The organism is Adhaeribacter rhizoryzae, assembly GCF_008629685.1.
In the GTDB taxonomy this organism is placed as follows: Bacteria; Bacteroidota; Bacteroidia; order Cytophagales; family Hymenobacteraceae; genus Adhaeribacter; species Adhaeribacter rhizoryzae.
On the sequence record NZ_VWSF01000009.1, the window covers coordinates 1 to 57,671 of the forward strand.

A 57,671-nucleotide genomic window follows, 5' to 3' on the forward strand; every position below is an offset into this window, starting at 1 on the left:
GGGTGGAAACCCCACGAAAAGCAGGCGGGGGTGATTACCCTTTTGCGCGGTTGGAATTACTTCCAGCATATCTTGCACGGGTGGACCCTGGCCCAAAAATTTGTGTCCTAATCGTAGCCCTAAATTAGGGAAGGAGTTCGGCCTATCCGGAACGTTGCGGATTAGCTTCGTTGAGCTGGCTTGTTGTTAGGTTATGATTAATTATTATAGAACCTAAAGGCCGTAGCTACAAAGCAGACTACAGCAGTTTGGGCGATGAGGGCCTTTCAGGTTTCCGGTGCGCAGCATTGCGAGGTACGAGCAAAGGAAAGATGAGCAGCCCGAGTGACCAAACGGGGCCCCGCGGCCGGGAGCAAACTTAGGCAGATAAAATTAGTTAGCACTAGAGCATTGAAAGATGGAATCTTTCAAAAGATAGACAGAAAGACCAGGCTATTTATGGAGTATCGTTATGGAGCATTGGCATAATACCTAAATTATTTATCCTTTAGCGTAAATATTTATCTGGCAAACGGATAATATTCCTATCGGAATATTATCCAACCCTTATTTTACCTCCGGAACATAACGCAGGTAATTACAGGCTGAAATATTTACCATTCGCGGCAAAATCTATAAATTTGGTTAATTTATTTCGATCCCGGATTGTATGTCGGTAGTACAGGTTTTGCAGTTTATTTTGGTGGGTGGTGCGCTGCAAGGCTTGTTCCTGGCTTTTTTGCTGGCAACCCGACAGGCCAACCAATTGGCTAACCGCCTGCTGGCAAGCTTAATAATTTTAATTTCGTTTCAATCTATTTTAGTTGCCTTCGATACCCGCGAGTTTTTTCTGACTTTTCCGCACCTGAGTAAAGTTAGCTGGTTATTGCCTTTCCTTTTCGGCCCGCTCATTTACTTATTCACCCAAAAACTTACCCACGAGCAGCCCCAGTTTAAGCGGATCGACCTGGTACATTTTATTCCGTTTGGCCTCACCTTTATTTACCTGCTACCTTATTACTTAAAATCTCGTACCGAAAAAATAGCTTACCTCAACGATTTTGAATTAGCCCGGCAAGATGATTTTGGTTGGCTAGGTCAGGTTACGTTGTTCCTGATTCTTTTTTACTTAATGCTTTCGGCAGGAATATTAAAAAGATACGAACGCAAAATATTAGATACTTTTTCGGAGCTCGGGAAAATCCGGCTGCAGTGGCTGAAGCAATTTATTTATGCGCTGTTGATTATTTTGTTCTTAGCTACGGTGGCTTTCTACGCCAAAAAGTGGACCATACCGGTATTAACCGAAATTTACCATTACCACATTCACTATTGGTTTGTTATTATCCTGATTTACTGGATTGGCTACAAAACCCTGGCCTAGCCTCGCATTTTTACCGAAACCGCATCACAAATAAACCAGGACTTAGAGTTAGAATTAGCCCAAATACAACCCGAACCGGAAGCTATTTCGGTACCAGAATTATCCCCGGTGACCGGCCCACTGGATTTTAACCAAAACAAAAAATATCAAAAATTAATTTTAAAAGAAACAGAAAGCCAGGCTTATTTAGACCAACTGCTGGCCTTTATGGAAACCGAGAAGCCTTACCGCGAAAGCAATATTACCATTCAGGAATTAGCCGATAGTATTGGCCTGCCGAAACACCACCTCTCGCAGGTAATTAACGACCGGCTGGGTAAAAATTTTTACGATTTTATTAACCAGTACCGGGTAGCCGAGGCCCAACTAATGCTGGTTGATCCAAAGTACCGGCACCTGACCAACCTGGCGGTAGCCGAAGAAGCCGGTTTTAATTCCAAGGCTACTTTTAATGCCGTTTTCAAAAAACAAACGGGCCAAACCCCTTCGGAATACGTCCGGAACTATACCATACAAAACGTCTGAACTTAGCGGATTGGCTTTATTAAGCTATAAAAGAGGTCTGAACTTAGCGGGTAAGACGACAAGCCCCTTTTCAGAATTTAGTTTTGCAGTGTTCAATCAGTCTAAAACCATGAAAAAAATCAACCTCTTGAAACACTGTTTTTTCACCTCGCTGTTCTTGCTGGGCTCTTTTAAAAGCATAAGCCAGCCCGCCAAAACACCCATTGATCCGGCCAGGCAATTTACACCGGCAGAGTTGCAAGCCGACCTGAAACTGATGCGTACCATATTGGATGAATCGCATCCGGGCTTTTACCGCTATACGCCCAAAGCACGCTTCGATGTGCTATTCGACAGCATTGGCCAAACGCTGAACCAGCCCATGACGCAACACCAATTTTATGTAGCCGCCACGCCCATCATTGCCGCTCTAAAAGACGGTCATATAAAATATATGCCGCACGTGCGCCCGCACTGGCAATATTATTACAACCTAAATCAATTGTTTCCGCTGGAATTATATTTTACCAACCAGCAAGCGCACTTGGTACGTAACCTTGCTGGCTCAGAAAATATACCTTTGGGAGCCGAAATAACGGCCATAAACGGGCAACCCATAGCCGCAATAATTCAGAAGTTGCTACCCACCGTATATTTTGCCGATGGTAACAGCCAGGCCGTAAAATACCAGTCTTTAGATAAGTTTTTTCCGTTTTATTACGGCACCTACATAGGGGCATCTGCCAACTATACTATTTCTTACCGCGACCGCAGTTCCGCCGAAACAAAAATTGTGCAAGTGCCCGCTATTACCTTGGCTACTATTCAGCAACTCGAAAAGGAAAAAGAAAACCAGAAGCCCAAGCAGTTACCTATTCGGCTGGAGTATAAAGACAACAGCACCGCTTTATTAACCATCGACCATTTTAATATTTATAAAAACGAAATGGACGTAAAGGAATATTTAAAAGATACTTTCTGGCAAATAAATGCCAAAAATATTCAGCACCTGATTATAGATGTACGCGGCAACGAGGGCGGCGTGGACCGTTGGGGAGCCCTGCTCTACGCTTACCTCACCCAAAAGCCTTTCCGGTATTACAACCAATTAAAAGTAGCGCAAAAGAAGAAATACAGCTTTGCCGAACACATTGCCTGGGTACCCAAAATGTTTCCGTTTTACCGGCGTTTCCTGATTACAAAAACCAAAGATGGGAGCTATACCTTTTCTTTTAAAAAGACCTTAAAAGAACAAAAACCCCAAAAGCATCCTTTTAAAGGCGATGTATATATTTTAACCGATGGTTACAGTTTTTCGGTAACATCGGAGTTTGCCGCCATTGCGCACCACCATAAGCGGGCAACTTTTGTGGGCCGGGAAACCGGCGGTGGTTATTACGGCAACACCAGCGGCTTTTTTGTAGTAGCGGTACTGCCGCATACCGGCATAGAACTGGCCGTTCCGCAGTGGGGTTATCACATGGCAGTTTCGGGCTACCCTTACCCGGACCGGGGTGTGCTACCCGATTACCCGGTTGCTCCTAGCATCGACGATGTGCTGCAAAAACGCGACGCGGAACTGGCGTTTACCCTGGATTTAATCCGGAAGAAAAAGACTTCTTCTGCTGCTAAAAAGTAAAAATAAGGCTCCGGGTTATGTATACCCGGAGCCTTATTTTTAAGCATATTTTTAATAAGCTAATATTCCTGAGTTAAATGCTTTACCCACCATCGGCAACTTCTCTTTGATTATATTTTTCTCAGGTTAATATTTTCAGCTGCGACTATATTATTTCTATTCCCTTTAGAATCTAATATCATAACAAATTTTCCAATTTAAATTTTATGACGTATGTTTACGACATACATCAAAGATAACTAGTTTTAATAGATGACTTATTCCAAAGCAACTGCTTTTACCGCCGAAGAACAGCAACTGGCCACCTTAGCCAAAGCGCTTTCGCACCCGGCCCGGATTGCTATTATTAAGTTGCTGGCTCAGCAAAAAACCTGTATTTCCGGCGACATTGCCCAGGATTTGCCTTTAAGCCGCACCACCGTGTCGCAGCATTTACAGGAATTAAAGGCTATTGGTCTGATAAAAGGCGAAATAGATGGCTTAAAAGTTTGCTATTGCCTTAATCCCGAAATGATGAAACAGGGAAAGACCCAGTTCGACGCGTTATTTACGCTGGCTCTGAAATCCTGCGACTGCTGTTAAATTAAAGAGAAATAAATATTATGCGAATAGCTTTATTCAGTGACATTCACGCCAATTTACCGGCGCTGGAAGCCGTACTGGCCGACATGGAAGCCCGAAATTTAGATGTTATTTATTGTTTGGGCGACCTGGTAGGTTATGCTCCCTGGCCCAACGAAGTGGTAGCCGAAATCCGGAAGAGAAAAATACCCACCATAGCGGGCAATTACGACGAAGGTATTGGCCTGATGAGCAATAATTGCGGTTGCGCTTACAAAACCGATCAGGATAAATCTTTGGGAGCCGTATCAATCGGGTTTACCAACAACCTTATTTCGGAAGAAAACCGGCAATATTTACGGATGCTGCCCCGCCATATCCGGCTTACCTTCCTCGACGACTCCAAAGAAGAAAATAAAATTGAAGCGCTGCTGGTACACGGCAGTCCCCGCAAAATAAACGAATATTTATTTGAAGATCGGCCCGAGAAAAGCTTTTTAAGATTATTAGAGGAAGCAAACGCCGATATTTTATTTTTTGGCCATACCCACAAACCTTTCCACCGGGCGCTGCCTTACGAGCACGAAGGTCAGACCCGCTACCGGCACGCCATCAATATTGGTTCCGTAGGCAAACCTAAAGACGGTGATACCCGCGCCTGTTACGCGGTGCTGGAAATAACCCCCACCACCAAATTAACCCAACCCAACAGCCTGCGGGTTGAGTTTGTACGGGTAGCTTACGATAATGAAAGAGCAGCCCAGGCTATAGAAGAAAGCCCGCTTCCTAATGAATTTGCGGATATGCTGCGGAAAGCTTACTAAAAAAATGATGAGTCAGGGTAATATTCAAAAAAGAAAAAGATTATCGCTCCTGGACCGGTTTTTAACCGTCTGGATATTTGCCGGCATGGGCGCGGGCGTGTTGGTGGGCTATGTTTTTCCGCAGAGCGAAGCTTTTATTAATTCCTTTCAGGTAGGCACCGTAAACCTGCCTATTGCCATTGGGTTAATCTTAATGATGTACCCGCCTTTGGCCAAAGTAAAGTACGAACAATTAGGCCGGGTTTTCGAAAACGTGAAAGTTATTACCTTATCGTTGGTGCTGAACTGGCTGATTGGCCCGGTTTTAATGTTTCTTCTGGCCATAATTTTCCTGCACGATTACCCCGAGTACATGGTGGGCATTATTTTAATTGGCCTGGCCCGCTGTATTGCTATGGTTTTGGTTTGGAACGAACTGGCCGAAGGCGACCGGGAATATGCGGCCGGTTTGGTTGCTTTTAACAGTATTTTCCAGGTAATTTTTTACAGCGTATTTGCCTATTTATTTATTACGGTGCTGCCTACCTGGTTTGGCCTGGAAGGCAAAGTGGTAGATATAAGTATGGGCCAGATTGCCGAAAACGTTTTAATTTATTTAGGTATTCCGTTTTTGCTAGGCTTTTTGTCGCGGTTTATTTTGCGCCGGATAAAAGGAAATGATTGGTACGAACAAAAATTTATTCCGGCCATTAGCCCCATCACCTTGGTTGCTTTGCTATTTACCATTGTGGTCATGTTCAGCCTCAAAGGCAATTTAATTGTACGCATACCGCTAGATGTGATTAGGATAGCGATTCCGTTGGTCATTTATTTTGCCGTGATGTTTGTAGTAAGCATTTATATGGGCAAAGCCTTGGGGGCTAATTACGCACAGAATGCTTCGGTAGCTTTTACGGCTACCGGCAATAATTTTGAACTGGCCATTGCAGTGGCTATTGGGGTTTTTGGTTTAAATTCCGGACAAGCTTTTGCCGGCGTAGTAGGGCCCTTAATTGAAGTACCCGCTTTAATTTTGCTGGTAAACTTTGCTTACTGGTTCCGGAAAAAATATTATAAACAGAAACCAACCCTAGAAACTACTGCGCATCTGGAGCAAGCTTAAAAGTATATTTAGGCCAATAAAAGCCTTGTATAAACTTGCCATTAGAACGCAAGCGTACTGAACTTAAACAAAATAGCCTGTTAATATTAACAGGCTATTTTGTTTAAGCTGAAGAAAAAACCGGGCTGGGCAAAAAGCATTTCCGATTTATAAATATTATTAATTACCGGGTAGTTACAATTTGCTGTTGTTTCAACCAAGCGTAAATCTCTTCTATATCTGCTTTATTACAAAGTTCCGAGCCGGGTGTCATGGTGGTGGCGGTGCCAGCTGCTACGCCGTATTTTATTACTTCGCACAACGGCCAGCCTTGCGCTAAGGTAAAAACCATGCCTGCTACCATGCTATCGCCGGCACCAACGGTACTTTTGGGTTTAATTTCGGGCGGGGCTACATACTCAATCTGGTCTTTGGTTACCAGCATCGCGCCTTGGGCTCCCATCGATACCACCATTACTTCGCACATGCCATCGCGTACCAGTTGCTGGGCAAAGCCTTCCCGTTCGTGTTCTTCCAAGCTTTCTTTACCCGCCAGTTTAGCCAACTCCGAAATATTGGGTTTAAGCAGGTATACCCCAATACCGGCCGCTTTTTTCAGGGCTTCGCCGGAAGTATCTAATATTAATTTCGCACCCATATTTTTGGCAATGGTGGCTACCCGGGCATAATAATCGTTGGGTACGCCCCGGGGCAAACTGCCACTGGCCACAATATATTCGGGTTTAGGCGAGGTCTTTTCTAATTTAATGAGGGAGTATTTCCATTCTTCTTCCGGAATTTCGGAGCCGGGCATGCCAAAACGGTATTGCCGGTCAGTGGTTCTTTCGGTAACAGCAAAATTTTCGCGGGTCCATTTAATAGAAGGAATTGGAATATGGGTGAGGCCTTCTTTATCTAAGAGTTGGCAAAGCACATTGCCCGTGGAACCACCGGCCAAGTAATAGGCTAAAGAATCGCCGCCCATCCGTTTAATTGCCCGCGACACATTAATGCCGCCGCCACCTGGTTCAAAAATAGGGGCATCACAGCGCAATTTATTGTCGGGCGATAATTCGTCTACGTACGTACTTTTATCTACGGCTGGGTTTATGGTAAGCGTAACAATTTTCATCTAAAAAGAAATTTAGCAGAACGCCGGCAATTTAAAGTAAATATTCAATTCTAACTAACACAAAATTATCCAAATAGCAGACAGATTTTGCCGAAACCGTTCCGGTTAAAGAAATAAAATGTAGTTTTTAGTTGGTTTAACAGAGCAGCAACAATTATAACAGTTTTATAATCAATAAATTAGCAATACTACCACCCTACAACGCAGGAGCGGCCACCATTGTTGGGGAAATGCCTATAAATATTATTTTGGCTGATACTTAATAAGCAGCAGTATGGGTTAAGTAAAATTATCTGTTTCTTTTGCTTTCAGGGGTTTTGGCAGGTAAAATAAACCAGTGCAGGTTATTTTACTTAAATTAATTTACGTGTAAATACAGTTTATTGCATCCAGCGCGGACAAATGGCTTTACTGGTGTTAAATAACTTAAGCCCAATTATTATTTCGTGCGAGCCGGTATTAGCAATATTTAGGTTAGAGGTATTAAAATCGTAGGCATACCCAACATCCATAATATGGCTAATATTAATGCCGCCCATCGCCGAAACAGCATCATCTTTCCGGTAAGAGGCACCAGCCCAAACCCGATCGGCGTACACCGCTTTTAAGTTTACATCTACCGAAACCGGGCTAGGACTAGCCAGCTTAACCATAACCGAAGGAATAACGTCGAAATTAGGTGTAACCCTGATTTTGTAGCCGCCGGTAACAAAGAAGTGCCGCTGCAAACGAGCCCCGCCATTGCCGTCGCCTTCGGCAGAATTTAAATCGCGCCGGTTTTTAATTAATTGTGCGCCCGATAAGCCCACAAAAAAAGTTTCGGAATAAAGCCAGGTACCTAAGCCCAAATCAAAATAAGTGTTGTTTATATAATCGCTGTTAATGCTGGGGTCGAAAGGATTGGTAAAAGTAGCTTCCTGGGGGTTAAAACTCCGGGTTAATACGCCTGCCGTTACACCCGTGGAAATACTTACCTTGGTACTCAGCGGCAAATGATAGGCATAAGAACCGGTAAAATTAGATTGGCGCAAAGGTCCGGTTTTATCGGTTAAGGCGGTAATACCAAAGCCGTGGTGTGCATATGGGGTCGAGAACCGGTTCCGGTTTACGGTACGGGTGCTGCCAATACCCCGGCCCCGGTTCCGGACCCGGGTAGCTTGCTTGCCTACCGGCATGTGGGCACTCACGTAGTAAGTAACCGGAGCACCTTCCAAGCCCACCCACTGCTGCCGGTGACCAAAGCGCACATCGGCGTAATCTTCAATACCGGTTAAAGCGGGGTTGAGTAAATAATTATTCATCATGTACTGGCTGTACTGTGGCCGCTGCTGGGCCAGCGCCGAACCAAAAGCAACCAGTAAAAAAGCTACTAAACTTAAATATTTCTTCATAAAAGCTTATCGAATGATGGTGATCGAGCCAGATATTGGTTTGGAAATATTATCTAGCCGGATGATGTAATAATAAGTAGCGAGCGGCAAAATACTACCTTTATGCGTGCCGTCCCAAGGTTGCCGGTACCCCACATCTGATTTAAACACCGGGTTGCCCCAGCGGTTAAATACTTCTACCGTAGCGTTCGGAAAATTCTCAATATTCTTAATCTCCCAGGTATCGTTAATATTATCGCCGTTCGGGCTAAAAGTATTTACCACCACTACCCGCGGTATAACGGTTATGGTTATTTCATCGGTAGCGGTACAGCCGTCTTCGGTAGTAACGGTTACGGTATAGGTAGTGGTTTTAGTAGGCGTAGCAATGGGTGTGGCCACATTCGGGTCGTTCAGGCCGGTAGCCGGTGACCAGACATACGTGGTACCTCCGGTAGCCCGCAACCCGAAAGGCTGCCCTTCTATAATGGTGGTATCGCGGCCGGCATCGGCGCTAATAGAAGTAACCGTAACTTTAACCGGGGTGCGGGTAGCGCTTACACATTGGTTGTTATTGGTTGCCTGCACATAATAGGTAATATTGCTAGTAAGCACCGGCGTAACAAATACCGGCTCAAAAGAAACCGGATTGCCGCCGGTTTCAGCAGTAAACCACTGGTAAGTACCCCCATTGGTGCTGGTTACACGCAAAGTAGCCGAAGTACCCGCACATATTGTAACATCAGAAGCTTCTACGGTAGGCGCGGCCGGTAATTTATCTACTGTTACAGCTACTACATTAGATATTACTGGCGGGCAGGTGGAGCCGGCAACACTTACCGTGCGGCGGTACCAGGTATTCTGTACAATAGAACTAGGGGTATAATCTTTGCCGTTGTTGGTACCAATAGCCGGGTTAAAACCAGCACTGGCACTGGTTACGCTGCTCTCCCAAAGGTAAACCAGGTTACCGCTGCCACCCGTAGCTAAAGATCCGGTTAACACCGGCACGGCTCCTTCACATACCACGGTTTTAGCCGCCGTAATGGTATTATTTTCGATGGCCGGCACTATGGTAATGGTTATGGCTTCACTTACCAGCGGTTCGCAGGAGCCCGAAGTAACGGTGCGCCGGAAATAAGTGGTTTGGGTTAAGTTGCCGGGGTTATAAGTAATGCCGGTATTTGTGCCCGCCGCCGGACCAAAGCCATCGGTAGCGCTGGTGGTGCTACTTTCCCAGAGGTACGTATAGGTGCCGGTTCCCCCAGTTGGCGTAGAACCGGTTAAAGCAGTTGGCGCAGCATTACCACAAATAGTCTGGGACGAGCCAATGGTATTCTGAGCCAGGGCCGGCGCTACCGTTATGACAATAACATTAGAATTGCCGGTGCACCCGGCCGAAGTTACCTGTCGCCGGTACCAGGTGGTTTGGTTAATAGGCCCCGGTTCTAAATTTTCTTCGTTGTTGATTACCGGCGTACCGTTTGCCCCGGTTACCGGTGCAAAGTCGGTTGCATTAGCGCCGGTGGTGCTGCTTTCCCAAATAATAGCATAATCTACGCCGTTGCCGCCAGTTGGCCGCGAACCAATTAAAGTAGCAGGCGCGCTGCCAGCACAAACAGTCTGATTTTGAGTAATGGTATTTGTAGCAATAACAGGCACTACGGTAATTTCTACTGCAGCACTGGTATCGGGTTTGCAGGAAGTAGCACGAACCATCCGGCGGAACCAGGTAGTTTGGGTAAGGGCAGTTGGTGTATAACCAGAACCATTATTTACGCCAGGAGCTACGGTAAAACCGGTGGTAGCACTAGTTGTACTTCTTAACCAGGTATAGCTAAAATTACCATTAGCACCACTCGGCTGCGTGCCGGTAAGCGGTGCAGGAGTAGCCCCAACACAAATAGATTGCGGTGCCTGAATGGTATTATTCTGGATCGGGGGCAGTACATTTAAGGTAAATACCCCGCGTTCGCTGCTTTCGCAACCATTTAAAACTGCCGCAATGTAGTAAGTAACCGAATTGGTAACTGCATTAATTGGGTAAGCAGTAGTGTCGCTGGCAACGGGGCTACCGCCCGTAGCAGTAGTGTAAAAATTAAATCTGACCGAACCGTTAGGCGTGGGGGTGATAACGTAGTTTTCGCCGCCGCAAAGGGTAACACTGCCATCGGCTGGCTTAGATGGACGGGCTGTAATGGTAATGGTAGCCGGTGGCCGCTGATTCGCCCCCGGTGCATCCTGCGAACGCTCACATTCGTTAGCAAAATTAGCCGCTACAGTATAAGTACCCGGTCCCGGAAAGGTAATTTTCGGATTTTGAATATTGGGGTTATCGACCGTAGCGCCGCCCGTAACTACCCACTGAATGGTGCTGGGGTCTATGGTGCCTAAATTCGGATCAAACTGGGCCAATTCGTTTCCCATAATAACCTGTGGCACACCGGGGTCGGCACATAAATCGCGGCCTTGTATCTGTACTTCCGGATAAACAATCAACACCGATTCTTCCTGCACATATTTACCGTCCTCATCAAAATCATCATCCGGGTTTTCCGGGTCGTAAGGATCAATGGGGCCAACCGGATCGCTGGGATCAACGCAGGCGTTACTAACGGTAAGTTTAATCATATACCGGCCCTTTTCGTTGAATTGAAACACCGGGTTTTTGGTAGTATCCGAAGTGCCTTCGATAAACGAAAAATTAACCGGGCCGCCGGGTTGGGTATTGGTTACTTCCCATTTATAAGTTAAACCGCCACCCGTCGATTCATTTTTTATTTCTACCCGTACCGGTACGCCGCATAAAGGCGAAGGAAACTGCGGTTCTATCCGTTCTTTCTTCTCTACACTAAAAACTGCTTTGGGGTCTTTACCTACGCTAAACGGAATATTTACTACTGCCGGACAAACATTCGGGTCGGTACTTAGGGCGGTAATGGTAATCGGGTAATTTCCTTCCTTGTTATAAGGCGTGGCATTACTAATGGTAGTGCTGCCGGTAAACTGCGCTAATGTATAATTATTTACCTCGCCGTTACCCCAATCTACCTGGTAACCGCTTATACCGGTGGTGCTGGTATTGGGGTTGGTTAAAGTTGCGGTTACCGAAATATTCTGGACAGTATCGGCCACACAAACATTAGCGCTGTTATTTATATTGTTTTTAACCGTTGGGGGCGTAAAGGCTACCTGGGGTTTAACCGTTACGGTTTGGGGTGCCGAATCATAAACGCAAAGCCCCTTTACCCGCCGGACCGATACTGTAAAATTTGCCGAACCAGTTCCAGTATGGTTATAAGCGTAAGTAACCTTACTGCCATTAGCGGTTAATTTTGAATCGGGGGTAGTAGTTCCGTCCCCAAAATTCCAGCTATACGTTTCATCGTTCGCCGGACTTAAATTTATAACCTCAAAAGTAATGGCTGTACCGGAACAAGCATTGTTGGGGCTGAATTGCAGAACCGGAACGGGATCTAAACATTGGGCCTTTAACAGAGACGAACTGCACAGGAGCACCAGCGTTATGAGTAAAAAATTTCGAAGACTGAGCACGGAGTAGAATTTGATAATCAAATAATATATTAATTTAAATTAAACAGAATAACCACGCAGGCAAAGTTTGCGAAAATATTACCTTCTTAGAGTTGTTTAAGTAATAAAACTACTCCTTTACCATAGCTGCTATCATTTACTTATCGCAAAAAACTGCAAAATATTGTAGGCCCAAACCAGCAATTATTATTTTGGAACCAAGTATTTTTTGTACGCTGGTAAGGTACCCGGAAAAGGTCTAAAAATAAAGTATTATCTCTTTACCAGCAACATTAATAAAGCACGATTGTTTTGTACGAAACAAAAACAAAATGGCTATAAAAAATACGCGCTGTTAAGCAACGGGCTCTGGTACTAGGGGTGTTTTAAACTGAATGGTAAAAGCAGTGATACCACTTTCATCGGTTTCGAGGAAGAAAGGAAAATTATGATTCAGGAGAATATCGCGGATCATGGTGAGGCCAATACCCTGGCCATTTTTTTTGGTGCTGAAAAAAGGGGTAAATAATTGCTGCCGCACCGCTTCCGGAATGCCTTCGCCGTTATCCGAAATAATTAAGCAAGGTGGTTGCAACTGCGTTTTTACGCTAATATAGCCATCGGCATCTACAGCTTCCATCGAGTTTTTGGCAATATTGATGAGAACCTGTTCCAGTTGCTGGGTATCCGCTTGGATAAATAATGGTTCGGGAGCCAGGTGCCATTGCCAGGAGATATTCCGTTGTTCCAGTTGGGGTTGCATCAGGCGGTAAACGCCCTGCAATAATTGGTGTAAGTCGCAGGGCTGGCGGCGGGGAGATGGCAAGCGCACCATAGTAGCAAAGTTGGCCATAAAGCTAGCCAGGTTTTTATTCCGTTCAATCGAAACCTCCAGCGCTTCTTCGTAATCGTCCCGCAAATCTTCCTGCAACTGGGGGGCGTAACCTTTAACCGAATTTAAAATAGAATTAATAGCGCCGATGGAATTATTCACCTCGTGCGACATCATCCGGATTATTTTTTCGTAGGCGTACTTTTCTTTTTTGATAATATCCTCGGTAAGTTCTTCGAGCATGATAAAATAGCGCGGAAAACCTTTATCAATAAAATAAGCTTTATGGCCACGGTACGTATGAATGCCGTTGATGTGAAAAATGCGCGATTGTCCTTCTTCCAGGGTGCTTAACTCGGTACGCCATTGGCCGGGTAAATCTTCCAGCTTTTTACCCAGCAAGGCGGGCATGGGCACCTGCAGCCAGGCTTTGGCCGCCGGATTTACCTGCTGAATATACCCGTCGTAATCGAGCATGATAATACCGGAAGGCGAAGCCTGTATTAAACGCTCCAGCAAATATTGCTTTTCGTTCTGACTTACCCGCTCCTGCCGCAATTGCTCCATCATCAGGTTATACACCTCAATAAGCTGGTCAACTTCGGGCTGACCGGTTTTCAGGAACTTAACCGTAAAATCTTTTTCTTTGATTGATTCAATGCCGGCTGCAATTAAATTTAAGGGTCGCACAAAAGCCCGGTAAATTTGGAACGTAATTACCAGCGAAACCACAATCAGGGCTTCGGCTGCCAGAAATAATAATTTATCTGTCAGCAGGAAATGGTAAGTCAGAATCAGCAGCGTGGCGTGAACCACCACGGCAAACAAAATAAATTTAATCCGCAGCGTCATAAGGAATATTAAACTTATCGAGGCGCCGGTATAAAGCGCCGCGGCTCACGCCCAAAGCTTTAGCTACTTTGCTAACGTTGTGGTCGTAAAACTCCATCGACTTGCGGATCATGGTGGCCTCCATTTCTTCTAAGGTCATCGAGCCAACGGCCGGCATACTTTTTTTATCAGCTTTTTTGGGCGTATGCTGCAGGTAAGCCTGGAAATCTTCGGGTTCCAGCACGTTTTTTCCTGAAATCAGTACCGTCCGCTCTACCAGATTTTTCAACTCCCGGATATTGCCCGGCAGCGGCAATTGCTTCAGCCAGTTCAAAGCTTTGGTAGTTACGGTTAGTTCGTGGCGATTATAAGTCTTTTTGAGGTTATCAATGAAATAATTAACCAGCAGCGGAATATCGCCGGGGCGTTCGCGCAAAGCCGGTAGTTTAACCGTAATTAAATTAATCCGGTAAAATAAATCTTCGCGGAAGCGGTTATCTTCCACCATGTCTTCGAGGCTGCGGTTGGTAGCGCTCACTACCCGAATATCGAGTTTGCGCGGCCGGCTATCGCCAAGTACTTCGTAGGTGCGGTCCTGCAATACCCGCAACAGTTTTACCTGGCTGTTCATATCCAGTTCACCGATCTCGTCCAGAAAAATGCTGCCTTTGTTCGCCATTTCAAAACGGCCCACCCGGTCGCCTTTGGCATCGGTAAAAGCGCCGCGCTTGTGGCCAAACATTTCGCTCTCGAACAAGCTCTGCGAAATGCCGCCCAAGTTTACTTTTACAAAAGGCTGATTTTTCCGCAAACTGTTCAGGTGAATAGCCTCGGCAATTAATTCTTTACCGGTACCGCTTTCCCCTTCAATCAGAACGGAGGCATCGGTAGCGCTTATTTGCCCGATGTTGCGCAGAATAGCCAGGAAAGCCGGGTCTTCGCCAATAATTTTACTGAAATTATACTGCTTATCGAGTTGTTTGCGGCTTAGGCTGGTGCTATCAGATGTTTGTTCCTGGCCGCCGAGTTTTAGGGCGGTTTCTACTTGCTGCAATAAATATTCGTTGCTCCAGGGCTTGGTAATAAAATCGAAGGCGCCAGCTTTTATGCCTTCTACGGCGAGGGCAATGGTGCCCCAGCCGGTTATTAATATGACCGGTACCTGCGGAACCAGCTTTTTCAGTTGCTGTAATAAATCTAAACCATCCTGCCCCGACGTATCGAGCGAGAAGTTCATATCCATGATGACCGCCTCCAGTAAATGCGCCTCCTCCTTCACAGTTTTAAGCGCTTCTCGGGCGTTGCCGGCATTGGCCGTTTTGTAGCCGGCTTGCTTTAAAAGCAAACTGAGCGAGGTCCGTACGGCAATATCATCGTCGATTATGAGAATCATGGGGTAAGGGAGAAACTAAATAAATATATGAAATTTGGTGCCGTAATTCAGTAGTTTTAACTAACAAAAATACTGTTTATTGAAGAATATTGTAGCTTTTCAAGTTTAACAACGATTAACAATTCTCTTGGCTTTTAAAGCTTTTCTTTTGAAAGATTCCATCTTTCAATGTCCAGGTGCTAACTAGCTTTACAATCCTAAGTTTGCTCCCGGCCGCGGGGCCCCGTTTGGTCATTCGGGCTGTCTAAGCTTGTTTTCCTCCTATCGTCGGAATGCTGCGCACCACAACCTTAGAAGGCCCTCATTACCCAAACTGACGTCGATTGCTTCGTAGCTGCTGCCATTCTTTTTCTAACTTTAGCATATATTTTAAGAAATGGCTATTCTATAATCTTCAGACTGTACTTAACCGTTGTCAGGGCTCCCCGCCTATTTTAGGAGGGGCCGGGGGTGGTAAAACCACTACTAACAATTCAGCCATTTAACCATTCAACAATTAATCTACTCCTCGTGTAAAGCAGTAGCGGGCGTAATAGAAGCCGCTTGCTGACTGGGATACGCGGCACAACCGGCTGCTAAAAGGTAAATAACCAGTACCGAACCCAAAATAGCCGCTACGTAAACGCCGGTTTGCACGCCAAACACTTGTAATAACGGGAATTGCAAGGCTATAATAATGCCGATGATAATGCCAAAGGTGGCCAGTACCAGTACCTCCCCGATAAATTGCCGGTAAACCTGACCGGAGGCAGCCCCAACGGCCCGGCGTAAACCAATTTCGGAGATGCGGCGGTTAATATTATACCACAGCACGCCAAACAAACCCAAGGCCACATTCAGAATTAAGAAGCCGCAAACCACCGAGAAAATAACGAGCGGAATTAAGGTTATTTTATTGTCGGAAGTCCGCATTTCGTTCATGGTTTTTATTTCGATGGTCCAGCCCTGGGCAATTTGGGAAGCTTGTTTCATGAGCTTTTCTTCGAAAGCTCGCGTAACGCCCGGCTTTACCCGAATCATGAGGTTATCCAGGGTTCCGCCGGCGGTGCCATTGCTGGCGTAATCGGTATTCAGGTACTCAAAGTAGCCGGGTTTATCAGACGAATATTCGCCTTTTTGCCGGAAAATTTCGACTACGCCTACTATTTTTCGGTCCGGATTATCTTTCTCCCGGATTACCTTGCCCACCGGATTTTCATCCGGGAATATTTCGTTTCTGAGCGCCTGATTAATGATAATGGCTTTGGTGCCGGCGGCATTATCTTCGGTAGTAAACCAGCGGCCGGCAGCCACATCTACTTGCATTACCTCGGCAAAATCCTTATCCACCGTAAACCAATCGGCCATGGTAAACCGGTTATTGTAATTAAAGCCGGTGTTGCTGGTATTCATAGTATACGGAATATTGGATGCCGCCAAAGCCACCTGGGCTACTTCGGGGTTGGATTTGAGTTGCTGTTTTAAACGATATTGAATGTTCCGGACTTCTTCGGGTTTTTCCTGGTTCCAGCGCATGTTCATGACCCAAACTCTATCGTACTCGAAGCCAAGGGGCTTCCGGTAGTTATCGAGGTAAAAAAAGGCCAGGCTCAATACGCCAAACAGCACAATAAAAGAAAAGAATATTTCGGTAATCATCAGGAAGTTACTTTTCTTCCGGTTCCAGATTAAGGTAAACAAATGGCGTATCATACTTGGCCTCCTTTCAGCGCCTGCACGGCTTGTAATTTAGACATTTTATAGGCCGGGTAAACCCCGGAAATAAACCCGAATATTAAACTCAATCCCAGGCCAATACCAAACACGCGAATATTCAGGCCCAACTGCGCGTAAGGAATTAAACCGCTATCGGCAATAATCTCCAGCACCAGCGCCGAAAGCAAAAAGCCAAGAAGCCCGCCAATGAGGGTTAAGAAAATATTCTCGACTAAGAACTGCCCGATGAGCGTGTTGGAAGAAGCCCCGAAAGCCTTGCGCACCCCAATCTCGGAAGAGCGCTCCATAATCCGGCTTACGTTAATATTTACCAGGTTAATGGTGGGCATCAGCATAAATAAAAATACTACCACCGAAATAATGGCGATAAATTTACCCATCCCGGAATTTTCGCCGTCGCCTAACAATTGCCGCACAATGGTACCTTCCAAAATGCTTTCGGTGTGGCTGTAAAATTTATCGAACTCTTTGGGGTTGGGCAGCTTTACCTGTTTTACAATGCTCTGGTATTCTTCTTTTATTTTCGGAATATCGGCCTTGGAATCGGCTAATATAATCGCCATGTAACTACCGGTTAAACCAGTATCGTCTTTATTATAAGGAGCGGTAGAAAGCGGCACCCAAATATTGGCGTAAGAGTTAAACCGGGAATACGACACGTCTTCTACCACGCCGGTAACGCGGTACCGGATACCATCGGCTACCATATATTTACCCACGGCGCTTACGTTCGGTCCGAAATATTGGTCGCGGGCATGATCGGTAATTACCGCTACCCGGTTCGCATTTTTCTGATCTTGCTGGTTAAACGGTTGCCCTTCCAGGAAATTAAAATCCAGCACTTCCCAGAAATTAGCGTCGGTAAACTTTAAATCGAGCGATAGTCTTTTATTGTTTACATAACTGTTTACCCCCCGAAAAGTAGTGGTTACCGAAATTTTCTCCGGGGTTTTCAGTCGCTTTACATAATGGTTCATGTAATAGTAACTGGGGAAAGTATTCATGTTGCCGCTCTTGCCGGTCATTTTAATAAAATTAACGAAGAGCATGCGGTCGAGGCGTTTCTCGGGCGTAGCCGGACCAGTTACGTGGTCGATCATGGCTGTAGCCACCATCAGAATCATAAGCGTAAAGCTGATTCCGAATAAGCTGATGAAAGTAAAGAACTTCCGCCGAAGCAATACTTTCCAGGCTATTTTGAGGTAATTCTGTAGCATTTTTCTAGTTGTTAGCTATTAATTATTAGCGATTAGCTTTTGGTTTAACAATCCGGATTAAAAGCTAATTTAATTCGGGTTTTTGCCAGCCTTAACTGATTTTAGTTAGTTTCATCACCTGCTGCATTTTCACGAGCAGGAAACGCTGGCCATTTTCTTCTACAAATTCTATCTCGGCGCCGGAGCCCTTCATGTAAAATTTGGTCTCGCTGGTAGCAGTAAATTCGGTTTTTTCCTGGTCGCCGGGCGCCAAAGCATACAGCTTATTATTTTCCACCGAAATGGTTACCTGGAAATTATCGTCCAGTTGGTACACGCCCGCGTATTTTTTCAGAACTTCAGCGGCAACCGTCATTTCTTTCTGCTGCTTCGGCTGATTATCTGTCTTGGGTGCACTTGCCTGAGCTATAGCCAATACTGACATAAATGGGATTAACAAGAATATTAAAATCAAGCTTTTCATAGTTTTAAGATTTTAGGTGTTAGATTATTAGCGTTAAGAATTAATATTTGGATAATTTAAAAACAACCACCCCCAGCCCCTCCTAAACTTAGGCGGGGAGCTTCCCCCGATTAAAATTATTGGTTAGTTCAACCTGTTATTCAGGCAATCTCCTTAATCTTTTCTGATAATTATTTCGGGAGAATTGACCATTGGTTCTTTTGGAAAGTTTTTACCCGAACAACGATTAACGAAAAACGAACAACGATTAAGAAACCTGGCTGCCGTCAAATAAGCGGATGAGGCGTTCGGTTTTTTTGGCCATCAGTTCGTCGTGGGTTACCATTACGATGGTGGTTTGCTCTTCTTCGTTTAGCCGCAGTAGTATGTCCATTATTTCGTTGCCCATCACGCTGTCGAGGTTACCCGTAGGCTCATCGGCCAGGATTATTTCGGGCTGACCAGCCAAAGCCCGCGCAATGGCTACCCGTTGCCGCTGCCCACCGGAAAGTTGGTTGGGAAAATGTTTGGTGCGGGCGCTTAAGCCCACTTTCTCCAGGGCGGCTAAAGCTCGCTTCCGCCGATCGCTACCCGACAGTTGCCGGTAAAGTAAGGGCAGTTCTACATTATCAACCACCGATAAATCGTTGATGAGGTGATAGCTCTGGAAAACAAACCCAATTTTCTCGTTCCGGAGGCGAGCCAATACTTTATCGGAGTAAGACTTAACAGAGGCGCCATCAATTTCTATGGTGCCGCTACTGGGTTCATCCAGCAAGCCCATAATATTTAAAAGCGTACTTTTGCCACAACCCGAAGGCCCCATAATCGACACAAACTCACCTTTACGAATGGCAATATTTATATTGTGTAGGGCTACGGTCTCAATGGTTTTGGTCTGATACACTTTTTCAATATCGGTTAGTTTAATCACCGTTTTTTGGTGATGCGGGGGAGTGTCTACTGAAGCGTTGTTGGTGGCCAGGGGATTTAGGGTATAATTATTCATAGCGTTATTTTAACTAATCTAGATTAATGGGTTTATTATTTTCGAAATCGTATAAAGTAAGCGTGCGCAGGTTATAATAAGCAGTCCAGAAATCGCGTAAGGAAGAAACATAAGCCCGCTTGGCCTGGTCTTTTTCCAACGCCGCAATATTTAAATCGGTAATGCTGATTTTACCAATTAAATAAGTGGCTTTGGTAATTTCGTAGCGTTCCTGCGCTATCTGGTCGGCCTGGGCACTGAGGTTTAAGCGCTCGCGCAGCATCTGAAACTGGTTTACCTGGGTGGTTACGGCCTGCTCGAAAGTGGCAACATCCTGCTCCACGGTATACTGCGCCAGTTGCTGATTTATTTCGGCCGTTTTAATTGTTGCCCGCTGCTTGCCCCAATCCATAATCGGAATATCGAACCCGATACGCACCCGCTGCTGGTCGATGGGCCGCAGGTAGCTATCTGTAAAGGAATCGGCCTGGTTGGTTAAGCCGTAGGTGGCAAATAAATTGGCGTTGAGGCCGTTTTTGCCTTTAGCATACGCTACTTCCTGCTCGGCTTGCAATATTTTGCGCTTAAAACTAATGGCTTCTTTGCGGTTTTTGCGGGCTTCGGCCAGCGCCAATTCTTCATCAATAATTAAAGCCGGTACATTCGCGGGGTTTTCCAATTCCAGCAGTTCGTCGCCGGTGTAACCAATGTAGGTACGCAGTTTCAGGCTGGCGTTGCGGGCATCTAAACTGGCCTGGGCCTGGGCTACTTTGGCATTCATTAAACTCAGTTGCAGTTGCAGCAAATCGTTGCGCGATACTTTACCTAACCGGAATTTTTCTTCGGCAATCTTGTAAATCGCTTCGTTGTTTTCCAGGTTTTTCTGGGCAATTTCGGCGTTTACCTGTTGCAGCAATAAATCAAAAAAACGTTCGGTAGCGGTTAGCGAAATAACTTCCCGGTCTTCTACGTATTTTTTGAGCGATTCTTCGTAGCGCAGCGGTTCAATTTTTTTGTTCCAGGCTAGCGCATTATAACCAAATAAGGGCTGCGAAATACCAATAATGGCCGGGTTACTGTTGTAACTCTTCTGGTTCCGGTCAAAATCATCGAACCGTTGCACCTGCGACCGCACAAAAAGCTCGCCGCCGGTAAGTCCAATGCCTTGGCTCAGACTCAGGTTTAAAGCCGAATTATTAATAGCCACCTGCCGGAAAGCCGTGGTACCGTCGGGCTGAATAACCGGGCTAATGGTGCGGCTGAAATCGGGCAAAGTACCATCCAGGGCCAGTTGCGGTTTGTAACCGGCTTTGTAAGTACGGAATTGCCAATAATTATTTTCTTTATTCGCCGCGGCCTGTTTCGCCCAGATTGATTCCCGTAAAGCCAGGGTAATTACCTGTTCCAAAGTAAGCCGCTTAGCAACTTCAATATTTTGAGCCAGACCAACTTGGCTTATCAGCCAGAACAGGAAGAAAAGGTGTATTTTTTTCATCTTATTTTTCCTGTTTTAATTTTTTAGCCCAATTTCCGAAAGGTGGCTGTACTCTTTCATATCCGACACGATTACCTCTTCGCCAGGCGCTATTTCATCTTTCAGTTCCACAAAATCGAAGTTGCTTTCGCCAATCTGCACGGTACGGCGCACCGCTTTATCGCCTTGCACCACAAATACTGGCTGGTTGTGGGCTCCATTAAAGAAAGGTCCGTTTTTAACCCGCACCACCTTATCCTTGAAAGAAGTAATGGCATAAACCTCTACCCGCAGGCTGGGCCGCAACAACGGATGATTTTTCTGGTCGAGCTGCACAAAAAAAGTCACAATACCATTAGCCACGGTTGGCTCAATGGCCGAAACCATGCCGCGAATATCCGTATCGTTTACCCGCACAATAACGGGGCCGCCGGGCCGCAACTGATCGGCATAGGCATCGGAAATGCTGGCTTTTACTTTAAAACTGCTGAGGTCGGCCACCCGGGCAATTATGTCGCCTTTGTTAACGCTGGCGCCAATTTCGGTATTTACCCAGGTTACTACGCCCGGTTTGCCGGCGGTTACTTCGGCCTGACTGATGGTACGCTGCAATTCCTGAATATCGCGGGCCTGCATGTCCATTTCAAAACCCAGTTCTTTCAAATCTGCTTGCATAGCCAGTTTTTTATTCTGAATCTGGTCCTGTAATAGTTTTAATTCGAGTTGCGCAACTTGTAAGTTCAGTTCGGCTTGGCGGGTATTTTCGGGGGTACCACCACCAATTTTTAATAAATACCGTTCATCGGCCACCACCGACTCCAGGCTTTTTACCCGCATTTTCTTAATATTATATTGCGCTTGTAAATCGTTCAGGTCTTTTTGGAGTTCGATGCGCAGTTTGGTGGCTTTGTTTTGTTTTAACTGCTGCTCGTCTTTCAGTTTATTAAAGGAGGTAAGGGTAGATTCTTTATCAAGCTCCAGCACGGATTCGCCGGCATTTATTTTTTCACCGGGCTGGCGCAACACTTTCTGAATACGGGCCGGAATAGGGCTGGAAATTATTTCTTCGGTTTCCGGCACAATAACGCCGGAGGCCGTAATAGTAGCTTCGATGGGGCCAACGGTAGCTACGGCCGTAATAATAGATTCTTTGCTTACTGTAGGTTTTAGCACCAGGCGCAAACCAAAAAAACTGAGCGCCACCACCAGCACCACCAGCCCAACCCTGGTGTAAACTTTTAGCTTATTTTCTTTCTTTTTTGCAGCGGATAATTCCCGGTCCATGGCAGCAGCAACTTATAGTAGTGTTGCTTTATTTAGCCAAGGAATATGCCAATATTTAATATGTTTATTTACAATTACTTATGCTAATTTACGCAAAATAAAAGTGTCCAGATCTGGACAGGGTGATCGGAAATAGAAGACAAAATAAAACGCACTTCCTTGTTGCCAAAGACGTGCGTTTGCGTGCAAATATTAAATCTATTTATATACTTTGTTCAGCGATATAAGCTTGGAAATAATCAGGCTTATGTTACGTAGTTTATGCGTTAGCTTATAAAGTTTTTCGCTCGAATCTTGCAAATCGGCTGCTTGCCCCGCCGCATATTCGTTTTTGGCGCGGATTACTTTTTTAATATCCGCTTCAATCTTTCTTCTGTAAGAATAAAGACTGTAATATAAATAACCAACTTCCATCTCTTTCATGTCCGTGCCCCGCATACTTTCCCTGCTTTTTTATCTCTTATTACAATTTACTAATCACATATAAATACCTAAGTATTTTTACCTACAGGTGTAAAATACGTAAAATCAAGTGTGTAGTTATAGCAAACTTGCATTTTTCAGACAAAAAACTTCTTTCTTATAAATATTTTATCCGCCCAATAAAAGCCAGCTTCAAATATTATTTATCTTATTATAGCTACTTTAAATATACTTCTTAGTTGTTATTTAAGTTGCGCAACTAAAACTTAAGAATATTTAAAGTACAACTTCTGCTTATTTACACATTAATAATATTCAAGTCTGGCAAATGGAATATTTTTTAGAAATAGCTTAATATTGTTTTTATACCAGTAGCAGCATACGCTTAAGCAAAGCTACCCAATTCTAAAATTTAAATAAGCCTAAAAATAGAAGCTATACACATAAGTATCTACCCACATGGGCTAATTACCTTATATTGCGCTATAGTTAAATAATATGCAACCCGCATTAAACAGGCAACTACCTGGTTAATAAGTAGCCGCTTTATAAAAAACAGCCTATATAAAATTAATAAAATATTTAATTAAAACAGGATTATCTTTTTTATAGAATAATTTTCTAAAATCTGGAGCAATCTCTTTTTTATTTTATTTTTTTATTCCTACTTTAGCTGCACGAAATATTGTGTTTTTACCTGATTTGGTAACCACCTAAAAATATAACAGATGATAAAACTTTACTCATGAATGTAGCATTTAAGATTTTTATTGTGTCCAATGATGTCCGGTATAGTAATATCCTGGAACATCAGCTATCACTCAATCCGGATTACCGGATAAAAAAAATGCTTTCTACCCAAGCTTGCTTATCATCTCTATCCGAAGAACCTGCGGTAGTGGTTATTGATTATGCCTTGCCCGACAAGAAAGCCGTTCCGTTGCTGCAAACCATTAAAAACCATAACGCGGCCATTCAGGTTATTTTTATCTCGGAGCAGGAAGATTTACAACTAGCCGTTGATTTATTAAAAATGGGGGCTTCGGATTATATTGTTAAAAACAGCGAAACAAAAGAAAAGCTCTGGAATTCGGTTATTAATATTCGTAAAAAGCCCACGCAAAAATCCGAAGCTAACCTTACCCAGGACCTGAGCAAATCGTTAATTGGAGAAAGCGATGCCATTAAACGTATTTATACACTCATTGAAAAAGCTGCCAAAACCAATATTACGGTTTCGATAACCGGCGAAACCGGTACGGGCAAAGAATTAGTGGCCAAGGCTATTCATAATTTTAGTGCGCGCCGCCAAAAGCCTTACGTGGTGGTAAACGTTGCGGCCATTCCCAAGCAATTACTCGAAAGTGAGCTCTTTGGCCACGAAAAAGGTACTTTTACGGGTGCTTTAAACCGCCGGATTGGCAAATTTGAAGAAGCCCACCAGGGTACGCTCTTTTTAGACGAAATTGCCGAACTGGATATTGACTTACAAGCCAAGTTGCTGCGGGTGTTACAGGAAAAAGAAATTACCCGCTTGGGTGGTTCAGGCACTATTCCGGTAGATGTGCGCATTGTGGTTGCCACCCACAAAAACTTAATGGACGAAGTTAAAAAAGGCAATTTCCGCGAAGACTTGTATTACCGCTTATTGGGGTTGCCCATTGCTTTGGCGCCGTTGCGCGAACGCGGTAAAGATGTAATATTACTGGCCAAACATTTTATTAGTGCTTTCTGCGCCGACAACCAGTATCAACGAAAAACGCTTTCGAACGAGGCCCAGCAATTAATATTATCGTACCCTTTCCCGGGCAATATTCGCGAACTAAGAGCGGTTATAGAACTGGCCGTTGTAATGTCGGAGAGCGATACCATTCAGAAAAACGACATTACCCTGAATGCTTCCGAATCGATTGAAAATTTACTGGTACAAGAACTAACCCTAAAAGATTACACCAAACGCATTATTCAGCATTTTCTGAACAAAAACAAAGGCAATATTTTAGCTACTGCTAAAAAACTGGATATTGGCAAATCTACCATTTACAAGATGGTGCAAGACCAGGAACTACAGATTAATTATTAGACCTTCAGCTAAATGCTTTTACCATCCCTTTCCAAAATCTGGAAAGGGATTTTTTTTGTGCATCCGGATTCCGGTTTAACCGTTAGAAATTATCGGTTAAAAATAATGGTTATACTTTTTCCAAGTAGCTAATGCGGTATTATTTTTTATATACTAACCACTTTAAAATCAACGCAATAGCCTTTACCATTTACAACATTATTGCGCTTCACCTTCTGGCTACGCAAAAGCATTAGCAACGCTTACCATTAAACCAGAAATCAACTAACAGCGATATTTAAATTGAAATAATAGCTGCGGCTTAACAGAATATTTTCTGATGCTTTTCATTTAATAAAAGCTCACCAATATTCCGGGCTTTATGGCGATGCAAGTAGATAACTTGGTTTCTGCCACAATTTATTACTTCTTTTTTCCACTAAGCAATGGTTTAGTTAAAGTTCCCAGCCTCCAATAACTGCTTACTTTATATCTAATACCAAAATATAAACCTTTTTATAATAACTTGACTTACATAGCCTTTATGTGCGTTAATAAAATATTTTTAGCCCTTTGTTATTTGAATACAAATAACCCATAGGCTATTTCAAGAACAACTGCACTTAAACATATTATATATAAATTTCAATATATTTTACCGTTTAATATATATTGGTATAGTTAAAAATAATAAAGCCATTGTCTAGCTTTGAGCAAGAATATAGTAGAATATTTTATATTAATTAAACTATATATAAAAATTTCTTAAAATTGGAATATCTATCTATATTTGGGAAGTTTTTGGCGCTGAAAATATCCTAAAAGTTAGTTTTTTAAGCCAATAAGCAACTTTTAACGATTTTGGCATTTTATTGGATTCAAAAAATATAAGCTTACAATAATTATTACTTAAATGAAAAAGTTTTACCAACTCCCTGCATATTGGAAGAATAATTCTTCTCGCATTAATCAAATGTTGATAGTGAGCATGCTCGCGTTGTTGCAGCCTTTTTTAGCATCAGCCCAAGAATCTCTGACAAATACTCCTTACAAACAAAATTTTGATGTTTTACCTAAATCGGTTAACAGTTCGTGGCAAAACAACCAGACCTTAAAAGGTTGGTATATACAGCAAGAAAACAATGTTCCGGGTGTAATAACCCCTAATAATGGCAGTAACTCCAATCCTGGGGTTTATAGCTTAGGAGATGGGGCCGCTAATGATCGTAGCTTGGGTAGCATATCTACGGTTGCAACCGGCAAGCACGTGTATGTACTGCGGCTGGTAAATAATACCAATACCGTGGTAAATAAAATAAATGTGGCTTTTACGCTGGAGCAATGGTGGAACAATCCGGGCTCGAACGAGCGGTTTGGCGTATCTTACCTAACCGGCAATACGTCGGCCATCAACGCCATTATTCAGAATAAAGAGTTGCACGGCAGCAGCAATTGGGCTGTTGTTACCAGCAAAATTAACACCCCCTCTAAAGGTAAACCTGGTTATAAGGAAGGCGACACTAAAATGGTATCGCTGGATGTAAACTTAAGTTTAGCCGTTGGCCAGGAAATTCTTATCCGGTTTGAAGATGCCATGAGCACCAAGAAAAATGGCTATAATGCTATTGGCATCGACGATGTTTCTATTACGGCTAACCCCAACACCAATTCAGATGACAGAGTTTACCGCTTTGTGGGCGTTTCTAACGGCAATCAGGCAAACAGAAATGATTTACTGATTTTAAGTAACTGGAAAAATAAATCTAACAAGTCTCCAGTAAACTTTACCGATAATTTTCAAACATTTGTAATTGATGTTCCTAAAAATGGTCCTGGTAACGGCTCACCCGATACAGGCAATCCAGCCCTTAAGAGTGGCCAGAATTGGGTAGTTAAGGGCCAGGGCTCTAAAGTTATTCTGGGTAATGGCAGCACAGGCTTTAGCTTAACCATTCCGCAAGATGCCTCTTTTACAGGTACCATCGATTTAAGAAGTAATTCTATCTTTAACATTGATGATGAAAATAACTTTGACCTTAATCTGGATAAAACACCGCTGATAGATATTGATGTGGTAGAAGAAAACGCTACGGTAAATTACCGGGGTACTAATCCGCAATATATTTCCGAAGCAGATTATTCTATTTTAAATGTTTCTGGTGCAAAAAAATATTTATATGGCAGTTCATCGGCTAGGGAAAGCTTAAACCTGAGTGCTGCTAATATTTACCTGAACGAATTTGATTTACTAGTAGGAGATGGTACCAATAAACCCGGCATACTTACTCGCACCCAAGGCTATATCATTACCACTGGTCTAGGCTCTTTGCAACGTTTTGTGCCAAATGGCAGCACGGCTTTATTCCCGGTAGGTTCTGCAGAAAACGATGCAGCTAATAACCAAGTTACTTATTCTCCGGCTAATGTTGTGCAAAATGGTACTTCTGATTTACTTAGTGTACGGGTACTGGATGGCTACTACGAAAATTATAACCCCAGCACTTACCAGCCAAACGGCGACCAGGAAACGCAAGGGGTAGTAAAACGTTCGTGGATTATGGAAGAAGCAACAATTGGCGGCTCAAATATTAACTTAGCCTTACAATGGCCATCAGCCGCTAACGGCAACCTATTTATACCCGTTGAAAGCAAATTACTTTACTTTGATTTTAACAATGCCGATTGGGCAGAAATAATTAATTCGGCGTATGTTGGTGGCAACAGCCTCCAGGTTGCTGGTACAGTAACGGCCTTAGGCGTATTTAGTGTGGGCGTAGGCGGCCAGAACGCTCCCCTACCAGTAGAATTAATAAGCTTTAAAGGCGTGCGGGAAAAAGGCGAAGTAGCACTGAAGTGGCAAACTGCCATGGAAAAGAACAACGACTACTTTACATTAGAGCAAAGCACCGATGGCAAAACTTTTAACGAACTGGCTAAAGTAAAAGGTGCCGGCAATACCAATCAGCAGCAATATTACAGCTACCAGCACCGGAACGCGCCGGCTCAGATTATTTATTACCGTCTGAAACAAACCGATTTTGACGGTACTTTCACCTACTCAAAAGTAATTGTGGTAAAAGGCTCGTCGCAGCTGGCAACGTTAGCCGTATATCCTAATCCGAGCACCGGGCAGTTTACTTTACAAGGCGTTACTAATATTACGGCTGCTACTGTAATGGATGCGGCCGGCCGTACGGTCTTAAACTTGCTGCCTACCAGCCTGAACAATGAAATTGGCTTGAACATAAACCTAACCGAGCAAAAACCAGGTATTTACTTTTTGCGCCTGACAGGCCCAACCGAAACCCAAACCTTGCGATTGATTAAGAAGTAAGCTGTTACTAAAAAAAGAAGTACGTCAGTGAGGGCGTACTTCTTTTTATCAAAACTACTTTAGTTTTTTACATTGTTTTAACAGTACTTGCTATCTGTATCTAAGCACCTTGTAAATTCTTCTCACTTTTATACCACCCTTTCTTTTCTGTTAAATAGCAGCAAAAATTATCAGAACAAACTCTCTCCTGGTATCAATTAACCAGTCTACCATTTGTTATTCAATCTTTCCTACTAAACATCCTACTGGAAAAAGTCAATAAATAAATCATCCTGTTCAATATTATTATCGACTTTTTAACTAAACATAATTTAAATAGCAAAATACCTTGCTTTTTCTTAAATCTGGATTATTCTTCTATAATCCGGAAAATAGCTATTGGTTTTTAGTGCAATAAAATGGTAAAAACGGCCAAATTTGTATATTTACGGTTATATACCTTTTTTGGCATTCTTTTAGAATAGTTTTATATATCAGAAAAGTTAATCTTTGTAAAATGAAAGTATTATTTACCTTAACTGCAGTATTAAAAAGAGCCAGCAACTTAAATAACATACATCTAAATTATTTTACCTGTTAGTCCTGAAAGACTGGCTTTACTTATCTAATACCTACGCCCCTCACTAACCAACCAGCTAAATTCTTTTAAAGAATTAACCTAAACGCCGAACCCATACCATTTATAACCCTAATATGATTGCAACTTTACCTCAAAAAACTTTTAACGCTGGCTTTACTACAGGCACCTCCCGCTTTGCCATCGTTACCATGTTTACCTGCTTCGTTCTTTTATTAGCAGCCCCAGTTAAATCATTAGCTCAAACTATAAAAACAAGCTTACCTACCCAAACAGTTGTTTGTACTGGCACCTCAGAAATTATCTTAACAGCATCCGCAGAACATAATACCCAAAAAATGGTAGCCCAGTGGCAATCAAAAACCAATGATTCTTGGGTTAATATCAATACAGCTACTACAACACATTCTAATACAACTAAACCAGCTATTACAACAAGCCAGTTAAGGGTGACAAATTTTACCGATAAACAAGAATTTCGGGTAGCTTTTGGGGTTAGTTCGGCAAACCCAGAAACTTCAAGCATGGTTACCAGTACTACCATCATCATTCCTTCTGCTAATTTTAGCGTTCCTGAGGAAGTATTTGCGGGTAATAATATCAACTTAACTTTCACTGGTTCAGCTTCAGCTAACACTTCCATCAAATACCAATGGATAATTTCTGATGGAACCATTGCGCCTTCAATTGCAAACCCTACTATAAATTTTAGTTCTCCTGGCGAGAAGACTATAACCTTTACCCTTACTGATGGAAACTGCTCCGTAAAAGCCTCAAAAACCATACGGGTGCACGGCAATTATTCCTGGAACGGCAGTAAAAGTGTAGATTGGTTTGATGCGGCTAACTGGACTCCCAGCTTAGTACCGGGTGCTGCCGATAACGTTACGATTAATACGGCTCCATTTCCGCCGGTACTATCGGCTAACACCAGCATTAAGAACTTAACCCTGAATACCGAGACTTTAGAGCTTGGCACTGCTACCTTAACGGTAAATGGCAACACTACCATTAACGGTGGTAGAATAAATGGTGGCACCTTTGCCATTGCCGGCAATATTTTAACCGCCGGAAATAGCCCGGTAAATATTTATAACGTTGCTTTAACTGGCAGCGACGCCCAGGTAATTAGCACCACTAATAATGCGGCGCCTGTATTTAACAACTTAACCGTTTTAAAAACAGACAATAAAGTAAGTTTAGAAACCGACCTAACTGTTAATGGCACGCTGAATTTAAATAACTCGAATAAACTGGTACTGGGCAGTTCAAATCTGTTGATTGGTGCAACAGGCAATATTATTTCGGGTAAAGCGGGTTATGTGGTTACCAACGGTCTAGGCACCCTGCAATTGACTGTAGCCAACAATGAAGCCGAAGTATTTTTCCCCGTAGGTAACCACTCCTACAATCCTGTTAAAATAAAGCAAAAAACTACCGGCACTACCGATATATTTAAAATACGGGTAAAAGGTGGCCTATTTGTACTGTACGATGCCGATAATAATGGCATTGACCCGGCCGTAATAGATGGTGTAAGCCGTACCTGGATAATTGAAGAAGCCGTACCAGGTGGTTCGCAAGCCCGGGTAACCCTACAGTTTTCGGCTACCAATAATGTGAAAGACTGGGCCCCTGAATTTACACCGGAGAAAGCCGTTATGGCCCAATTTACCGAAAACTGGGCGGCGCCTACCACCGGTAGCGCTACCGTAGACCCAGATAACAGCAACTTATTACAAGTGAGTTTAGATAACCTGACTTCCTTCCGGATATTTGGGGTGTTTAACTACGACCACCAACGGTTAACCACCTTACCGGTAGAACTGGTAAGCTTTAAGGCGGCCCGTGCCAAAGGCGAAGTAGAACTGAAATGGCAAACTGCCATGGAAAAAAACAACGACTTTTTCACTGTAGAAATGAGCCTTGATGGCAAAAAATTCAGTGAAGTAGCCAAAATAAATGGCGTAGGCAACACTAATCAAATACAAAATTATAGCTACCTGCACCGGAACACCCCTAGCCAGGTTATTTATTACCGCTTAAAACAAACCGATTTTGACGGCACGTTCACTTACACTAAAATAATCAGTGTAAACGGCACCGCTCCATTAACAAACTTGGTGGTTTATCCTAACCCTGGTACTGGTCCGTTTACCGTGCAAGGCGCAACTAACGTAACTGAGGCCCTAATATTAGATGCTACCGGCCGCTTGGTGAAAAAATTACCGGTACTGGACAAAGAAATTTCTTTCGATTTATCCAATGAGCAAGCCGGCATTTACTTCCTGCGCCTGACTGGCCCCGCTGAAACCCAAACATTGCGGTTAATTAAGAAATAATATTTCTCATCTGTTTTCACCCAAAAATCACCTTGGCTTGTGCTAAGGTGATTTTTTTTGTTTTAATATTTTGTTTCCGCGCAGGTTCCCAATATTTAACCGTAATAGGTTTTGCAGAAAGATTCGGCAGTTAGGCTAATATTTTTAATTGGCAAACTTCAATCTTAATTAAAGATAATAGTCTTGTTGTTGCTTACAAAAACCTTATCGGCGAAAACCAGCTTTAAGGCTTGGGCCAATACTATCTTTTCTACATCGCGGCCCGCTTGAGCCATATCCTGGGCGTTGTGCGTGTGGTTTACCTGAATTACGTTTTGGGCAATAATGGGGCCTTCGTCTAAACTACTGTTTACAAAGTGGGCCGTGGCGCCAATAATTTTTACGCCGCGCTCGTAAGCTTGCCGGTAAGGATTGGCCCCAATAAAAGCCGGCAAAAAAGAATGGTGAATATTTATAATGCGATCAGGAAACTGCTGCACAAAAGCCGGACTGAGTACGCGCATGTATTTGGCCAGCACCAGGTAATCCGGGTTATATTGTTTTATAGTTTCCAGAATTTGGGCATCGTGTTCTTCGCGGGTTTTATTTTCGTGCGAAATATAATGGAACGGAATATCAAATTTTTCGGTAAGCGGCTGCAATGTGTCGTAGTTGCCAATTACGGCCAGAATATTGGCATTTAAATCGTTAAAGTTTTCGCGAAGCAATAAATCGCCGAGGCAATGATGTTCTTTGGTAACGAGTATAACAATATTCTTTTTCTGCTGCGGCAACAACTCAAAAACAATTTTCTCCGGTAAGGCATCGTGCAGTTCCTGCAGCACTTTTTCCCGGTTTATGTCGCCGGCTACTTCGGCTCGCATAAAAAAATGGTTATTCTCTTTATCTACAAATTCGCCGTTGCTGATAATATTTAAATCGTTTTGAAATAAGACTTGCGTAACCGTATAAATTAATCCTTTGCGGTCGGTGCAATGAATAAGTAAAGTATGATTATTAGACATCAGATTTTAAACTGGTTATGATGAAGCTATTGCCTCTACGTAATAAAACAAAGTTGGCTAAAAATAGGGCATTTTTCGTGGGCTAAGGCCAAAATATATTTATTGTTTCTCTTAAACCTGGTTGGTATAAAACAAAAAGCCCCCGGAACTCCAGGGGCTTTGGCAAAAATTTCAGAAAAAATTAGAAGGTACGGATAACTGCCGGACCAACTTTTTCTTTGTTTACGGCTTTCTTCTTGGCTTTTTTTGATTTTGGTTCAGCAGGCTCGGGTGCTACAATCATCACTTCGGGCGTGTCAGCTGCTTTCGTTAACAGGTTGCCATCCGGATCGAGTTCCACCACATCGTAGCCTAATTTTTCCAGGCCGGGTTTAATTGAAGCTTTATCGCCTACCAGCATAATATTCATTTTTTCTACGGGTAAATATTTTTTGGCTAAGGCATTAATTTCTTCTTTTGTGATGTTCTGCAAAATCTGGTTTTGCTTCGTTACATAATCGGCATCTAAATTATAGCGAATAATATTGTTCAGGAAGGCGGCTTTCTGGAAAGCCGTTTCGTATTTCCGGGCATCACTTTGGCCCATGGCATTCTTTACAAAAGCCAGTTCTTCGTCGGTAATGCCTTCTTCGCGCATGCGCTTAATTTCCTTCATAAACTCTACCACCGAGCTATCCGATACATTAGACCTTACGCCGGCATAAGCAGTATACGGGCCGGCAGATTCGGTGCCGGAAAAGTAAGAACCCGCCCCGTAAGTATAGCCTTTAGCTTCGCGCAAGTTCAGGTTAATGCGGCTGTTAAACGCGCCTCCCAGTACGTAGTTCATTATCTGCGACTTGTAATATTCGCCGGTAGCATCGTAAGGCAATGCCATGTAACCAATCCGGATTTCGGACTGCGCCGCTTTTTCTTTATCTACCAGGAATATTTTGGTTTTATCCAGGTTCGCAATTTTAGCATCAGCCGGAATTTCTACGGGTTTAGGCGCCCATTTATTTAAGAAAGTAAGCTTAGGCAATATTTTGTCTTTCTCGGTGTCGCCTACAATTACCAGGTTCGTTACGCTCGGCGAAAAATTATCGGCGTAAAATTTCTTTACATCATCCAGCGTAATTGAAGCTACGCTGGCAGCCATACCAATGGTAGGTACTGCCATAATATTATTCTCGCCGTAGAGCAGTTTGTTATAAACATTATTGGCTACTACCGTGGGCTGGGTGCTTTGGTTGGCAATGGCTTCCAGGCGTTGTTTTTTCAGGCGGTCGAAATCGGCTTGATCAAAACGCGGATGCAGCATGCGTTCTTCAAGTAAGGCCAGCGTAGCATCCAGGTTTTTTGTCAGGGCTTGCACCGAAACGGTCATTTGATCGGTGCTGCTGCCAAAACCGATAGATGAACCCAATATTTCCAGTTTACTGCTGATTTCTTCGGCGGTATATTTTTGCGAAGCTTCGTTTAACATAGCCGCAGTTAAGGCCGCAATTCCAGCTTTAGATGGGTCTTTGGCTTCTAGTTTATGCCCGCCTTTTATCGAGAACAGCATGGTAACCGTTGGCACCTCATCGTTTTTAGTACCAATAACTTTAATGCCGTTAGCCATTTTATCGGTCCAGAAAGGAGGTACTTTAACCACCGGATTAGCGCCGGCCGCCGGACGTTTGCTACGGTCGAAGTTGTCTTTAGCCTTTACGTATTTCAGGCCGGCGTATAGGTCTTTGGGCGCTTTGTAACCGGTAGTGTTTACTTTAAAATTATCGGCTTTGGCTACTTCATTGGCTTTACCTTTGGGCACCACGCTTAATATTACAGCGGGCTTGCCTTTAATATATTTATTGTACACGCGCATTACATCGGCTTTGGTTACGGCTTTGTATCGCTTCAAATTGACTGGTAAATAATTAGGGTTGCCGGTAAAGGTTTGGTAATTGGCCAGAATAGAAGTTTTACCCGATACGCTGGATAAACTATTAATTTGGCCGGTTTCGTAAGAAGATTTAAAGCGTGCCAGGGCATCATCGGTAACACCAGTCTTTTCAAACTCCAGAAATGCTTCGCGGGCCAGTTTTTCCATATCGGCCAGCGTTTGCCCGGGGTACGGCAATATTTGTACGGAGAATTCCCCGGCTAACTCGGTACACGGATGACTTGCACCGGCTTGCACGGCCTTCTGCGTTTTAACTAAATTTTTGTACAGGATAGAATTTTTACCCTGCCCTAATATTTCGGCTAATAAATCCAACGGCACTTCATCCGGATGGAAGTTTGGTACCGTCGGGAAAGTCATTTGCAACAGCGGGAAACGCACGTTGTCTTCGTAAGAAATATACCGATCCTGGGTTAATACCGGCGCCGGTAATTTCATGTTTTTAACTTCTGGTCCACGCGGAATAGAACCGAAATATTTCTCGGCTAATTTTACTACTTGCTGCGGCGTAACATCGCCACCCACCGTTAAGGTAGCATTATTTGGCCCGTACCAGCGTAAAAAGAAGTTCTTTAAATCGTTTACATCACTTCGGTTTAAATCTTCGATATAACCAATTATATCCCAAGAATAAGGATGTCCATAAGGATAAAGCGTACGGTATACTGTTTCATTTGCTTGTCCGTAAGGTCTATTATCCACGGACTGACCACGCTCGTTCTTAACAGTCTCTCTTTGAATTTCGAATTTTTTTTGGGTAACCGCGTCCAGTAAAAAACCCATCCGGTCAGATTCAAGCCACAAGGCGGTTTCGAGTTGATTGCTGGGTAAGGTCTCAAAATAATTGGTACGGTCGCGGCTGGTAGTACCATTCATCGTGCCCCCAGCCTCGAAAATAATTTTGGGGTGCTCTTCGTCGGCGACGTTATCGGAACCCTGGAACATCATGTGTTCGAAAAAGTGCGCAAACCCCGATTTACCTACTTCTTCGCGCGCCGAACCCACGTGATACGTAACATCAACGTGTACAATCGGGTCCGAATGGTCTTCGTGAACTACTACGGTTAAGCCGTTGGGCAATACATATTTTTCGTAGGGAATTACCAGTTCGCTGCCTTTGCGGGTAACTTTCTCCACTAACCTGGTTGGTGAAGCTTTTTGTGCCTGTACGGGTAATTGCCAAATTAGCAACGCACAACCCAACAGGGCTATTTTAAAAGATTTAATCATGTTTTTTTAGAAGGGTAGTTCTTGTGTAAGTATACTAAAATTTCTTCGATTTTTTATAGCATTTGCCAGGGCATAAAAAAAGCTCCTGCGTTACCAGGAGCTTTTTTAGGTCGATTTTTAGAAGAAATTAAAACGTCCGGATTACGGCTGGGCCAGTTTTATCGGTGTTTTTAGCTTTCTTCTTTTTGCGTTTGGTATCTTCCATAGGCAAGTTTACCTGCTTGGTAGTTTCGGGTATAGCAGAGGTTTGTTTCAAAATATTGCCTTCGGTATCCAGTTCTACTATTTCGTAGCCTAACTTCTCTAAACTGGGTTTAATGGCCGCTTTATCGCCCACGAGCAAAATATTCATTTTTTCGTAAGGCAAATATTTTTTAGCCAGCGCATTAATTTCGGCTTTGGTAATATTCTGCAAAATCTGGTTCTGCTTCGTTACATAATCTTTATCCAGGTTATACCGCAAAATATTGTTCAGGAAAGCGGCTTTCTGAAAGGCGGTTTCGTAGCTGCGGGCTTCGCTTTGGCCCATGGCGCTTTTTACAAAAGCCAGTTCGGCATCCGTAACCCCTTCTTCGCGCATCCGCTTTATTTCTTTCATAAACTCTACCACCGAACTGTCCGAGGCATTGGAACGTACCCCGGCCGAAGCCGTGAAAGGTCCGGCGTATTCGGTACCGGAAAAACCAGAACGGGCACCGTAGGTAAAGCCTTTGTCTTCGCGCAGGTTCAGGTTAATGCGGCTGCTAAAAGCGCCCCCTAACAAGTAATTCATAATCCGGGCTTTGTAATATTCGCCGGTAGCATCGTAAGGCAAAGCCATGTAACCAATCCGGATTTCCGACTGCGCTGCTTTTTCTTTATCAATCAAAAATATTTTGGTTTTATCGATGCCGGCGTTAGTGGCCTGCGTTGGTATTTCTACCGGTTTGGGTGTCCATTTATTCAGGAAAGTAAGCTTAGGCAATATTTTGTTTTGCTCAGTATCGCCTACTATTACCAAATTGGCTACCGATGGCGAAAAATTATCCTGGTAAAATTTCTTTACATCGGCCAGGGTAATATTTTGCACGCTGGGGGTAGTACCAATAACCGGAACGGCCATAATATTGCCTTCGCCGTAGAGCAGTTTGTTATAAACATTATTGGCTACTACCGTAGGCTGGGTGCTTTGGTTGGCAATGGCTTCCAGGCGTTGTTTTTTCAGGCGGTCGAAATCCGTTTGGTCGAAGCGCGGGTGTAGCATGCGTTCTTCGAGTAAGGCCAGCGTGGCATCCAGGTTTTTTACCAGCGATTGTACCGAAACGGTCATTTCGTCGGCATCACTCCCGAAGCTAATAGAACTGCCTAACTTATCTAACTGGCTGCTGATTTCTTCGGCGGTATATTTTTCGGAAGCTTCGTTCAGCATGGCGGCGGTTAGCGAAGCAATACCGGCTTTAGCCGGGTCTTTGGCCTCTAAGCGGTGACCACCTTTTAAAGAGAATAATAAAGTTACGGTTGGAATTTCATCGTTTTTGGCACCAATAACTTTAATGTTATTCGCTATTTTATCGGTCCAGAAAGGCGGCACTTTTACAACCGGGTTCGGTCCGGCGGCCGGGCGTTTGCTGCGATCGAAATTATCTTTGGCTTTCGCGTATTTCAGGCCATCGTATTCGTTTTTAGGCGCTTTGTAACCGGTTTGGTCTACTTTAAAGTTATCAGCTTTGGCTACTTCATTAGCTTTGCCTTTGGGTACCACGCTTAAAACAACCGCGTGCTTGCCTTTAATATATTGATTGTACACGCGCATTACATCGGCTTTGGTTAAGCTCTGAATCTTTTTCAATTCGCGGGGCAGTTGGTTGGGTGTTCCCAAATAAGTTTGGTAAGCGGCTAACTGAGCTACTTTGCCGGCTACGCTGGATAAACCATAAATGGCATTGGCCTCCGCCGATGATTTATAACGGGTAAGCGCATCGTCGGAAACCCCGGTTTTCTCGAACTCCGTAAAAGCTTCGCGCGCGGCTTTTTCCATATCGGCTAAAGACTGGCCCGGAAACGGCATTATTGATAACGAAAACTGACCGGCTAATTCGGAAGTATAATGGCTAGCGCTCGCACTGGTAGCCTTCTGGGTTTTAATCAGGTTTTTGTAGAGGATCGAGGTTTTCCCTTGACCTATTATTTCGGCCAAACAATCCAAGGCTACTTCGTCGGGGTGGTAAGCCGGCACCGATGCGTAGGTTAGCTGCAGCAACGGGAAACGAATATTATCTTCGTAAGAAATATAACGGTCCTGGTTTAAAGTTGGGGCCGGCAATTTCATGTTTTTTACTTCCGGTCCGCGCGGAATAGAACCGAAATATTTCTCGGCTAATTTTACTACTTGCTGCGGGGTAACATCGCCGCCCACCGTTAAGGTAGCATTATTTGGGCCGTACCAGCGCAGAAAGAAATTCTTTAAATCGGCCAGCGTACCGCGGTTCAGATCTTCGAGGTAGCCAATGGTGGTCCAGGAATACGGATGGCCGTACGGGAACAATGCCTGGGCTACTTTTTCGCTTACCAAACCGTAAGGCCGGTTGTCGTAGTTCTGGCCGCGTTCGTTTTTAACGGTAGAGCGCTGGTTTTCAAATTTCTTTTGGGTTACGGCATCTAATAAAAAGCCCATCCGATCAGCTTCGAGCCACAAAGCCGTTTCGAGTTGGTTAGTAGGTAATGTTTCGAAATAATTGGTTCGGTCGCGGTTGGTTGAACCATTCAGGGTACCGCCGGCTTCCGATACAATTTTAAAATGCTCGTCATCACCCACGTGGTCGGAGCCCTGGAACATCATGTGCTCGAAAAAGTGCGCGAACCCCGATTTACCTACTTCTTCGCGCGCCGAACCTACGTGGTAGGTAACATCCACGTGTACAATAGGATCAGAATGATCTTCGTGTACTACTACGGTTAAGCCGTTGGGTAATACGTATTTTTCGTAGGGAATTACCAGTTCGCTGCCCTTGCGGGTAACTTTCTCTACTAATTTAGCGGGGGCATTTGCTTTTTGGGCAATAACCGGCTCGTATACCGCAACCAAAGCCAAACCCAAAACTATTAACTTAACTTTTTTAAACATGAAAAACGCTTTTTCTGGATAAATAGAATACACAAAATTAATTACTATTTCGCTGTTTCAGTTCCGGAGTGAACTAAAATAATGCCATTTAGTAACCTAATTAACTCCTACAAATGCCAGTTGTTTGCCTTTGGCATCTAAGGCCAGCCGGGTAATATTTTTAATACCGGTAGCTGTGAAATCCGCAATTTCTTCCCAATCCTGCGGTTGCTGCGGATTGTACTGGTAAAGTTTGGGGCCTTGCGCCATTAATATTCGCCCATCCTTTGTCCAGATAAAGTCTTCGCTGCCAGGCAAGGTTTTAACCAGGGTTGTAATTTGCCGGGTGCGCAAATCCAGTTGCTTAATTTCCCAATCGTCTCCGTTGTCTTTACTAACAAAACTAAGAATTTCCTGGCCCGGTACTTTGTGCAATCCGCGGCCAATATTGGCGGCCAATGGCTCCGATAAGTCGCCGGCGGTAGTAACTAAATGCAAGGTGTGCGGATCGCCCAACATAAAAACGGCCAGACTTTGGGGTGCTAACCAGGTAAAATAACCAACTTTGCGGTCGTTACTAAATATTTGCACCGGCTCCTGGCCGGCCACCAGCGGCAATCGCCAGATTTGTTGTTCCTCGCCTCGCACCACCGAAACACCTTTTTTATCGGGCGTTATAGTTGGGGAATATTCCCCTTCGGGTGTATTGGTTAGTTGGGTTAATTTGCTCTTTTTAATCCCAAAAGCATAAATATCGGTAGATGGCCGCTCGCGGATAGACGTAAACAGAATATTTTTACCGTTTGGCGTAAAAGTTGGCTGGTTGTCGTAGCCCGGGCGTTGGGTAATATTTTTAGGTTGGCTTAGCTGCCACTTGCCTTTTTTGGCTTTTACCCGGCACAAATAAATTTCAGTTTCGGGCATGGTTTGGGCCGTTGCCGTCCACCCATTAATCAGGCAAAGTAAAATTAACAGGATGCGCTGGCGCGAAATAGTTTTATATATCATTACGGGTATAAAGTTCTGGTTAAATATGCTAACGAAGATACGGCTTAAAACCCGTTAGCTTTTAAGCCAAATATTATCCGAGGAATATTTATCTTTCTAAAATATATGGGTCTGGCTTAGTTTATACCGGTTCTTTAAATTGTAATCCAATAGCTCATAAACCTCTGCCGCACCGGCCACGTAGGGAAATAATCTCAGAAACTTTGGTAAACATGCTGCACCAGTCCTATTCCCGTCGCCAACTTTTGCAACTAGCCTTAAAGGCGGGCGTTGGTTCTTGCCTGCTGCCTTTTATGAATACTACAACTAACGCTATGAATATTATAACTGCTAAAAATACTTTAATCAAACGGCCTATTCCGGGCACCAATGAATTATTACCGGTAGTAGGTTTGGGCACCTGGCAAACTTTTGATGTAGGCCCTTCGCCGGTGAGCCGTGCCGATGTAAAAGAAGTATTGCGGTTATTTGCCCAGATGGGCGGCTCGTTAATAGATTCTTCGCCCATGTACGGCCGATCGGAAGAAGTAGTAGGCGATTTAAGCGTAGACTTGAAGTTGCAAAAGAAACTTTTTATGGCTACCAAAGTCTGGACGCAAGGCGAGCAAAACGGCATTAAACAAATGGAAACCTCGGTGCGCGAAATGCAGGTGCGGCCCTTGGATTTAATGCAGATACATAACCTGGTAGATTGGCGTACCCACTTAAAAACTTTGTACCGCTGGAAAGCCGAACAGCGCATCCGCTACCTGGGCATTACGCATTATTTAACCAGTGCTTTCGACGATCTGGAACGCATTATTAAAACCGAATCCATTGATTTTGTGCAGCTAAACTATAATATTGCCACGCGCGATGCAGCCAAACGGCTTTTACCTTTAGCTGCCGAAAAAAATGTGGCCGTTATTGTAAATCGTCCTTTCGAGAGTGGTTCTTTGTTTAGCGCGGTTAAAGGCAAACCTTTGCCCGAATGGGCGGCCGAGTTCGATTGCCAGAGCTGGGGACAGTTTTTCCTGAAATATATTCTGGGCCATCCGGCCATTACCTGCGTTATTCCGGCTACCTCCAAACCTAAACACCTCACCGACAACATGCAGGCCGGTTACGGCCGATTACCCGACGAAGCTACCCGCCAGAAAATGGAGGCCTACATCCAAAAAATAAGTTAAAGCGTTTCCTTAATTTCGCGTAGGCTGATACCTGCATAAATGATTCATGCAATTATTCAAAAAATACCATCGGCCTTAAAAAATAACTCCTTAATTTTACCGGGAGGCAGGTATTTTTAGAGGCATTTTTAAAGATTTTATTTCGTTTTGAGTCGTTACGCTATATCAGATATTCACGGGTGCAATAAAACGTTCAGATACTTAGTGCAGGAGGTGCTGCAGTTAAAGCCCGAAGACGAGTTGTTTTTGTTAGGCGATTACATTGACCGCGGACCCGACACCAAAGGCGTACTGGATTTTATTATGGAACTCCAGGAGAAACGCTACCGGGTAACCACGCTCATGGGCAACCACGAAGATATGATGCTGCAAGCCCTCGAAGGTTCCGAATATTTGCATCATTGGTTCTTGAACGGCGGCAACCAGGCCCTCGACAGCTTTAACGTAGACGATATTACCGAAATACCAGAAAAATATTGGCGCTTTCTGCACCAGTTAGATTTTTACGTAGAGCTGGAAGATTATTTGTTAGTACACGCCGGCTTCGATTTTGAATCGCCCAACCCGTTTCAGAACGAAAAAGCCATGCTCTGGATTCGGGATTTTAAGGTGATTGATACCTACACCAACGGCAAGACCATTATTCATGGCCACACTCCTATTCCAGTTTTCGAGATAGAAGATGCCGTAGCCGACCCCACCAGTAAAGTTATTGACATAGACGGCGGCTGTGTATTTAAAATGCGCATGGGCCACCTAACCGCTTTAAACCTGGACACCCGCCAACTGCACGCCGTCCGCAACATGGATTAACTATAATATAGCCGGCGACAGAACTTGCCGGAAACTAAACTGAGAAAAACAACCACCCCCAAACCCCTCCTAAACTTAGGCGGGGAGCTGGGCTAACAGTTAAGCGCGGCCGGAAGATTATAGAGCAGGCTTTTCTAAATATTTATTGTGCTATAGTTTAATAGAGAAAAGCAGCAGCTACGAAGCAAACGACAGCAGTTTGGGCGATGAGGGCCTTTCAGGTTTCCGGTGCGTAGCATTGCGAGGTACGAGCAAAGGAAAGATGAGCAGCCCGAATGACCAAACGGGGCCCCGCGGCCGTGAGCAAACTTAGGCTAGTAAATGCAGTTAGCACCTTTGCCTTGAAAGATGTAATCTTTCAAAAGACAAACGTTAAACATTCTTCGCTTCTCAACACAAGCTTTTAAGCAAGGCTCATTAAAACTTTAAGCTTATTCCTTATTAGTTTATATTTATTTTTAATTTCCTTCTAAACTCTTCTCCCAGAATATTATCTTCACGATACTATATTCCCCATACTCATATTTATGAAACGTTTCTACTTAACGGCTCTTCTGCTATGCGCCGGGCGCTTTCTTGCTACTGCCCAGGAAACCTTTCCGCGCAACGGTGTGTACGACGACCGCCCCGGACTGGTAGCCTTTACCAACGCGACCATCTTTACCGATTACCAAACCCGTCTGGATAATGCTACGCTCCTCATCCGGAACGGCAAAGTAGTAGCTACTGGCGCAAAAGTAAAAATTCCGGCCGATGCGGTAGTGGTTGATGTTAAAGGCAAATATATTTACCCCAGCCTGATTGATATTTTCTCTTCTTACGGATTGCCACCCGTTATAAAAGTTCAGGTTCCGTACGCTACCGGTCCTTCCGAAACCCAGAAAAAAGGCCCTTATAGCTGGAACCAGGCTATCCGGGCCGAAAATAATGCCGCCGAAATATTTAGGGTAGATGCCAAAGCTGCCGATGATTACCGCAAACAAGGTTTTGGTACGGTGCTGGCCCTACACCCCGACGGGATTGCCCGTGGAACGGCGGCGTTGGTAACGTTGGGCCAGAAACGCGAAAACGAAGTAATCTTACTCGACCGGGCGGCGGCCGGTTTATCTTTCGACCGGGGTTCTTCTACCCAGGATTATCCGGGCTCGCTGATGGGTGCCATTGCCTTGCTGCGCCAGACCTACTTAGATGCCGACTGGAACGCCAAAACGCCCGGCAAAGAACAAAACCTCTCGCTTAAAGCTTTTACCGATACCCGCAAACTACCCCAAATATTCGAAGCTACGGACAAACTAAATCTGGTACGGGCCGATAAAATAGGCGATGAATTTGGGCAGCAATATATTATAAAAAGCCGCGGCGACGAATACCAGAACTTAAACGAAGTAAAAGCTACCAAAGCCACGTTAATAGTACCGCTTAATTTCCCGGATGCTTACAACGTTGAAGACCCGTTTGATGCCAGCCGCGTGGCCATCGAAGACCTAAAGCACTGGGAAATGGCCCCGGCTAATCCGGCAACCGTAGCCAAAGCCAATATTCCGTTTGCGCTCACCGCCGCCGACCTGAAAGACAAGAAGAAATTCTTACCTAACCTCCGGCAGGCTATTGCTTACGGCCTCGACGAGCAAGAAGCGTTGAAAGCTTTAACGCAAACGCCGGCCCGTTTATTAAAAGCCGAACATTTGGTAGGTGCTTTAAACCCGAATATGGTGGCTAATTTTATTATTACTTCCAAGCCAATATTTCAGGAAGATAATGTTATTCTGGAAAACTGGATTCAGGGCGAACAGTATAAACTTAGCGAAATTCCGGCCGATGTACGGGGTGTTTACAACTTGCAAGTTGGCCAGCAAGCGGGTTTGCGCCTCGAAATTGCCGGCAACCCCGATAAACCCGAAGCCCGCATTGCTTTTAAAGCGTCCGGCGCTACCGATACCACTAAAGTAAAAGGTAAAATATTCCTGAACGGCGATTTAATTACTTTAAGCTATAACCCCGATGTTAAAAAACAGGAAAATACGGTTAGGCTCAGCGGCTGGTACGCCGGCCCAGCAAAAGGCTACCAGGGCGAAGGTTTATTACCCGATGCTACCCCGGTAAAATGGAATGCCAAATTAGCCAAAGCTTTAACCGTACAGGCCCGCCGCGATACAATTAAAGCAAAAGACCCGATTGTACTTGGCAATAATATTTATCCTTTCGCTGCCTTCGGCCGAACTTCTTTGCCCAAACAGGAAATCGTGCTGATTAAAAATACCACCGTCTGGACGAATGAGCAAGCCGGAAAATTAGAAAATACCGATGTGCTGTTGCGTAATGGCAAAATTGAAAAAGTAGGCAAAAACCTGAGCGCCGCTGGGGCGAAAGTGGTAGATGGTACTAACAAACATTTAACGCCCGGCATCATCGACGAACACTCTCATATTGCCATTAACGGCTCGGTAAACGAAGGAACGCAAGCAGTAAGCGCCGAAGTACGGGTGGGCGATGTAATTAATCCGGAAGATGTAAATATTTACCGGCAACTGGCGGGTGGCGTAACGGCTTCGCAATTATTGCATGGTTCGGCCAACCCCATTGGCGGCCAATCGGCTATTATTAAATTGCGCTACGGCTTAGGCGCCGAAGACCTCAAAATTAAAGGTGCCGACAGCTACATTAAATTTGCTTTGGGCGAAAATGTAAAACGTTCGAATACCCAAAATGTAACCCGTTTTCCGCAGACCCGCATGGGCGTAGAGCAGGTATTTTACGATGCGTTTCAGCGGGCGAAAGAATACGAAAAAGCGCACCAGGCTTACAACCGTTTGTCTAAAGCTGCCAAAACCAAAGCCGAAGTACCCCGCCGTGACCTGGAACTGGAAACGCTGGTAGAAATATTAAACAACAAACGTTTTATTACCTGCCACTCCTATGTGCAGTCCGAAATTAACATGCTCCTGAAAGTAGCCGACCAGATGGGCTTTAAAGTAAACACCTTTACGCATATTCTGGAAGGATATAAAGTAGCCGATAAAATGAAAAACCACGGCGCAGGTGCTTCTACTTTCTCCGATTGGTGGGCTTATAAAATGGAAGTAAAAGATGCCATTCCGTATAATGCTGCCATTATGCACAGTATGGGATTAGTAACCGCCATAAATTCCGATGATGCTGAAATGGCCCGTCGCCTGAACCAGGAAGCCGCCAAAACAATGAAATACGGTGGATTATCGGAAGAAGAAGCCTTGAAACTGGTAACCCTGAACCCAGCCAAATTATTGCACCTCGACCACCGCATGGGCAGCATTAAACCCGGCAAAGACGCCGACCTCGTACTCTGGACCGATCATCCGCTTTCTATCTACGCCAAGCCCGCCAAAACTTATGTAGATGGCATTGCCTACTTCGATCTGGAAACCGATAAGCAACTCCAAACCGAAGTTGCTAAAGAACGCCAGCGGCTCATCCAGAAAATGCTAAACGCTAAACAAGCCGGTGCGCCTACCCAGCCCATACCAACTACCACCCGCGGCCAGGTATTACACTGCGAAGACGTAGAATAATTGGTTGTTGGTTATCGGTTGTTGGTTGTTGGTTGGTGATTATAAATTTAAATATTCGAAAGTTCCTCTCCCATTTTAGGACGGACAGGGGTGGTAAATAAATATTTAATCCACCTTAACTAAAATATTCCCAAACGGAAATTCCTATGAAATTAAAATATTTAATAATTGCCTTATTCATAAGCCTGCAAGCCTCCGCCCAGGTACCCGCCCCCGCTCCGCTGCAAAACAAACCCATCTTATTAACCGGCGCTACGCTGCACGTAGGCAATGGCACCGTTATCGAGAAGGCGGCTGTAGCCTTTGATAAAGGCAAAATTATTTATGCTGGCTCGGCCAGCAGCGCACCCACCGCAACCGGCTACGAGCAGATTGACGTAACCGGGCAGCATATATACCCTGGCCTGATTCAACCCAATACAACCCTGGGTCTGAACGAAATAGCTTCTGTAAGAGCCACCTTAGACCAGCAGGAAGTTGGCCAAATTAATCCGAATGTACGCGCTATGGTGGCTTACAACACCGATTCCGATGTACTGCCTACCATTCGGGCCAATGGCGTATTGCTGCTCCAGGTAACGCCGGTTGGTGGTACTATTTCGGGAACTTCATCGGTAATGCACCTAGATGCCTGGAACTGGGAAGATGCCGTGGTAAAAGCCGATGATGGCATGCACCTGTACTGGCCCCCTTTACTTTACCAAACCCAATCCGAAACTACCCCGGCCTTTACTGAAGCCCAGCGTAACCGTGAAAAATTATTGCAGGACCTGGATAAATTATTTAAAGAAGCGGCGGCCTTCCGGCTAGGCACGCCCAACAAAGAAAATTTTAAGTTAACTGCTCTAAAAGGTTTGTTCGACGGCACTAAACGACTTTACCTGCACGCCGACAACGCCAAAGACATTATAGAAAGTGTGCGGTTTGCCCAAAAGAATGGCGTAAAGCAGATAGTGCTAACAGGTGGTCGGGATGCGTGGCGCATTACAGACTTTCTGCGCGAAAATAATATTCCGGTAATTCTTTCGGGGGTGCACGCCTTACCCGGTTTAGCCGGCGATGATACCGATTTAGCTTACAAAACACCTTTTTTATTACAACAAGCCGGCATTTTGTATGGCCTTAGCTATAGTACCAGCTTACACGGTGTCCGGAATTTACCTTTTATTGCGGGTACGGCCGTAGCGCATGGGCTAACCAAAGAACAAGCTTTAATGACTATTACGGTTAATACCGCTAAAATATTAGGCATTGATACCCAGGTAGGCACCCTGGAAACCGGCAAAGATGCGACGCTGGTTGTTTCGGCCGGCGACCTGTTAGATATGCGCACCAACCAGGTAACCCAGGCTTATATTCAGGGGCGTAGGCTGGTCCTTACTGATAAACAAAAATATTTGTATCAGAAGTTTAAGGCTAAATACCAAGCCGGAGAAGCAAAATAAATTTTCCTGTTATCTACTAATACCCTATAGCCTGAACAATCTGCCAGAGATGCAGGATATTTTTGCCTCCTGCTCAACGCGGTCATTCCGAAAGAATCTTCTGATTAGGTAACGCAGAAGATTCTTCCGGAATGACCCAGATAGGTCAGATTAGCTCTTCTTTTCTGCTATGCAAACTGCTTTTTACTATTTGGTATAAAAGCCTCTGGTTAGTGCCAAAGGCTTTTTATCCATTCGCTTTTATTCTCACGCTATTTTTTTATTCATTACAAGATTACACGGTACCACTTAATCTGTTATAATATTAACCTAGCCCGATGTTGCTGCTCGAAAGCTCCGCTTGCCACCTATGGTTATAAAAAATGTATACCTAACAAAGGTCTATTTTAAACTTCTACGAAATTAAAGCAAGTATAATATTATATAATCTTACCAAAACGCTACTCATAAAATTTATAACGCTACTGTTAGACTAATAGCAGAAGAATAATCAGCGATTATTCCATTCGATTATAATATTTATTCGGAAGTTTATATTGTTAATACAAGTATTTGATAATCAAGCAAATTATGGAACTAATACTTTTAGCAACAATGTTTATCAGGCAATATTTATTAAATATTCTTATAAAAAATTAAACTTTAATAACTTTAAATGTATTGTAGTAGTGTTAAAACGGCCAAAATTATTCTAAAATAAGTTTGAATAATCCTGATAACTTAAAGAGTTAACAAAAATAAAATATTAGAATATTTGGACATGTTATTAAATATTATTAAATTTATAAGACTTTTTTGCACTACCTATTAAAGTATTTGTAAAAAGTTTAGCACCTGCTAAAATATTTAATTCTCTACTAAATTTAACGAATACCTTTAAATTCAATTTCGCGTCATGGAAAGACTTACAAACACCGTAATCCAAACCAACTGTGGTAAACGCTTCGATTTATCACGTGCCTTCCCCTTTGCCCGTAATTTAGCTGCTCCTTATGGTGCTCATAATTTTGCAGTTTACAAAGCCAACGGTACTTATTACATTAAAGGCTACAACACCGGTACCAACGATAAAGTACTAGATGCTTTTGAATTAATATCGGAAAACGAAGCCATGAAGTATTTAAATCACTAATAAATAATTAGTTATATATTTTTTCAGCAAACATCTTATTGTTATTTTTACTGGTTAGTCACTAACCAAGCCTCCACAAAATAATTATTTAACTTAACACAGTTTAAGCAAAGGCCGCCCACAGATGCGGCCTTTACTGTATATAAATCTTATGTACGCCTTTATGCATCAAAACTTATACGGCTATAATATTGGGTTTGGGTTTAAACAGGCATTAGAACATTTATTTCCGGGATATAATAAAGATTTTACGCCCTACCTAACTTGGTGTAATTTTTTTGTTTAAGAATGTTCGTTAATTTAAATAAAAAACTTAATTTTGCATTCCAATAAAATTGCTTCCGTAGTTCAATGGATAGAATGTTGGTTTCCGGTACCAATGATAGGGGTTCGAATCCCTTCGGGAGCACAAAAAAAGCTTTTAGCTTATTGCTAAAAGCTTTTTTTATTTAGTTCGGAAATATTTCGGACAATAGAAATTTATTTCTTCCCCTTTAATATGCAGCAATTATAGCTTGCTCGCTATTTGTCTTTTAAAGAATTTGCCCGATTCGATAAAAGCATCTACATCCCCGGGGAAAGCATGCTCCCCTCCTTCCACTTTTAACAGTGTCACTTCAGGCTTACCTGTAGCTTTAAAAGTATACCTGGTAATAGTTTGCTTATTGGCAGGATTTGTATCGGGCAAGGCTTCTACTACAGGTTTCCCTTTGTAGCCGGCTATACTGGCCCAATAATTAAAATTGCTATTTGTAGAAAGTACCGTTCCAAAAGAACTTCCATTTACTACCATTGGCCCGCCCTCGTATGGATTTACGGAATCTTTGGTGCCGTTGATAATCATAACGGCTACCGGTTTCTTTAATTCAGCACAATCCAGGTTATCTGTATCGGGTAAATTAGCCACCACCGCACTTATTCCTTTACATTTATCAGGCATAGTTAAAGCCAGTTTGTAAGCCATGTGCCCCCCACCCGATAAACCTATTGCAAAAAATTGCTGATCCTTAACCTGGTAATGTTTTTTAAAGTAGCGAACCATTGCTTCAAAAAATGCCTGCTCGTTAATATTTTGCAGGTTGGCAACACTAGTGGCCATTTTCCGACATTCGTTCCAGTAGCGTTTATAGCCATCCGGATAAACCAAGAAAAATTGCTCTCTACCGGCTACTTTTTCAAAATTAGCGGCAGGTTTCAGCATGCCTTTTCCATCGCCACCAGAACCATGCAGCACAAATATTAAGTGGTAATTTTTTGTTGCCTGGCTGGGCTTATTAAAATGAAATGTGCGGTAATGATTCTCTACTAAAACAGAATCTGTCAGTACCTGGCTTTTAGCAGTAAAAAAGCTGGTGAGAAATAAAACCAGTAAAATATATTTTGTCATGTTCATGAATTTAAAACTTAGCTGGGCCAATAATACGCTTCCCCAATTTAGAACTGGTTAAGGTATAAAATTTATTTATACAAATACATAATGCTGTTTAGGCAGTTACCAAGTTGATTTGCTAAATATTCCGTTTCTGGTAAAACTAAAGGTTTGCAACTGTTTTTGCTGCGGATATAGGTTTATGAGTACCTGCGCAAGCTTTACACCGTTTTTAAATTTAAAAGCCGGGCAATATTTACCAACAGCATTGCTGGCTTGTAATCTCTTGAAGTTGATATTGGAAAAGGCATCTGCTACTTGCCTTAGATGTTATTCGTTGTTATTAACACCAAACTGTTGTTTAAATAAATTAGCGGTTTCGGCGGAGAGCGGCTTGGGTAAAAACCCCGAAACAAGGCTATAAGCCCGCGATCTTTCTTCGTCGTATGGGTCAACGGAAGAAGTGAGGATGAATATTTTTAATTTATTCGTTAGTTTTTCTTCCAGGGGAGCTAGGGCGTCTAAAAATTCCCAGCCATCTAGGTGGGGCATATTCAGGTCCAGCAAAATCAGGTTAGGCAAATTACCTTGTTCCAGGCCTGTTTCAATCGCCTTTAAGGCTTCCTCTGCATCAAAATAAGTAACAATATCACTGGCCGCTTGTTGCAGTTTAAGCATAAACCGGGTCAGATAACAACTCATTTCATCATCATCGATTATAAAGACCTGGGGTATCATGGGCATTAGGAATTAAACGAAATGGTAAAAACTGTTCCGGAATCAAGCTGACTGGCTACTTCAATGTGGCCACCCAAAGCTTCTACCTGATTTTTTACTAAAAGCAAACCCATGCCTTTGCCTTCTACATTGGTATTAAACCTTTTGTATAATTTAAATAAATGGCTTTTTACTTTTTGCATATCCATGCCAATGCCATTATCAGTTATCCAGAGCACGATTTTACCTTCGGCATCCTGCCATGCACCCAGGTTTATTTTCAGTGGGCGGTTCGGCGACCGGTATTTAATAGCATTACTCACCAGCTTATAAATAATACTGTACAAATAAACTTTATCGGTATTAAGTTTATAGTCTTCGTTTAGTTCGGTTACTAACTGCCCGCCACACTCCGCTAAAGCGCCTTGCAATCTTTCGTGTACCTGCCGGAAAACACCGGCAACCGAAACAGGTTGTTTGGTATTGGGTTTATCTTTGTCTTTTACGGCTAAAATGGTATTAATATCTTTTATAACATCGTCGAGGCGGGTTACCGATGTTTTAAGCTTATTCAGGATTTTATCGTAAACCGGGTCGTTTTTTTGTACGCGGTATAACAGATCGGTGTAGCCTAGCGCATTAGCAACCGGAGCCCGTAAATTGTGCGAAACCATATAGGTAAACTGCTGTAAGTCCTGGTTTTTCAGAAATAGCGCATTGGCTTGTTGTTGCAGGTGCAATTCTGCATCTTTTAACGCCGATACATCCGACAGGATAAAAAAGGATCGTTTAATTTTACCAGACTTATCTAACTCCGGGGTAATATCCACGTGCAACCATATTCTTTGGCCGTTTTTTTGCGTAAAAGCAATGTCTTCCGAAAAAGGAACGCCATTTTGCACCCTTTGGGCTATTTTAATTATGGTATCATAATTAATATTATTTTCACCTAATATTTCGCTTACCTTCTTTCCTTTAGCCTCCGTTAAAGAAATATCCAAAACCTTTAAAAAGCTTTCGTTAGCCCACTCTATGGTGCCATTAGCCTGCAAAATCAAAACCCCGTTTAATACCTTACTGGCGACAAAAAATAACTTTTCAAAATTTTCCTGCTGGGCAATTTTGTCGGTTATATCTAAAAAATGAACGGCGAAACCCTTTTTGGTTGGGTATATATCTAAATCGAGTGTAACATTAATGAATGGGAAATACTCCTGAAAATGGACAGACTTCCCGGTTGCTGCTACTTCTTTACATTTCCGTAAAAATATAGAAGATGAAAGATCCGGGTTAATGCTAAACAAAGACCTATTTAAAAGCGCTTCTTTGCTTTCATTTAATAGCGTGGCGCATACCTGGTTTATATAGGTAATGTAAAAATTTTGATCAAGCGCCAAGAATCCTTCGTTTATGCTTTCAAAAATACTGCTTTGGGCCTCAGTCTGTTCTTTTATTAGTTGGTGGGCCCGAATAACCTGAGTAATATCCTGAGTAATTCCCTGCACTTTTATAACTTTACCCTGGTGCATAATGGGCACTAAGGTAACACTTAACTCAACCTCGGTACCGTTTTTGTGAATTCCGGTTCCTTTAATCCAGCCGGATTTACCTAGCCAGGCTTGCGCAAAAGCTGCTTGTGAGGTTTCTAATGCCTCTGGTTTAACAAAACTGGCAAAGTGCTGGTTTATAATTTCTTCTTTGGTATAACCAAAAATCCGGGTGGTACTGGCATTTGCATCTTCTATTTGGCCGGCACTGTTGAGTAAGGTAACAGAATCTGGATGGTTGCAAAACAAAGATTCGTAGTAAGCCTCTTTTTCTTTTATTTTAGCGGCAGCCTCTATATTGTCGGTAATATCTTTCGAGCGCATAATAAACCCCTGAACTGCCGGATGTTCCAGCATGTTTATCAGCTCGCTGGTAATCCAACGCCACTGGCCACTGCACGCTTTTGCCCGGTAAGTACAGGTTTCGGTGGTTCGCAGGGTACAGGCCGTATAAAGCGCCGCCTCAAAAACCCGGATATCTTCTTCGTGAATATAATGCCGGATATCGGTTCCTATTAATTCATTTGATTGCCACCCCAAAGATGGCTGCATATCATCGGACCGATAGATAATAATACCATCTTTGTTTAAAACAACAATAGTATCAATGTTGTACTGAAAAATAGTATCGAAAAAGGCATGCTGATTAATGAGTTCTTGCATTAATTGAAAGCTCAGGCAAAGTAAGGTGTTTTAAATTTTAACCGGGTGTTTTCCAGTAAGGTTATCCGGCCGCATTAAAGAATATATATAAATTTATATTATACGAAATTATCCCTGGCTTGTTTTACATTAATCCTGCAAAAAGCCTGACTTTTATTTAAAAGCCAGGCTTAAACAGAAAAACAAACAATTGTTAATTTTTAATAATACGGGTTACCAACACGCTGGCTTCGGAACGGGCACTAACCAGGTAAGTACCGGCTGGTAAATGTTGCAGATTTAAAACTAATTCGTCGGTTTGGTTACTAAATATTGCTTTTTCGGTTAAAACCAGTTTACCGGCTAAATCCCGAATTTCGAGGTTGTACTTTTCAGATGTCGGAGTTTGCAGCACCAAGGTAATTTTACCTTTGGTAGGGTTTGGATAAGCCAGCAATTTAGGCTGATTATTCCCATCGGCTTTTAAAGCTGCTACTGCACTATAGGTATAGGTACCAATAAAATCTACTTGCTTCAGGCGGTAGTAAACAGTACCTGACAAAACAGTTCTATCCCGGAAGGTATATTTCTGTAATTCTAAACTGGTACCGGCACCAGCTACCTGGCCTATTTTCTTAAATATTTTGCCATCCTGGCTTCTTTCTATTTCAAAGCCCTGGTTTTCGGTTTCGGTAGCAGTAGCCCATACTAAATTTACCTCGCCGTTTATTTGTTTAGCCCTAAAGTAAAGCAGCTCTACTGGTAAAACGGTGTAAGGATTATTATCCATAGAAGTTTGGGAAGCCGCCGGGTAGAAAAACAAGGTTACCGGAATATTTATGGTAGTGTTGTTTAAAGCATCGGTAGCCGTAATGGTTACCCGATAGGTGTATATACCAATCTTGCTTAAAGTACTGCTGTTTGATACAAATATTTCGCCGGTAATGGCGTTTAAGCTAACGCCGGCCGGCAAAGCTCCTGATGTTAATGTAAAATTAGTTACAGCGGGTTTAAAGCCTTCGGTATCATAAGCAAAAGCTAAAACATCCAGGTTATCGTACCCATTTACAAAATAAGGAGAATTTACATTGTAAGTAGTTGCACAATTAGCATTAACAATCAAATCTTTGAAATTACTGCTTGTGGTTCCATTACAGGTTTGTGCAATTGTCCAGCGGAAAGTATATGTTCCAGAAGTTAACCCGGCAACTAAAGTATTATGCTGATTAACATTGGCAAATACCGGCGTAGCAGCCCCTGCCGGCATAGTAATAACTGTCCAGGTACCAGTACCATAAGTTGGTTGGTTACCAGATAAAGTGGTAGAATAACAGGCTTGTTGCGTAGCGCCTACTAGAGCAGTAGTTACGGTTTGACCTACCACCACTGTTTGGGATTGCGCTAACGTAACAGTACAAGTTGAAGAAGTAACCCTTACTGTGTAAGTGTAGGTACCATTAGCTAGAGCAGCAGTAGTAAAAGTTTTTACAGAACCATCCCCAACAAAAGTAGTTAATTGGGTACCATTTTGGAGAATGGCATAGGTGTAAGGGGTAGCTGCACCGTATTCGGTAGCTACGCTAATGGTTACAGTTTCATTCACACAGGCAGAGTTTTTATTAACGGTAACACTGCGGTTATTGGCTGGCCCCTGAGGCGTAATGATAACAGCATCCGAAGTTGAAGTACATCCAGCAGTATTCTTATGCACTACAGCATACACAGCCGTTCCGGTTATAACATCGGTCGTAAAAGTAAAAGGTGCTGAATTGTAAGTAATTTCAGAGCCAACCAGTACACCATCTTTTTTCAACTGGTATTTATCACCAGCAACTAAACTACTTGATATAGTAATAGTAGCCGTGCTATTGTAACAAATAGGATTTGGTGAAAATGAAATTACGGGTTTAGCTGGCACTGTTCCATTAACGGTAACCGGCGTAGTTGCCTGTATGGTTTCGCAATAGGCAGAATAGTTTTTACGAGCTACAATCCGCAAGGTACCATTTGCTTTAATAAGACCTGAAATAAGCGTAATAGCACCACCCGTACCTACTACAGGGTTTCCAGTGTTTACATTATCCAACGTTAACTGGTAATAAATGCCATTCTCTGAATTAGAAATGGAGGCGCTTACCTGACTTTCGTTACAAATATTAGAAACAGCAGAAGTGAATGATGCCGTAATAACTGCAGGCGCAGTATTACACTGAACATAGCCGCCTGTTACCTGGGCACTCTCGCACAAGCCTGTGGTTTTTACAGTTGCAGTAATTAAGCCTCCGGTATATAATTCTAAGCTCGACAAATTAGTTAATGACCAGCTTCCATTTGCCGAAGCCAGCGTAGTTCCAAGTAAAGATCCATCAATATAAACATATACAGTTGCATTGGCTGATGCGGTTCCGGTTACCGTTCCATTAGAACCATTACCTTCTTTTATAGGTGTAGCGATAACCAAACTAGTTGTTGGGGTCTGAGATGTTACAGTAACGGTAGCAGACGAAGCACTAACGTTTTTGTTTGTCGCAGTAGCACTAGCATAAAACTGCGAATTAACAGTAAGGGTACCAGCCGGAATAGTAGCCGTCCAGGTGCTAGCAGAATTAACTGTTGCCGTTGCAATTGCCGTTGCAGTCCCTGTTTTGTAAATATTAATAGAGGTACCAAAAGCTTCGGTTGATGTACCGGATACACTGGTTATAGAAGTTGTAGTACAATAAGTCCCAACAATTACGGGCGCAGTAGAAGTAGCGCAATATCCTACAATTAGTTCTGCTGATACTGGTGACATACCTTTAAAACTACTAGGAAAGCTTGTAGCTGTGTAAGGCGAGACTGGCGTTTTAGCCCGAACTGTAAATTTATCGCCTACTGTAAAGCCCATAGAAGTTAAGTTGATGGACCAACTTCCGGTTGCGGTAGCAGTGGTGCTGTGTGTTAAGCTCGCACCAGCAACAGGTACAGCAGCAGTTGAAATTGTTGTAGGATAACCATTTACCGGGATGCCATTTCTGTACAAATAAATTAAAGCACCTGCTTCTGCCGTTCCGGACAAAGTAGTTGTAGTAGCGCATACCAGGGAAGTAGTGATTACCGGTTGAGCGGTGGTATTTGCATTAGGCGTTGAAGCAGTAGCTCCAGGCAAGAAAAAAAGATTAGAAGAGGGCGATTCACAACTACTGGTGGGTATAACAGTAGCACTAAGAGTAGCATAATTAACACCAACAGCGCTACCACCTCCACTAGTACCATAACTAAACAAGTTGTTACCTTGACCAGCAGGGGTAAAGGTCCAGGAATAGGTTCCGCTAGTAACAGTTGTAGCAGACGTAGTAGAACCAAAATAAACTCCATCGCGATATACTTTTATGGTAGCGCCCGGATAAATAGTAGTACCTGTGATGTTTTTTTCATTTTGTCCGAACGCAGTAATAATAGGAGCCGTTGTAGTACAGTTAACTAAAACCGTAGAAACAATAACGGAGTTAGATACAGTTGATGGTGTTTTACTTGTTGCTAAGGCCGTAGCCGTAATACTATTACCAGCTACTAATGCAGAGCTGGCAATATTAGTTAAAGTCCAGGTTCCGGTACTGCTTACGGTGGTGGTTCCAATAGAAACATCATTATTAAAAACGGTAATAACCGTACCTTCCGCTTCCGTTGATAAACCCGAGATAGAAGTTCCACCTGCTCTGATTGGTCCATTAACCGCTGGTACACTCGTTGCTCCTGCACTAAAACCACTAGTTAATATATTATTTAAGCTGGTTGCAGGAAACGAATTTATAACCGCACTCCAGGCCTGATTTCTATCGATATAATTTAAATCATTTAAACCACCAATATCGGCAACCGTACCGGTAATACCACTTTGTGCACTGGTAACCGAAATGCCCGAAAGCCGCAACGGCGTAGCCGCCGTAATAGCGCCATTAAACCCAGATACTGGCACAAAAAAGTCAATAAAATAATCGGCGTTGCTGTTAGTGGCCGATAGTGCAACCGAACGCTGGGAGTTGGTTAGGTGCGAGGCCGTGTAAATAGTTGTATTATTAGCCAGGTTTATTATTCCTACATCAAAGTTAGTGGCTAATAACACCTCGTACTCAAAGCCGGGGTTGGTACCGGTTCCGGCAAAAGTATTATTGGCATCAATAAGTACGCTAAAGCCTTTAGAAGCCGACGAATTATTACCTACCCGCACCCGGAACATGAAGTTGTTGCCATCAAAATAAGCATACCACGGGTCTTTCATTAAATCGGTAAAGTTAGTAGAACCACCGGTTTTTAGATCCGAATGCGGTTCCGTTAAAACCTGCGGGAACAAACGGTAAGGAATTTCGCTATAAGTTGCCCCTACATCGTTCGATATAAATCCGGAAGTTGTTTTAGAAACATAACCGTCGGTATTAGGGTCCAGCACCTTCTCGCCAGCATTTGTTGCTTTTTGAACAATAAAACCCGGAATCTGGGCAAATGTGCTGGCCGGAAATAAAAAATTTAAGATTAATACCAATAAAATTGGAATAAAAAAAGATAAATTACATCTGCCCTTTTTTACATACATCAGAATAGTAGAAATCATTTTCATAAGCATCTAATTAAGTGCTTCGAAAATAATTTAAAAAATACAATTAACAGCAATTACAAACCTTCTTTTCGATGAACATAGGTTTTTACCCGACGAACGAAAACTTTCAGTATAAAAGCCTATCACAAAGCGCCTTAAGCTTCAAATATCTTATCTGCCTGAATAGAATAATTGTATTATGAGTTACTTAGCTTCATTATTGATACTCATAGCTCAGACTTTAATATTAGAATCAATTCTGCCTTTAAATACATTTTACAATTTTATTTTTAATTTATAATTCTAAAATATTCAAATTATTATCGAAATATTAATATTAAATAAATATTTTTATTATTGTATTTAAACAACAAAAGCGATAAACACCCTTATACACAAAGAATATTTTACCAAAGCCCGCAATACAAATAGGGTTGTACACTTGTTAAGGCAATTAACAGAATGATACTGCTGGTAAATAATGGAATAGGGTATAAAAGAAAAGCCCGGACACTAATGTCCGGGCTTTTCTTTTACTTAATGATATTTTTAATAACCTGGGTTCTGCGGATTAAGGTTTGGGTTTACCTGTATTTCGTTGCGTGGTATTGGCATCAGGTAATCGCGGTTAGGGTCAAAATTTGCGTGTGGTTCCAGAGAGTTAGGTCCTTTAAAAACTTGCTCTCCTAAATTCCGGCGTTTAATATCGTACCAGCGTTTATACTCAAAGGCTAATTCCAAGCGTCTTTCTTCCAGCACCAGATTAATAAATTCAGGTTTACTCAGGCCGGGCGCTACATTTTCGGGGAACGTAGTTTGCTTACCAGCCCAGTTTCGTGCCCGTGCCCGTACCTCGTTCACGTACCCAATGGCTTCGGCGGTAGGTCCATTAACCTCAGCGGCGGCCTCGGCCGCTATTAACAATACCTCGGCGTAACGCATGGCTGCATAATTATGGTCAGAGTACCGGCCTTCGGAGTTAGATCTACCTGGGTAGCGGGCATATTTGGCAATGTGGGGCCGTTTGGTATTGGCAAATACGGTATAAGGCTGTAAAACACCACCAATTAGCGCACTGTCATCCATACTTACTTCTTTCCGGTAATCGCGCGAATCCCAGGTATTGTAAACCGCCATTGAAGGCACAGATACACTCCAGCCGCTTTTAGGCGCATCTGCTCCCCGTATACCGGTCATGGGCGGAATTATATCATCATTGGCTCCACCATCGCCACTTACCAACCCCAGAAAGTCAATGGCAAAAATATGCTCTTGCAGGTTACCAGGCTGCGGTGCCCGGAACAAATCCTGAAAATCGGGCACTAACCCGTAACCAAAGCGGGCTTTGTTATCAATTACAAACTTGGCTTCGGTGTAGGCTTTTGGGTAATCTTGCAAGGTTAGGTGCACCGAGGCCAGGTAAGCGGCCGCCGTACCTTTAGATGGCCGGCTTCTTACCCCCTGTGGCTGTTGATCGGGCAGCCACTGCTTGGCATGCTCCAGGTCGGCTATTATTTTCTGATATACTTCGGCTTGCGG

36 protein-coding genes, 1 tRNA gene and 1 pseudogene (1 of these 38 running past the window's edge) are annotated in these 57,671 nt (G+C 43.3%); 16 read left to right on the plus strand and 22 right to left on the minus strand.

The features are described 5' to 3' along the window. Positions 1-649 precede the first annotated feature (649 nt). From F0145_RS12835 to arsB, 6 genes are all read left to right on the plus strand, one after another. Positions 650-1,363, plus strand: coding sequence for a hypothetical protein (locus F0145_RS12835; RefSeq protein ID WP_150088820.1), 714 nt, complete (start codon positions 650-652; stop codon positions 1,361-1,363). Between the two features lie 108 nt (positions 1,364-1,471). Beyond that, positions 1,472-1,888, plus strand: a complete 417-nt coding sequence (locus tag F0145_RS12840) for a helix-turn-helix domain-containing protein (RefSeq protein WP_150088821.1) — start codon at positions 1,472-1,474, stop codon at positions 1,886-1,888. Positions 1,889-1,997: 109 nt separating this feature from the next. After that, entirely contained in the window at positions 1,998-3,506 is a 1,509-nt protein-coding gene (locus tag F0145_RS12845; protein WP_190277540.1) for a S41 family peptidase, read from the plus strand. Positions 3,507-3,758: 252 nt separating this feature from the next. Beyond that, positions 3,759-4,088 (plus strand): ArsR/SmtB family transcription factor, encoded by a 330-nt coding sequence (locus F0145_RS12850; protein ID WP_150088823.1) that lies wholly within the window; start codon positions 3,759-3,761, stop codon positions 4,086-4,088. Between the two features lie 20 nt (positions 4,089-4,108). Next, positions 4,109-4,891, plus strand: coding sequence for a metallophosphoesterase family protein (locus tag F0145_RS12855; protein WP_150088824.1), 783 nt, complete (start codon positions 4,109-4,111; stop codon positions 4,889-4,891). Positions 4,892-4,895: 4 nt separating this feature from the next. Further along, positions 4,896-5,993 (plus strand): ACR3 family arsenite efflux transporter, encoded by a 1,098-nt coding sequence (arsB, locus tag F0145_RS12860; protein ID WP_150088825.1) that lies wholly within the window; start codon positions 4,896-4,898, stop codon positions 5,991-5,993. A 163-nt stretch (positions 5,994-6,156) separates the two neighbouring features. Here arsB and F0145_RS12865 read toward each other — a convergent pair whose 3' ends face one another. From F0145_RS12865 to F0145_RS12920, 12 genes are all read right to left on the minus strand, one after another. Continuing rightward, a complete protein-coding gene (locus F0145_RS12865) occupies positions 6,157-7,104 on the minus strand; it encodes a 1-phosphofructokinase family hexose kinase (protein WP_150088826.1) in 948 nt (315 codons plus the stop codon). 380 nt (positions 7,105-7,484) lie between these two features. Further along, on the minus strand, positions 7,485-8,495 hold the full coding sequence (locus F0145_RS12870) for a PorP/SprF family type IX secretion system membrane protein (RefSeq protein ID WP_150088827.1): 1,011 nt from the start codon (positions 8,493-8,495) through the stop codon (positions 7,485-7,487). Positions 8,496-8,501: 6 nt separating this feature from the next. Then, on the minus strand, positions 8,502-12,029 hold the full coding sequence (locus F0145_RS12875) for an Ig-like domain-containing protein (RefSeq protein ID WP_150088828.1): 3,528 nt from the start codon (positions 12,027-12,029) through the stop codon (positions 8,502-8,504). A 334-nt stretch (positions 12,030-12,363) separates the two neighbouring features. Next, positions 12,364-13,692 (minus strand): sensor histidine kinase, encoded by a 1,329-nt coding sequence (locus tag F0145_RS12880; RefSeq protein WP_150088829.1) that lies wholly within the window; start codon positions 13,690-13,692, stop codon positions 12,364-12,366. Next, positions 13,676-15,064, minus strand: a complete 1,389-nt coding sequence (locus F0145_RS12885; RefSeq protein WP_150088830.1) for a sigma-54-dependent transcriptional regulator — start codon at positions 15,062-15,064, stop codon at positions 13,676-13,678. Before F0145_RS12885 ends, F0145_RS12880 begins: the two co-directional genes overlap by 17 nt. A 501-nt stretch (positions 15,065-15,565) precedes the next feature. Continuing rightward, positions 15,566-16,756 carry an ABC transporter permease gene (locus F0145_RS12890; protein ID WP_150088831.1) on the minus strand — a complete coding sequence of 397 codons (1,191 nt, stop codon included), beginning with the start codon at positions 16,754-16,756 and terminating at the stop codon, positions 15,566-15,568. Next, complete coding sequence (locus F0145_RS12895) at positions 16,753-17,997, minus strand: ABC transporter permease (protein ID WP_150088832.1); 1,245 nt, start codon at positions 17,995-17,997, stop codon at positions 16,753-16,755. Before F0145_RS12895 ends, F0145_RS12890 begins: the two co-directional genes overlap by 4 nt. Positions 17,998-18,088: 91 nt before the next feature. Next, a complete protein-coding gene (locus F0145_RS12900; RefSeq protein WP_150088833.1) occupies positions 18,089-18,460 on the minus strand; it encodes a DUF3471 domain-containing protein in 372 nt (123 codons plus the stop codon). 247 nt (positions 18,461-18,707) lie between these two features. Next, the gene (locus tag F0145_RS12905) at positions 18,708-19,373 is read right to left on the minus strand and encodes an ABC transporter ATP-binding protein (RefSeq protein ID WP_150088966.1); all 666 of its coding nucleotides are present in this window, start codon (positions 19,371-19,373) and stop codon (positions 18,708-18,710) included. 88 nt (positions 19,374-19,461) lie between these two features. Then, positions 19,462-20,922, minus strand: coding sequence for a TolC family protein (locus F0145_RS12910; protein ID WP_150088834.1), 1,461 nt, complete (start codon positions 20,920-20,922; stop codon positions 19,462-19,464). Between the two features lie 15 nt (positions 20,923-20,937). Continuing rightward, positions 20,938-22,185 (minus strand): efflux RND transporter periplasmic adaptor subunit, encoded by a 1,248-nt coding sequence (locus F0145_RS12915; protein WP_150088835.1) that lies wholly within the window; start codon positions 22,183-22,185, stop codon positions 20,938-20,940. A 198-nt stretch (positions 22,186-22,383) separates the two neighbouring features. Continuing rightward, on the minus strand, positions 22,384-22,623 hold the full coding sequence (locus F0145_RS12920) for a hypothetical protein (RefSeq protein WP_150088836.1): 240 nt from the start codon (positions 22,621-22,623) through the stop codon (positions 22,384-22,386). Positions 22,624-23,353: 730 nt separating this feature from the next. Here F0145_RS12920 and F0145_RS12925 point away from each other — a divergent pair. Together F0145_RS12925 and F0145_RS12930 are read left to right on the plus strand one after the other, a co-directional pair. After that, complete coding sequence (locus F0145_RS12925; RefSeq protein ID WP_150088837.1) at positions 23,354-24,691, plus strand: sigma-54-dependent transcriptional regulator; 1,338 nt, start codon at positions 23,354-23,356, stop codon at positions 24,689-24,691. Between the two features lie 892 nt (positions 24,692-25,583). Next, a complete protein-coding gene (locus F0145_RS12930; RefSeq protein ID WP_150088838.1) occupies positions 25,584-28,004 on the plus strand; it encodes a T9SS type A sorting domain-containing protein in 2,421 nt (806 codons plus the stop codon). An 818-nt stretch (positions 28,005-28,822) separates the two neighbouring features. Here F0145_RS12930 and F0145_RS27000 read toward each other — a convergent pair. Beyond that, the gene (locus F0145_RS27000) at positions 28,823-29,107 is read right to left on the minus strand and encodes a hypothetical protein (RefSeq protein ID WP_223816030.1); all 285 of its coding nucleotides are present in this window, start codon (positions 29,105-29,107) and stop codon (positions 28,823-28,825) included. Here F0145_RS27000 and F0145_RS27005 point away from each other — a divergent pair. Then, positions 29,106-29,312: pseudogene (locus F0145_RS27005) on the plus strand (hypothetical protein); the annotation flags it as partial. The gene F0145_RS27000 and the pseudogene F0145_RS27005 sit on opposite strands and share 2 nt — an antisense overlap. Positions 29,313-29,369: 57 nt before the next feature. Beyond that, a complete protein-coding gene (locus F0145_RS12935) occupies positions 29,370-30,923 on the plus strand; it encodes a T9SS type A sorting domain-containing protein (protein ID WP_190277542.1) in 1,554 nt (517 codons plus the stop codon). A gap of 164 nt (positions 30,924-31,087) precedes the next feature. Here F0145_RS12935 and purU read toward each other — a convergent pair whose 3' ends face one another. From purU to F0145_RS12955, 4 genes are all read right to left on the minus strand, one after another. Then, positions 31,088-31,927 carry a formyltetrahydrofolate deformylase gene (purU, locus tag F0145_RS12940; RefSeq protein WP_150088840.1) on the minus strand — a complete coding sequence of 280 codons (840 nt, stop codon included), beginning with the start codon at positions 31,925-31,927 and terminating at the stop codon, positions 31,088-31,090. A gap of 181 nt (positions 31,928-32,108) precedes the next feature. After that, complete coding sequence (locus F0145_RS12945) at positions 32,109-35,084, minus strand: M16 family metallopeptidase (protein WP_150088841.1); 2,976 nt, start codon at positions 35,082-35,084, stop codon at positions 32,109-32,111. A gap of 127 nt (positions 35,085-35,211) precedes the next feature. Beyond that, a complete protein-coding gene (locus F0145_RS12950; RefSeq protein WP_150088842.1) occupies positions 35,212-38,187 on the minus strand; it encodes a M16 family metallopeptidase in 2,976 nt (991 codons plus the stop codon). Between the two features lie 96 nt (positions 38,188-38,283). Continuing rightward, positions 38,284-39,174 (minus strand): TolB family protein, encoded by an 891-nt coding sequence (locus F0145_RS12955; protein WP_150088843.1) that lies wholly within the window; start codon positions 39,172-39,174, stop codon positions 38,284-38,286. Positions 39,175-39,386: 212 nt separating this feature from the next. On the opposite strand from F0145_RS12955, the gene F0145_RS12960 reads away from it, so the two are divergent. From F0145_RS12960 to F0145_RS12985, 6 genes are all read left to right on the plus strand, one after another. Then, complete coding sequence (locus tag F0145_RS12960) at positions 39,387-40,343, plus strand: aldo/keto reductase (protein WP_150088844.1); 957 nt, start codon at positions 39,387-39,389, stop codon at positions 40,341-40,343. A 147-nt stretch (positions 40,344-40,490) separates the two neighbouring features. Next, positions 40,491-41,156 (plus strand): metallophosphoesterase family protein, encoded by a 666-nt coding sequence (locus F0145_RS12965; protein ID WP_150088845.1) that lies wholly within the window; start codon positions 40,491-40,493, stop codon positions 41,154-41,156. Between the two features lie 527 nt (positions 41,157-41,683). Continuing rightward, positions 41,684-44,704, plus strand: a complete 3,021-nt coding sequence (locus F0145_RS12970; protein WP_150088846.1) for an amidohydrolase family protein — start codon at positions 41,684-41,686, stop codon at positions 44,702-44,704. A gap of 146 nt (positions 44,705-44,850) precedes the next feature. Beyond that, positions 44,851-46,149, plus strand: coding sequence for an amidohydrolase family protein (locus F0145_RS12975; protein WP_150088847.1), 1,299 nt, complete (start codon positions 44,851-44,853; stop codon positions 46,147-46,149). 895 nt (positions 46,150-47,044) lie between these two features. Beyond that, complete coding sequence (locus F0145_RS12980; RefSeq protein ID WP_150088848.1) at positions 47,045-47,281, plus strand: hypothetical protein; 237 nt, start codon at positions 47,045-47,047, stop codon at positions 47,279-47,281. Between the two features lie 337 nt (positions 47,282-47,618). Next, positions 47,619-47,690 (plus strand) — tRNA-Arg (locus F0145_RS12985). A gap of 99 nt (positions 47,691-47,789) precedes the next feature. Here F0145_RS12985 and F0145_RS12990 read toward each other — a convergent pair. The 5 genes from F0145_RS12990 to F0145_RS13010 all read right to left on the minus strand — a co-directional run. Further along, positions 47,790-48,668 (minus strand): alpha/beta hydrolase family esterase, encoded by an 879-nt coding sequence (locus F0145_RS12990; protein WP_150088849.1) that lies wholly within the window; start codon positions 48,666-48,668, stop codon positions 47,790-47,792. Positions 48,669-48,980: 312 nt separating this feature from the next. After that, positions 48,981-49,388, minus strand: a complete 408-nt coding sequence (locus F0145_RS12995) for a response regulator (RefSeq protein WP_190277543.1) — start codon at positions 49,386-49,388, stop codon at positions 48,981-48,983. Positions 49,389-49,393: 5 nt separating this feature from the next. Beyond that, complete coding sequence (locus F0145_RS13000) at positions 49,394-51,577, minus strand: PAS domain-containing sensor histidine kinase (protein ID WP_150088851.1); 2,184 nt, start codon at positions 51,575-51,577, stop codon at positions 49,394-49,396. A 193-nt stretch (positions 51,578-51,770) separates the two neighbouring features. Continuing rightward, entirely contained in the window at positions 51,771-56,153 is a 4,383-nt protein-coding gene (locus F0145_RS13005) for a T9SS type A sorting domain-containing protein (protein WP_190277544.1), read from the minus strand. 528 nt (positions 56,154-56,681) lie between these two features. Continuing rightward, positions 56,682-57,671: the 3' portion of a RagB/SusD family nutrient uptake outer membrane protein gene (locus F0145_RS13010; protein ID WP_150088853.1), read on the minus strand. 528 nt of this gene lie beyond the right edge of the window; 990 of the gene's 1,518 nt are visible here — the last part of the coding sequence; its start codon lies off the right edge, out of view; the stop codon is at positions 56,682-56,684.

Bases quoted from the DNA above. Each gene is read 5' to 3' on its own strand.
- F0145_RS12835 (WP_150088820.1), top strand. From the start codon at position 650: ATGTCGGTAGTACAGGTTTTGCAGTTTATTTTGGTGGGTGGTGCGCTG.
- F0145_RS12845 (WP_190277540.1), top strand. From the start codon at position 1,998: ATGAAAAAAATCAACCTCTTGAAACACTGTTTTTTCACCTCGCTGTTC.
- F0145_RS12850 (WP_150088823.1), top strand. From the start codon at position 3,759: ATGACTTATTCCAAAGCAACTGCTTTTACCGCCGAAGAACAGCAACTG.
- F0145_RS12855 (WP_150088824.1), top strand. From the start codon at position 4,109: ATGCGAATAGCTTTATTCAGTGACATTCACGCCAATTTACCGGCGCTG.
- arsB (WP_150088825.1), top strand. From the start codon at position 4,896: ATGATGAGTCAGGGTAATATTCAAAAAAGAAAAAGATTATCGCTCCTG.
- F0145_RS12865 (WP_150088826.1), bottom strand. From the start codon at position 7,104: ATGAAAATTGTTACGCTTACCATAAACCCAGCCGTAGATAAAAGTACG.
- F0145_RS12870 (WP_150088827.1), bottom strand. From the start codon at position 8,495: ATGAAGAAATATTTAAGTTTAGTAGCTTTTTTACTGGTTGCTTTTGGT.
- F0145_RS12880 (WP_150088829.1), bottom strand. From the start codon at position 13,692: ATGACGCTGCGGATTAAATTTATTTTGTTTGCCGTGGTGGTTCACGCC.
- F0145_RS12885 (WP_150088830.1), bottom strand. From the start codon at position 15,064: ATGATTCTCATAATCGACGATGATATTGCCGTACGGACCTCGCTCAGT.
- F0145_RS12890 (WP_150088831.1), bottom strand. From the start codon at position 16,756: ATGATACGCCATTTGTTTACCTTAATCTGGAACCGGAAGAAAAGTAAC.
- F0145_RS12895 (WP_150088832.1), bottom strand. From the start codon at position 17,997: ATGCTACAGAATTACCTCAAAATAGCCTGGAAAGTATTGCTTCGGCGG.
- F0145_RS12900 (WP_150088833.1), bottom strand. From the start codon at position 18,460: ATGAAAAGCTTGATTTTAATATTCTTGTTAATCCCATTTATGTCAGTA.
- F0145_RS12910 (WP_150088834.1), bottom strand. From the start codon at position 20,922: ATGAAAAAAATACACCTTTTCTTCCTGTTCTGGCTGATAAGCCAAGTT.
- F0145_RS12915 (WP_150088835.1), bottom strand. From the start codon at position 22,185: ATGGACCGGGAATTATCCGCTGCAAAAAAGAAAGAAAATAAGCTAAAA.
- F0145_RS12920 (WP_150088836.1), bottom strand. From the start codon at position 22,623: ATGCGGGGCACGGACATGAAAGAGATGGAAGTTGGTTATTTATATTAC.
- F0145_RS12925 (WP_150088837.1), top strand. From the start codon at position 23,354: ATGAATGTAGCATTTAAGATTTTTATTGTGTCCAATGATGTCCGGTAT.
- F0145_RS12930 (WP_150088838.1), top strand. From the start codon at position 25,584: ATGAAAAAGTTTTACCAACTCCCTGCATATTGGAAGAATAATTCTTCT.
- F0145_RS27000 (WP_223816030.1), bottom strand. From the start codon at position 29,107: ATGCTTGAAGTTTCTGGGTTTGCCGAACTAACCCCAAAAGCTACCCGA.
- purU (WP_150088840.1), bottom strand. From the start codon at position 31,927: ATGTCTAATAATCATACTTTACTTATTCATTGCACCGACCGCAAAGGA.
- F0145_RS12945 (WP_150088841.1), bottom strand. From the start codon at position 35,084: ATGATTAAATCTTTTAAAATAGCCCTGTTGGGTTGTGCGTTGCTAATT.
- F0145_RS12950 (WP_150088842.1), bottom strand. From the start codon at position 38,187: ATGTTTAAAAAAGTTAAGTTAATAGTTTTGGGTTTGGCTTTGGTTGCG.
- F0145_RS12955 (WP_150088843.1), bottom strand. From the start codon at position 39,174: ATGATATATAAAACTATTTCGCGCCAGCGCATCCTGTTAATTTTACTT.
- F0145_RS12960 (WP_150088844.1), top strand. From the start codon at position 39,387: ATGCTGCACCAGTCCTATTCCCGTCGCCAACTTTTGCAACTAGCCTTA.
- F0145_RS12970 (WP_150088846.1), top strand. From the start codon at position 41,684: ATGAAACGTTTCTACTTAACGGCTCTTCTGCTATGCGCCGGGCGCTTT.
- F0145_RS12975 (WP_150088847.1), top strand. From the start codon at position 44,851: ATGAAATTAAAATATTTAATAATTGCCTTATTCATAAGCCTGCAAGCC.
- F0145_RS12980 (WP_150088848.1), top strand. From the start codon at position 47,045: ATGGAAAGACTTACAAACACCGTAATCCAAACCAACTGTGGTAAACGC.
- F0145_RS12990 (WP_150088849.1), bottom strand. From the start codon at position 48,668: ATGACAAAATATATTTTACTGGTTTTATTTCTCACCAGCTTTTTTACT.
- F0145_RS12995 (WP_190277543.1), bottom strand. From the start codon at position 49,388: ATGATACCCCAGGTCTTTATAATCGATGATGATGAAATGAGTTGTTAT.
- F0145_RS13000 (WP_150088851.1), bottom strand. From the start codon at position 51,577: ATGCAAGAACTCATTAATCAGCATGCCTTTTTCGATACTATTTTTCAG.
- F0145_RS13005 (WP_190277544.1), bottom strand. From the start codon at position 56,153: ATGAAAATGATTTCTACTATTCTGATGTATGTAAAAAAGGGCAGATGT.